Origin of the sequence: Panacibacter microcysteis, from assembly GCF_015831355.1 — a bacterium.
GTDB classification, from domain to species: domain Bacteria; phylum Bacteroidota; class Bacteroidia; order Chitinophagales; family Chitinophagaceae; genus Panacibacter; species Panacibacter microcysteis.
This window is the reverse complement of the sequence record NZ_JADWYR010000002.1, coordinates 1499463-1557133: the sequence shown is the minus strand read 5'-3', so window position 1 is coordinate 1557133 and position 57671 is coordinate 1499463. Positions and strand designations below refer to the sequence as shown.

General features: G+C 41.2%; 51 protein-coding genes (2 of these 51 cut by a window edge). 19 read left to right on the top strand and 32 right to left on the bottom strand.

Annotated elements, in window-relative coordinates:
- From I5907_RS18405 to I5907_RS18365, 9 genes are all read right to left on the bottom strand, one after another.
- Positions 1-41, bottom strand: partial view of a short-chain dehydrogenase gene (locus I5907_RS18405; protein ID WP_196992256.1) — the start only. Its footprint begins 214 nt before the window's first position; the window shows 41 of its 255 coding nt (coding positions 1-41); it begins with the start codon at positions 39-41; its stop codon lies off the left edge, out of view.
- A 29-nt stretch (positions 42-70) separates the two neighbouring features.
- The gene (locus I5907_RS18400) at positions 71-349 is read right to left on the bottom strand and encodes an RNA-binding regulator (protein ID WP_196992255.1); all 279 of its coding nucleotides are present in this window, start codon (positions 347-349) and stop codon (positions 71-73) included.
- 296 nt (positions 350-645) lie between these two features.
- Positions 646-858, bottom strand: coding sequence for a hypothetical protein (locus I5907_RS18395; RefSeq protein WP_196992254.1), 213 nt, complete (start codon positions 856-858; stop codon positions 646-648).
- A gap of 294 nt (positions 859-1152) precedes the next feature.
- Entirely contained in the window at positions 1153-2547 is a 1395-nt protein-coding gene (locus I5907_RS18390) for a sulfatase-like hydrolase/transferase (protein WP_196992253.1), read from the bottom strand.
- Between the two features lie 149 nt (positions 2548-2696).
- Positions 2697-3146, bottom strand: a complete 450-nt coding sequence (locus I5907_RS18385) for an SRPBCC family protein (protein ID WP_196992252.1) — start codon at positions 3144-3146, stop codon at positions 2697-2699.
- A 176-nt stretch (positions 3147-3322) separates the two neighbouring features.
- Positions 3323-3544, bottom strand: coding sequence for a hypothetical protein (locus I5907_RS18380; RefSeq protein WP_196992251.1), 222 nt, complete (start codon positions 3542-3544; stop codon positions 3323-3325).
- An 86-nt stretch (positions 3545-3630) separates the two neighbouring features.
- The gene (locus I5907_RS18375) at positions 3631-4197 is read right to left on the bottom strand and encodes a hypothetical protein (protein WP_196992250.1); all 567 of its coding nucleotides are present in this window, start codon (positions 4195-4197) and stop codon (positions 3631-3633) included.
- A 107-nt stretch (positions 4198-4304) separates the two neighbouring features.
- Positions 4305-4958: a YdcF family protein gene (locus I5907_RS18370; RefSeq protein ID WP_196992249.1), complete on the bottom strand. Its 654-nt coding sequence runs from the start codon at positions 4956-4958 to the stop codon at positions 4305-4307.
- A 226-nt stretch (positions 4959-5184) separates the two neighbouring features.
- Positions 5185-5460, bottom strand: a complete 276-nt coding sequence (locus tag I5907_RS18365) for a hypothetical protein (protein ID WP_196992248.1) — start codon at positions 5458-5460, stop codon at positions 5185-5187.
- Positions 5461-5729: 269 nt separating this feature from the next.
- Here I5907_RS18365 and I5907_RS18360 point away from each other — a divergent pair, with 269 nt between their 5' ends.
- Positions 5730-6119: a DoxX family membrane protein gene (locus I5907_RS18360; protein ID WP_196992247.1), complete on the top strand. Its 390-nt coding sequence runs from the start codon at positions 5730-5732 to the stop codon at positions 6117-6119.
- Between the two features lie 109 nt (positions 6120-6228).
- On the opposite strand, the gene I5907_RS18355 is transcribed toward I5907_RS18360, so the two are convergent.
- Entirely contained in the window at positions 6229-6669 is a 441-nt protein-coding gene (locus I5907_RS18355; RefSeq protein ID WP_196992246.1) for a YHS domain-containing (seleno)protein, read from the bottom strand.
- Positions 6670-6935: 266 nt separating this feature from the next.
- Here I5907_RS18355 and I5907_RS18350 point away from each other — a divergent pair, with 266 nt between their 5' ends.
- Positions 6936-7451, top strand: a complete 516-nt coding sequence (locus I5907_RS18350) for a fasciclin domain-containing protein (RefSeq protein ID WP_196992245.1) — start codon at positions 6936-6938, stop codon at positions 7449-7451.
- A 125-nt stretch (positions 7452-7576) separates the two neighbouring features.
- Here I5907_RS18350 and msrA read toward each other — a convergent pair whose 3' ends face one another.
- Entirely contained in the window at positions 7577-8083 is a 507-nt protein-coding gene (gene msrA / locus I5907_RS18345; protein ID WP_196992244.1) for a peptide-methionine (S)-S-oxide reductase MsrA, read from the bottom strand.
- Between the two features lie 350 nt (positions 8084-8433).
- Here msrA and I5907_RS18340 point away from each other — a divergent pair, with 350 nt between their 5' ends.
- A complete protein-coding gene (locus I5907_RS18340; RefSeq protein WP_196992243.1) occupies positions 8434-8838 on the top strand; it encodes a hypothetical protein in 405 nt (134 codons plus the stop codon).
- 41 nt (positions 8839-8879) lie between these two features.
- On the opposite strand, the gene I5907_RS18335 is transcribed toward I5907_RS18340, so the two are convergent.
- Positions 8880-9365 (bottom strand): hypothetical protein, encoded by a 486-nt coding sequence (locus I5907_RS18335; protein ID WP_231402163.1) that lies wholly within the window; start codon positions 9363-9365, stop codon positions 8880-8882.
- Positions 9366-9628: 263 nt separating this feature from the next.
- A complete protein-coding gene (locus I5907_RS18330) occupies positions 9629-10045 on the bottom strand; it encodes a nucleoside deaminase (RefSeq protein ID WP_196992242.1) in 417 nt (138 codons plus the stop codon).
- A 292-nt stretch (positions 10046-10337) separates the two neighbouring features.
- Between I5907_RS18330 and I5907_RS18325 the strand changes: the two genes are divergently transcribed.
- Positions 10338-10907 carry an REP-associated tyrosine transposase gene (locus I5907_RS18325; protein WP_196992241.1) on the top strand — a complete coding sequence of 190 codons (570 nt, stop codon included), beginning with the start codon at positions 10338-10340 and terminating at the stop codon, positions 10905-10907.
- A 1432-nt stretch (positions 10908-12339) separates the two neighbouring features.
- On the opposite strand, the gene I5907_RS18320 is transcribed toward I5907_RS18325, so the two are convergent.
- The 6 genes from I5907_RS18320 to I5907_RS18295 form a co-directional block, all read right to left on the bottom strand.
- Positions 12340-12870: a hypothetical protein gene (locus I5907_RS18320; protein ID WP_196992240.1), complete on the bottom strand. Its 531-nt coding sequence runs from the start codon at positions 12868-12870 to the stop codon at positions 12340-12342.
- 1455 nt (positions 12871-14325) lie between these two features.
- Complete coding sequence (locus I5907_RS18315; protein ID WP_196992239.1) at positions 14326-17313, bottom strand: anti-phage protein; 2988 nt, start codon at positions 17311-17313, stop codon at positions 14326-14328.
- A gap of 121 nt (positions 17314-17434) precedes the next feature.
- Positions 17435-18847: a DNA recombination protein RmuC gene (locus tag I5907_RS18310; RefSeq protein ID WP_196992238.1), complete on the bottom strand. Its 1413-nt coding sequence runs from the start codon at positions 18845-18847 to the stop codon at positions 17435-17437.
- Between the two features lie 340 nt (positions 18848-19187).
- Positions 19188-19406: a hypothetical protein gene (locus I5907_RS18305; RefSeq protein WP_196992237.1), complete on the bottom strand. Its 219-nt coding sequence runs from the start codon at positions 19404-19406 to the stop codon at positions 19188-19190.
- A 110-nt stretch (positions 19407-19516) separates the two neighbouring features.
- Positions 19517-19996 carry an FKBP-type peptidyl-prolyl cis-trans isomerase gene (locus I5907_RS18300; protein WP_196992236.1) on the bottom strand — a complete coding sequence of 160 codons (480 nt, stop codon included), beginning with the start codon at positions 19994-19996 and terminating at the stop codon, positions 19517-19519.
- A gap of 36 nt (positions 19997-20032) precedes the next feature.
- Entirely contained in the window at positions 20033-20392 is a 360-nt protein-coding gene (locus I5907_RS18295; RefSeq protein ID WP_231402162.1) for a hypothetical protein, read from the bottom strand.
- Between the two features lie 65 nt (positions 20393-20457).
- On the opposite strand from I5907_RS18295, the gene I5907_RS18290 reads away from it, so the two are divergent.
- Positions 20458-21333: a hypothetical protein gene (locus I5907_RS18290; RefSeq protein WP_196992235.1), complete on the top strand. Its 876-nt coding sequence runs from the start codon at positions 20458-20460 to the stop codon at positions 21331-21333.
- Between the two features lie 23 nt (positions 21334-21356).
- A complete protein-coding gene (locus I5907_RS18285; RefSeq protein ID WP_196992234.1) occupies positions 21357-22049 on the top strand; it encodes a lysoplasmalogenase family protein in 693 nt (230 codons plus the stop codon).
- A gap of 1 nt (position 22050) precedes the next feature.
- Here the strand turns inward: I5907_RS18285 and purE are convergent, their stop codons facing one another.
- Positions 22051-22578 carry a 5-(carboxyamino)imidazole ribonucleotide mutase gene (gene purE, locus I5907_RS18280; protein WP_196992233.1) on the bottom strand — a complete coding sequence of 176 codons (528 nt, stop codon included), beginning with the start codon at positions 22576-22578 and terminating at the stop codon, positions 22051-22053.
- Between the two features lie 42 nt (positions 22579-22620).
- Entirely contained in the window at positions 22621-23739 is a 1119-nt protein-coding gene (locus tag I5907_RS18275; RefSeq protein WP_196992232.1) for a 5-(carboxyamino)imidazole ribonucleotide synthase, read from the bottom strand.
- A 380-nt stretch (positions 23740-24119) separates the two neighbouring features.
- Between I5907_RS18275 and hppD the strand changes: the two genes are divergently transcribed.
- From hppD to I5907_RS18235, 8 genes are all read left to right on the top strand, one after another.
- Positions 24120-25253, top strand: coding sequence for a 4-hydroxyphenylpyruvate dioxygenase (gene hppD, locus I5907_RS18270; protein ID WP_231402161.1), 1134 nt, complete (start codon positions 24120-24122; stop codon positions 25251-25253).
- 63 nt (positions 25254-25316) lie between these two features.
- Positions 25317-26168 carry a L,D-transpeptidase family protein gene (locus tag I5907_RS18265; RefSeq protein WP_346266794.1) on the top strand — a complete coding sequence of 284 codons (852 nt, stop codon included), beginning with the start codon at positions 25317-25319 and terminating at the stop codon, positions 26166-26168.
- 316 nt (positions 26169-26484) lie between these two features.
- Positions 26485-27519, top strand: coding sequence for a LacI family DNA-binding transcriptional regulator (locus tag I5907_RS18260; protein ID WP_196992231.1), 1035 nt, complete (start codon positions 26485-26487; stop codon positions 27517-27519).
- A gap of 145 nt (positions 27520-27664) precedes the next feature.
- Positions 27665-30922 carry a SusC/RagA family TonB-linked outer membrane protein gene (locus I5907_RS18255; RefSeq protein ID WP_196992230.1) on the top strand — a complete coding sequence of 1086 codons (3258 nt, stop codon included), beginning with the start codon at positions 27665-27667 and terminating at the stop codon, positions 30920-30922.
- Positions 30923-30932: 10 nt separating this feature from the next.
- Positions 30933-32804: a RagB/SusD family nutrient uptake outer membrane protein gene (locus tag I5907_RS18250; protein WP_196992229.1), complete on the top strand. Its 1872-nt coding sequence runs from the start codon at positions 30933-30935 to the stop codon at positions 32802-32804.
- Positions 32805-33128: 324 nt separating this feature from the next.
- Positions 33129-36467: a VCBS repeat-containing protein gene (locus tag I5907_RS18245; RefSeq protein ID WP_196992228.1), complete on the top strand. Its 3339-nt coding sequence runs from the start codon at positions 33129-33131 to the stop codon at positions 36465-36467.
- A 206-nt stretch (positions 36468-36673) separates the two neighbouring features.
- Positions 36674-37933 (top strand): phosphatase PAP2 family protein, encoded by a 1260-nt coding sequence (locus tag I5907_RS18240; RefSeq protein WP_196992227.1) that lies wholly within the window; start codon positions 36674-36676, stop codon positions 37931-37933.
- Between the two features lie 176 nt (positions 37934-38109).
- Entirely contained in the window at positions 38110-39822 is a 1713-nt protein-coding gene (locus tag I5907_RS18235) for a CRTAC1 family protein (RefSeq protein WP_196992226.1), read from the top strand.
- Between the two features lie 68 nt (positions 39823-39890).
- On the opposite strand, the gene groL is transcribed toward I5907_RS18235, so the two are convergent.
- Both groL and I5907_RS18225 read right to left on the bottom strand, forming a co-directional pair.
- Positions 39891-41528: a chaperonin GroEL gene (gene groL, locus I5907_RS18230; protein ID WP_196992225.1), complete on the bottom strand. Its 1638-nt coding sequence runs from the start codon at positions 41526-41528 to the stop codon at positions 39891-39893.
- A 172-nt stretch (positions 41529-41700) separates the two neighbouring features.
- On the bottom strand, positions 41701-41982 hold the full coding sequence (locus tag I5907_RS18225; RefSeq protein ID WP_147188363.1) for a co-chaperone GroES: 282 nt from the start codon (positions 41980-41982) through the stop codon (positions 41701-41703).
- A gap of 359 nt (positions 41983-42341) precedes the next feature.
- On the opposite strand from I5907_RS18225, the gene I5907_RS18220 reads away from it, so the two are divergent.
- The 3 genes from I5907_RS18220 to I5907_RS18210 are packed head-to-tail and all read left to right on the top strand — an operon-like array spanning position 42342 to position 44430.
- Positions 42342-43187 (top strand): N-acetylglucosamine kinase, encoded by an 846-nt coding sequence (locus I5907_RS18220; RefSeq protein ID WP_196992224.1) that lies wholly within the window; start codon positions 42342-42344, stop codon positions 43185-43187.
- A 12-nt stretch (positions 43188-43199) separates the two neighbouring features.
- The gene (gene murQ, locus I5907_RS18215; RefSeq protein WP_196992223.1) at positions 43200-44018 is read left to right on the top strand and encodes an N-acetylmuramic acid 6-phosphate etherase; all 819 of its coding nucleotides are present in this window, start codon (positions 43200-43202) and stop codon (positions 44016-44018) included.
- Positions 44019-44028: 10 nt separating this feature from the next.
- The gene (locus I5907_RS18210) at positions 44029-44430 is read left to right on the top strand and encodes an acyl-CoA thioesterase (protein WP_196992222.1); all 402 of its coding nucleotides are present in this window, start codon (positions 44029-44031) and stop codon (positions 44428-44430) included.
- On the opposite strand, the gene I5907_RS18205 is transcribed toward I5907_RS18210, so the two are convergent.
- Together I5907_RS18205 and I5907_RS18200 are read right to left on the bottom strand one after the other, a co-directional pair.
- Positions 44427-45038 carry a DinB family protein gene (locus I5907_RS18205; protein WP_196992221.1) on the bottom strand — a complete coding sequence of 204 codons (612 nt, stop codon included), beginning with the start codon at positions 45036-45038 and terminating at the stop codon, positions 44427-44429. The genes I5907_RS18210 and I5907_RS18205 overlap by 4 nt on opposite strands.
- Positions 45039-45121: 83 nt before the next feature.
- On the bottom strand, positions 45122-45712 hold the full coding sequence (locus tag I5907_RS18200; protein ID WP_231402160.1) for a Crp/Fnr family transcriptional regulator: 591 nt from the start codon (positions 45710-45712) through the stop codon (positions 45122-45124).
- 549 nt (positions 45713-46261) lie between these two features.
- Here I5907_RS18200 and porU2 point away from each other — a divergent pair.
- On the top strand, positions 46262-51151 hold the full coding sequence (gene porU2, locus I5907_RS18195; RefSeq protein ID WP_196992220.1) for a putative type IX secretion system sortase PorU2: 4890 nt from the start codon (positions 46262-46264) through the stop codon (positions 51149-51151).
- Between the two features lie 210 nt (positions 51152-51361).
- On the opposite strand, the gene I5907_RS18190 is transcribed toward porU2, so the two are convergent.
- The 3 genes from I5907_RS18190 to I5907_RS18180 form a co-directional block, all read right to left on the bottom strand.
- Complete coding sequence (locus I5907_RS18190) at positions 51362-52246, bottom strand: DMT family transporter (RefSeq protein WP_196992219.1); 885 nt, start codon at positions 52244-52246, stop codon at positions 51362-51364.
- Between the two features lie 65 nt (positions 52247-52311).
- The gene (locus tag I5907_RS18185; protein ID WP_196992218.1) at positions 52312-53070 is read right to left on the bottom strand and encodes a polyprenol monophosphomannose synthase; all 759 of its coding nucleotides are present in this window, start codon (positions 53068-53070) and stop codon (positions 52312-52314) included.
- Positions 53071-53164: 94 nt separating this feature from the next.
- A complete protein-coding gene (locus I5907_RS18180; RefSeq protein WP_196992217.1) occupies positions 53165-53932 on the bottom strand; it encodes an exonuclease domain-containing protein in 768 nt (255 codons plus the stop codon).
- Between the two features lie 219 nt (positions 53933-54151).
- Here I5907_RS18180 and I5907_RS18175 point away from each other — a divergent pair, with 219 nt between their 5' ends.
- Positions 54152-54619, top strand: a complete 468-nt coding sequence (locus tag I5907_RS18175; RefSeq protein WP_196992216.1) for an NUDIX hydrolase — start codon at positions 54152-54154, stop codon at positions 54617-54619.
- 175 nt (positions 54620-54794) lie between these two features.
- Here the strand turns inward: I5907_RS18175 and I5907_RS18170 are convergent, their stop codons facing one another.
- The 4 genes from I5907_RS18170 to I5907_RS18155 all read right to left on the bottom strand — a co-directional run.
- Positions 54795-56213: a Glu/Leu/Phe/Val family dehydrogenase gene (locus I5907_RS18170; protein WP_196992215.1), complete on the bottom strand. Its 1419-nt coding sequence runs from the start codon at positions 56211-56213 to the stop codon at positions 54795-54797.
- 199 nt (positions 56214-56412) lie between these two features.
- Positions 56413-56637 (bottom strand): CcmD family protein, encoded by a 225-nt coding sequence (locus tag I5907_RS18165; RefSeq protein ID WP_196992214.1) that lies wholly within the window; start codon positions 56635-56637, stop codon positions 56413-56415.
- On the bottom strand, positions 56630-57310 hold the full coding sequence (gene ccsA, locus I5907_RS18160) for a cytochrome c biogenesis protein CcsA (protein WP_231402159.1): 681 nt from the start codon (positions 57308-57310) through the stop codon (positions 56630-56632). The genes I5907_RS18165 and ccsA overlap by 8 nt, the downstream gene beginning before the upstream one ends.
- A gap of 164 nt (positions 57311-57474) precedes the next feature.
- Positions 57475-57671, bottom strand: the final stretch of a protein-coding gene (locus tag I5907_RS18155) for a heme exporter protein CcmB (protein WP_196992213.1). It continues 454 nt past the right edge of the window; the window shows 197 of its 651 coding nt (coding positions 455-651); its start codon lies off the right edge, out of view; its stop codon occupies positions 57475-57477.

Genomic DNA, 57671 nt, shown 5'->3' with positions numbered 1-57671 from the left:
TTTTTCGAATCAAAAAACCTTGTTATTTCGTGATTGTTCATTCCTGATATTGTTTAGCAATGTTATGATATTATAATGACCGGCTCCTGAAACCACCTGGTCTCTCTTCTCTTGGTCTTGCAACGCTTACAGAGAGTGTTCTGCCTTGTATGTCTTTGTTGTTCAGCTTGCTGATAGCTTCCTGTGCCGCATTATCGTCAGGCATTTCAATAAAACCAAAACCTCTTGACTTATTGGTAAACTTGTCAATAACGATTTTTGCAGAGTTAACGCTGCCATATGCTGAAAACATTTGTACAAGGTCTTCCTCTGTTGTATGAAAGCTCAGATTAGATACATAAATATTCATGATGATAAATTTTTAGATAGAAAATTTGATAAAAGCAAAAAAGCAAGCGTGTAAGTGAGAGGAGAAAATTACAAATAAATGAAAATGTAAAAAGCTTCTTACAGAAACCAGATGCTACTCAGCTTTAGATCAGGTACGCATAAAGGTAGCGTAATAAAAATGATCGGCACTAAGTTATTTTGCATGCGATTATCGCGGACCGGGCGTGGTTACCAGGGCATAAGGCCTAAGTGTATTCATCGCCATTTTTTTAATTAACCTGTGCGATCATTGTATTATGTGCCATACCGCGCAAATTAACCGGGAATCCGGGTTTTAATTTCAATTTTGTGAACAACACCGGGCGGTTTGGATGTCAGGTTGCCGTTCTCATCTACGTATGCAAGCATTGCATCGAGATCATTGCCGTTGCGGGCATGTTCTTTTCTTTCAAGTTTTTTCTCTTCTTTTTCTTTTTTCAATTGTCTTTTCTTTTTTACACGTTCTTTCTTGTTCCATGAATCTGCCATAGACTTTTATATTTTAAGTGTAGATAATAAATTGAGGGGAAGGACGAATACCAGTCAATAAAATACTACAATTTCTGAGGATAGTGCAAAGGTACGCTTTATTTACGGTAATGCCTATTCAGAAGTTGTGCCATATCCTGCGGTGGTGTTAAAAGTGCCTTGCTCCATCTTTTCTCAGCATTTGCCCGTTAAACTTTGTACAAAACTGTAACAAATTATAACCAATGCCGTGAATTGGAGACGTGTATGAATTGCGGAGTGCTCCGGGTGCTGCACCTGTTTTATAGTCGTGCATTACTTCAGTGAATCCAGGATCGATTGGAACCTGACTTTCACCGCTTCCTGCTCCGGTGTTAGCGTTTTGAGGTTGTTTTTTTCATAAGGGTCAAGGTAAACGTTGTAGAACCTGCCTGTTGAATCATACAGTTTATACGTAGTATCCTGTATCCACCTTTTAAGAACAGATGGCTGATTTTGTTCAGGATCATAGTGGCAGAAGATCCAGCTTCTGGGCGTGCCCGGTCTGGCCGCAAGCCTTGGTGCAAAACTTACTCCATCGATTGTGCCGTAGGTTTTAGGAACCGGTATTCTTGCTATACCCGCGAGTGTTGGCAAAAAATCAGTAAAATCTACCAGGTCGCTGTTTACCGTGTTGGCGGGAATCATCCCTCTCCAGTAAACGATCAGTGGTACATGTGTACCCCATGTTGTTGATTTCATCTTTCCGCCACGAATGCTGTCTCCCAAATAGACAGATGTAATGGCAGATGGTGTGCCATTGTCGCCGAGAAAAATAAATACGGTATTACCGGTCAGGTTCATGCTATCGAAACGCGAGAAAATGTTCCCGATTTTTTTATCCATGTATTGAACCATAGACGGAAAAAATGTTGAATCAGACAATTTATTGTTTGGGTCCCACGCATTGTATTCAGGGTCATCAGGAGTGGGAGAGTAGGGATGGTGACAAAGACTGGTAGAATAATAAATGAAAAATGGTTTTCCCTGCTGGCTGCTTCTTGCTGCGTAGGCGGTAAGTGAATCAACCAGTATATCATCGCAATATTTGTTTACCGTTGATTTGCCAAGCTGAAGGCCATTGGCATATAATTCAGGACTTTTATATCGACCGTAAGTATTGTGAAATGCATCGTGGGTTAATGTGCCATCATCATACTGGGCGAAGATGGTATACGAACTGTTGAAACCAAAGGTTTTTACAGAAGTATCTCCGCCATCAAGCTGCCATTTGCCCAGTGCATAAGTATCGTATCCCTGGTCTGCCAGCATATTTGCAATAGTACGCTGGTTCCTGTCCATGATACCCCAAACTGTATAGTTGCGAAAATTGTATTTACCCGTAAGCAACATAAATCTGGAGGGGGAACACATAGGAGATCCATAGCATTGGGTAAAGCGCATGCCGGCAGCAGCCATCATATCAATGTTTGGTGTGTTGTAAGACTGACCACCGTTTACAGCAGGTACTTCATAACCGATGTCATCTGCCAGTATTAATACAATGTTGGGTTTTACAGGTATAGCAACACTAAGCAGGTTCGATGAACTTGTATCAGTTAACGCATTGAACTCTTTTTTACACGAAATGAAATATGTTGCCACAGCAAGTATAGCAATAAGCACGGGCCTGCTGATATTGGATTTGCTGACGACGGGATATGTTCTCATGGTGACCTTTTTTTAAAACTACCGCCTGCAACCATTACAAAAGATGATGCCCGTTGCTTTAAACAATGATAGTAATCACCGCACCTAACATAAAAAATGCCGCAACGTGTTTGCATGTTGCGGCAGTATAAGTGTAAAATGGTCTTTGGTTAAGCGTCCGGAATTTCCGGCTCCACCAGCTTCGCCAGTTTTTCCAATGAATCCTGCCAGCCGAGGTAGCACATTTCTGCGGGTATCGCCGCGGGAATACCTTCCTGTATTATTTTAATATCGGTGCCGGCAATTGTCTTTTTGAGCCACACTGAGGTGGTCATTGTACCCGGCAGGTTGGGGTCTTCAAATTCATCTGTGTACTTTAAGAACGCTGCAGGAATGATTTCAATATACTTGCCGCCAAAAGCGTGACTATTACCTGTGGTAAAATTCTGGAAAGACATGCGGTAAGTACCACCGGTCACGGCATTCAATTCATGTACCGTGCATGTAAACCCGTACGGTGGCAGCCATGCGGCCATTGCACCGGCTTCTGTAAATGCACGGAAGATCTTTTCCGGGCTTGCTTTCAGTACCCTGTGTAAAGAAACACTGTTCGCTTGCATACAATACGTTTTTTAAACTCCTACTCATATGGCTTTTCGGTGGCGCCCGTTTAAGTGGTAGCTGCTCCACATACAATGTTCGCAATGATCATTTGCCATACAAAGCTGTGAATAAAATCTTTTTGTTGCAAGGTGGAGATACGACAATTTATGGGCAGTTTGCGACAGTAGACTACTCAATATTTCTTCTCATAACCCGGGTTATGCCGGGCAATAAAACTACTGAGACCTGCAGAAGCAAGCGCAAGCGACTTCATTTTTTCAACCACCAGTTTACCGGCACTGCCATAGCTGTATATATAGTGATTGTCACCGAAAGCTACTATTATATAATCACGCCCGGTTTCGTAACCGGTAACTCCACTGTCTTTGCCACTCTTGCTGGTGTAACTTTTCAAGTGTATAAAATTAATGTCAGTAATTAAGCAGTAATAATTGTGCAGCAGGTTTTGTTATAACGCTTTCATAATTGTTTATATGTGCATTATTCACCGGTGTGGGGTACATTTTTTGCAGGCACATACCTGAATAGCAGTGCTGCTGCAGCAAACAGCGCTGCAAAAAAAGCATTTACAGCAATCACCTCTTTCGCAGAACCGCCGGAAGCTTCGTACATTTTGCCGGTTAACTGCAGCAATGCAATCAATACAATGGTACAGCAGGCGGCAAACATTACACGTTCCATGCCACGTGCAGTAAAACGTGTTACAATGGCACCCCCGGTTACAATGCCTGCAACGGCTATATACATAAGATTGGCAGCAGACGGCCCGGCGCCAATTAAACCAACTGCTATATTTACCCACACCAGCAGGAATGTTGCACCAATAACTGCTGCAACAGCAAGCTTATAAGCTATGCCCGTAAATCTGCCAGCCACAAATACCCATGTAAAAATGGTTGTAAAGATCAGTACTGCAGCAATGATAAAGTCTGCGAGGCTCCAGTTAACAGTAGTAGAAAATTGCATGGCAATCAAAGGAATTGCCAGCAGGAGTGTGGTGATAATGCCTGCTGTAAGGAGCGGCCGGTAAAGGTTTTGCTGGTTCATAAAATTTGTATTAAAAGTGCTTTGAAATACAAAGTAAATGTATACTTTTTTCATTCCCAAAAAAAAGGCCGGGCAAAATCCAGGGAATGGATGAGCGGCACCGGCGCTTAACTTTCTTTCATCATATGTTGGTTATAACCCATGGCAACCAACTGTTCATAGGCCTCCCAAACATCGGCAGGTATTTCCTGGAAAACCTGGAAACCCTTTTGCGGGTACAGCTTTATCCGCTGCAGATCACCAACCATAATATTGATCACCCTTTCCATGGGTATATCTTTAGTGGGGTATGCTTCAAAGGAATATTGCGGAGATGTAACAACCAGTTTTTTGTAAGGCCAGTGTTTTTTAAAAGTGGCATAGCTTCGCCTTTCCATGTATGGTTTTTGCACCACAATAAAAGACACGGGGTTAAGATTATGTTGTGCGAGCAACTGTTGTGTAAACAAAATGTTTTCACCTGTATTGGTTGATTTGTTTTCTATTAGTATGGCATTTTCGGGTACGCCCATGTTAACAGCCACTTCAGCAAAAAGTTCCGCTTCAGATTTTGCCCACATCTCTTTTGTAAAATTGCCCAAATGGCCCGAGCATACCAGCAGTGGCGCCCAGCCGTCAAGATACAGTTGCGCTGCTCGTTCCGCAACCCTCAGGTCATGACTGCCTAAAGCAAGTATGCAATCCGATGGCTGCAATGTATGCTGCATATGATGGTAATGCCAAAGCTTTTCTGCCAGTATCAATACTTCGTTCGGGATCATGTATAAATATAATACCTGGCGTTTGAATGGCTGATAAGAAAATTATTGTGTAAGCTGCATTGCTACTATGGGGCTTTTGTTGTGTCACTCACTTGTACGCCTTATTCCCTCTTCGGCATTGCACAACAGCGTTTACAACAGGCTACCATTGTGCAAAAACTAAAAATGCTTCAACACATGCGTAGCATGCGTTAAAGCATTTAATGGTATCTGTCAGGTAATAATACTATTTACCAAGATAAACACCAGATGCACTATATCTTGCAGTCATCTTCTGACCGTTGTAGATAAAAGTAACCTGGTAAACGCCTTCGCCTTTTCTTGCCCATTTCAAGGTGGTAGCGCCGGGGTACATTGCGTTGTAAGAATCAACACATGCCTGCGGAATTGGTGCGTTGTTGTTTAAGGTAATGATGCCTGTTTCACACACGGGTGTGTGAGCATTTGCCTGTAAAGTACTGATCGTTAGAATGAGTGCTGCTGCTAAAATAATCTTTCTCATGTTGTGGTTTTTTTACTGCCAGATTTGTTTAATTAAGGAAAGCTGGTTGCGCTCTTTGAAAATTAGTAGCACACAAAGACCCCGATGTAACCACTTTTTATTGCAGCATAAAAAAAAGTTTGCAAGAGTGTTGGTGGTCTGCCCTGGAACTGCAGCTGCCACATGCATTGCAGTTGAACGGAATGCGACGCAACAGGCGATGCCACGAAGACTACTGCCGGTAACCAATAAATGTAAAAGCGTTTAGCTGCAAGATGCTAACTTTAATTATGAAGACTGCAACAACAATTTCGCGTATTACGCTTGGGTTTTTGTACCTCGTTTTTGGTCTCGATTTCTTCTTTCATTTTATACCGTACCAGCCCAATCATACAGGCAACACTGCTGCGTTTAAAAGCGGGCTAATGGCCGCCGGTTATTTTTACCCGATGATGAAAGTGTTGCAGGTGGCAGGCGGTATATCACTCCTTTTTAACAGGTATGCAGCGTTTGCTGCGGTTGTTTTATTTCCTGTTAGTGTAAATGTGTTTTTGTTTCACACTATGCTTGTTCCTTCAGGCTGGTACATGGGTGTTATACTACTGGCCACAAACCTGTTCCTCGGTTATGCATGGAGGAAGTATTACAGCAGCATGTTTGTGCGTAAACCAGATGTGTAGTTCTGCACTGGCGCAGTATTTTGTGGCGGGTTTGTAAAAAAACGATGCGGCTTCCGTCGCTGTTTTTACATACGCAATGCCGTCAACCGTCATGATTTTCTTTTCAGCATTATTCTTTGTCTTTCAACACAGGCCAGTTTTGTTCGGCAGCCAGTATCAGCCTGCTTTGGTCTTTCAGCCACAATTGTTGCACCTGTTTGTTATAGTTTAAGTAAAGCCTGCCGTTAACGATGGTAAAGGCATCTGGCTCAGTGGGTGCTTTATGGCCATCTGCCATGCCATAAGCGCAATAGCCGCCAAATTGCGGCGCATATTTACCAGGGTTTGCAGTAAAAGAATCAAGGTTGTTTTTATTGCTGAAGCGCCAGCCGGCATTGTTCCAGTGATGGGTAAAATTGTTACTGCCTTTAACCGGTTTGCCTTCTGTAAAATACGCCACGGGATCATAGCCGTTAATAGCAATGTCTTCTTTTACATACACTGCAGATTTTTGTGCGTTTGCCGATAAAGTGAAAGCAATAACTGCTGATAAAATGATGAGCTGTTTCATGTAGCTGGTTTTTATTGTGGACGCACAGCTTTGCACTTACTTACAGCATGCATGCTATTTTGTTTACAACTGTAAGGTAGCTGGCTTAGCCTGCACATTACAAATACCATACATCCTGCTATTGTTTAAGCTTCTGTAGTGGTTATGATCGACAACGATCAACGCAAAAAAATATAACAAAAATTCTTTCCACTTTTTTGAACCAAATCGTCAATCGTAAGGTTTATTAACCTGTATTTTTTAAATAATCATTAATAACTCGAAAGATGAAACACCTATTCAAAGCGGGGCTGTTGGCGTTTGTTATGTTCACAACAGTTTCAGCAATTGCTCAATCGAAAGACATTGTAGATGTAGCTGCGGGCTCTAAGGCGCATACTACATTAGTGGCGGCAGTAAAAGCTGCAGGCCTTGTTGAAACATTAAAAGGTAAAGGGCCGTTCACAGTATTTGCACCAACCAATGATGCGTTTGCAAAACTGCCTGCAGGCACTGTAGAAACATTGCTGAAGCCCGAGAACAAAGCAAAACTTACTTCCATTCTTACATATCATGTAGTGGCAGGTAATTTAGATGCTGCTGCAGTAATGGATGCAATAAAGAAAGGCAATGGCAAAGCAGTGTTAACAACAGTAAACGGACAAACACTTACTGCTGCTATTGACAATGGTAAGGTAAAACTTACAGATGAAAACGGTGGTGCTGCTTATGTTACCGCAACTGATCTCAAAGCAAGTAATGGCGTTATTCATGTGATAGATGCTGTAGTGTTACCGAAGTAAGCCTGATACGTTGATTTTTAAAAAAAAGTTCCGTTTAACAAACGGAACTTTTTCATGTATTAACCGGGTAATGTTGGGTTTATTGTATGGATTCAACCGAAGTACTGTTGTTAACCTAAGAACTATTACGCTCCTGTTTTTTCACCCAACTGCCATTCAGGCCTTATGTAGTGGCAGGTGTAGCCATAAGGGTGTTTCTGCAAATAATCCTGGTGTTCTTCTTCAGCGTCCCAGAAATCACCGGCGGCTACCACTTCCGTTACAATAACACCCGGCCATTTTCCCGATGCATTCATCTCATTGATCAACTCAAGTGCTGTTTCCTTTTGCGCATTGTTCACGTAAAAAATAGCCGACCTGTAAGACATGCCCACATCATTACCCTGCCTGTTTTTAGTAGTGGGGTTGTGTATCTGGAAAAAGAATTCAAGCAGCTTACGATAACTCAGCTGTTCCGTATCAAAAGTAATGGCTATCGCTTCTGCGTGTGTGCCATGGTTGCGATAAGTTGCATTTTTTACATCACCGCCTGTATAACCAACAATGGTAGATTTTACGCCGGGTAAGGCCCTTATCAACTCTTCCATTCCCCAGAAGCACCCACCCGCCAGTATTGCTTTTTCTATTGCCATATCATTAAGTATTTCTTATTACCATTCAACTTTAAAGCCAATCTTGTTTACTGGCAGGTTGACAGGTATTTTTTGTATAATGTAGCCAGCATTATTACTACTATGAAGCTTTTGTTGTGTCACTCACTTGTGCGGCTGGTGCTTTATTCGGCAAGTTTCGGTCAGCGTTTGTCAATCTATACTTCCCGCTCACCGTGTCAGATTGAAACGAGAAGTTTTACCTGGATAACCAGGTACAGCCACCTTTGATGTTGATTCAAACTTTTATTCATTTCATACACCAAAACTCACCATTCGTAGCGTAGCTCATTTGTTTTGATCATTGCCTGCAGCAATTTTGCAGTAAAAACATGCAACAGAAATGCTTATTCCTGGTTTGTTTGTCACTGACTTTCCTGCTCATGCAGTCTTGCAGCAAGACAGGCACAAGTGCGCCGGCAACAGCAGAAAGAAACCTCCAGTTTGTGTTGTACACAGATGAGGACTTTGCCGGTGATGAACACAACATCACCTTCTCGGTATTTGTGAGAGACGATAACAAAACCTTGCTGGATTCTGCCATTACCACAATGAAAGTAAAAGATATTCCCGGGCAGGCGAATAAGATCATCATCAATAAAAAAATCACTGCTGCACCTTCTGCCCCGTTAATGGCGGGCTTTGTATACGAGATAGAGCATGTAGGCGTATCCTGGTATCTTGATACTGTAGCTGCAGGTGAGAATAATAAGACGATTACGTTTGCTTTTAAATGAGCCGGGACCAATGTTATAACGGCTGCAGCCACTATCGTTCATTAACGGTAATGGGCAAGTGCTGCTACCTGTTTCGCAAAATCATATTGAATGTCATCATGCAAGGATGATAAGGCTACATTGATCTTTTTTATTTGTTGCAGGTACAAATTTTCCAGTGCTTTGTTTTTATAAAAAGGAATGCCCGTCAGCTTCAGTTTTTCGCAGAAATAAATCAGCAACACCACCTCGGTTTGTTTATCTCCCGTGTACCGGATGTGCTTGTTTGTAACACGTAGTATTTTCCTGATGGTTTTCTTTGCGAAGTACAAATTAGAAGCATTTATATCATCGAACAGTTCATTCATCTCCTCTTTTACCTGGCTGGCATATGTTTCATTGTCATGTGCAGCAAACAATAAATAATGCAGCAGTTCTTTGTTTTCTTTTTTGTACCTCGCAAGCCTGAGGCATAATTGCGTAAGCTCTGTTGCCGGCAGGCTGTCCAGCTCCTTTTTGATTTCACTGATACTTACTGTTGTCATCATCTGTTGCTGTTGTGGTAAACTTTTACTAAGATAGACCGCCCTTACCTTTTTGCCAATCCTGGCTGCCGGCCAATAATTGTACTGCCAGGTGTTTTTTTACCCGCTGTTGTACTGCTATTGCGCATTGTTGCGTTGCACTCTTGTATGCCGGGTTTATTGTGGCAACAAAAATTGATTAGTGAACCAGCTGCCGGTAACTTGTAAATGAACAGGATACTTACAACCAACTGCGTGCCCTGGCCCGGCAATACAGTTGACAAACCTTACCAGGTGGTAATATGATGAATGTGTGGTGCTACACTCCAACCCGGTGGAACGGCTACTGTAGTTAATAATGGCAGCGCAGATGATACGCCGCCCAAATACGTTGATTCCTGCAGGTAAAACACTGCTCTAATTTTATAAAACCGTATGGCATAAGAGCACATAATGCATGGTTCATGTGTTGAGTACAAGACACAATCCGAAAGGTCATTTGTGTTTAGTGTTTTCACAGCTTGTCTTATAGCCTCCATTTCTGCGTGGCAGGTAATATCGTTTTTTGTTTTTGTCGCCTCTTCTGCGGCACCTATTATCACCTCACCCCGTACAAGCAGGGCTCCAACCGCACTGTTTCCTTTTTCTGCCGCTTGTTTGCCCAGGGTTATGCACTGCTCTATAAAATCATTTGTCGTTGGCATTATAAAAGGTTTGGCGATAAAATTAGGCAGATCAGTTATGTAATGAGCTATAAATTCTTTGTGCAGCTTTGGTTGTGTCACGTCCGATCCCACAGAGTTCCCTGCGGGTAACTCTGTGGGGACGAAATTGTAGCAAGGCACAGGAAGCAAACACACAAATCCAACGCCTCATTCCTGCGCCAACAGCTTGTTTACATTCTTAGGCTAGCCGGATCACTCACTTGTACGGTTAGTTTTTTATGCAGCAGAAATGTAATCGTCCTATTTTTATAATAATTTGTATTTTTCTTTTATGAGCCGCAAATACAAATTCAACAATAACGACCAGATGTATTTTGTAAGCTTTGCAGTTATAAACTGGATCGACCTTTTTATAAGAACAGAATACAAAGATGTTATAGTTAAAAGTCTTTCTTACTGTATTGAAAAGAAAGACCTGAAATTATATGCATGGTGCATTATGACGAGCCATGTTCATTTGATCATTGGTAGTGCAGGAAATCCTTTGGAGAATATTATGCGTGATTTAAAACGACACACTTCTGAAACACTTCATCTTGCTATTAAGAATAATACAAAAGAAAGCAGACGTGAATGGATGCTATCTATGATGGAAAATGCAGGTATCGCAAACAGTAATAATCTTCGCTTTCAGTTTTGGCAACAACATAATCAACCAATTGTTTTGGATACTCCAAAAATTACGCATCAGAAACTGGATTACCTGCATAACAACCCTGTAGCAGCCGGCTTTATTGAAAAGCCTGAAGACTGGTTATACAGTTCTGCTAAAGATTATTATACAAGTACTAAAGGATTGTTAGATATTATTTTGATTGATCCGCTTGTTGTGACAGTATAATTGTCCAGAATCAAAGCTACTGGCGCAAGTATGCAGAGTTGGGTTATTGTGTGTTGGCGTACTTGTGCCTTGGATAACAATTACGTTTTACTAAGGCACAAGTACGCTGCGCTGCAAAAGCTAAGCTGCATACTTGCGCCAGTGAACAGGTTTACATACTTAGACCATTTGGCGGGAATGCTTGATATTATTTTAATTGATCCGCTTGTTGTGACAGTATAATTGTCCAGAATCAAAGCTACTGGCGCAAGTATGCAGGGTTGGGTTATTGTGTGTTGGCGTACTTGTGCCTTGGATAATAATTACGTTTTACTAAGGCACAAGTACGCTGCGCTGCAAAAGCTAAGCTGCATAATTGCGCCAGTGAACAGGTTTACATACTTAGACCATTTGGCGACTACCATACTTAGACCATTTGGTGCATACTTGCGCCAGTGAACAGGTTTACATACTTAGACCATTTGGCGGGAATGCTTGATATTATTTTAATTGATCCGCTTGTTGTGACAGTATAATTGTCCAGAATCAAAGCTACTGGCGCAAGTATGCAGAGTTGGGTTATTGTGTGTTGGCGTACTTGTGCCTTGGATAATAATTACGTTTTACTAAGGCACAAGTACGCTGCGCTGCAAAAGCTAAGCTGCATACTTGCGCCATTGAACAGGTTTATATACTTAGACCATTTGGGGACAGTGACTACCATACTTAGACCATTTGGGGGCTGCAAAAGCTAAGCTGCATACTTGCGCCAGTGACTACCATACTTAGACCATTTGGGGCACAAGTACGCTGCGCTGCAAAAGCTAAGCTGCATACTTGCGCCAGTAACTACCATACTTAGACCATTTGGGGCCAGTGAACAGGTTTACATACTTAGACCATTTGGAGTACTTGTGCCTTTGATAATAATTACGTTTTACTAAGGCACAAGTACGCTGCGCTGCAAAAGCTAAGCCGCATACTTGCGCCAGTGAACAGGTTTACATACTTAGACCATTTGGGGGTACTTGTGCCTTGGATAACAATTACGTTTTGCTAAGGCACAAGTACGCTGCGCTGCAAAAGCTAAGCTGCATACTTGCGCCAGTGAACAGGTTTACATACTTAGACCATTTGGGGGCAGATCAGTTATGTAATGAGCTATAAATTCTTTGTGCAGCTTTGGTTGTGTCACGTCCGATCCCACAGAGTTCCCTGCGGGTAACTCTGTGGGGACGAAAATTTTAATTTAAAAGGAAAAAGCAATACAATTTTTTATTAATTCCACTACTGATACTGGCGCAAGTATGCAGAGTTGGGTTATTGTGTGTTGGCGTACTTGTGCCTTGGATAATAATTACGTTTTACTAAGGCACAAGTACGCTGCGCTGCAAAAGCTAAGCTGCATACTTGCGCCAGTGAACAGGTTTACATACTTAGACCACTTGGGGACTTATTTAGCTTTAGCTTTTAATTCCTTATTTGCTTTTTTTAGTCTTTCAATAATTTTATTGAGCTTATTATTTTCAACAATGAGTGTTTGTTTTTCATGAAACTCTTCTTTTCGAGATAAGAAACCATCATAAATACTAATCAACTCTTTACTTGTTGAATGGCCATTTAAAGATGTATGTTCGGTTATATCAATTTTTGTTTTGCGTTTATTAAATTCTCTAAAATGTACCTTAAGGTCCTTAGCAATATATCCATCAATGTAAACAGCTTTTCTGTCCATATTCCAAGATATTTTATGCTGCAAAGAAAATCCATAGTTAAAAAAGCATGTTTCTTGAAATTCAATATCTGTAAAGCCTAAGTTTTCTATTTCGGCAATAAATTTTAATGAACGAAATAAAATATCTGAATAGGCTTTGTTAATTGTATCAAACCGTTTTAAATAGGTAAGCGTTTCTGTAAACTGTATAGCTAAATCATCCATTTCCTTAAAAGCAGAAACGATAAAAGCTTGTTGTATGTGCTTCATTTTTTTGAATTTATAAGGCATCGCCGTTTGCATCCTCGCGGCTTTTGCAAAATTAATGCATGAATTATTTGAAATTGCAAACAGTACCTTGCTCCAGTGAAACATGTTTACATACTTAGACCATTTGGGGAAAGCTAAGCTGCATACTTGCGCCAGTGACTACCATACTTAAACCATTTGGGGCATACTTGCGCCAGTGAACAGGTTTACATACTTAGACCATTTGGCGGGAATGCTTGATATTATTTTAATTGATCCGCTTGTTGTGACAGTATAATTGTCCAGAATCAAAGCTACTGGCACAAGTATGCAGAGTTGGGTTATTGTGTGTTGGCGTACTTATGCCTTGGATAATAATTACGTTTTGCTAAGGCACAAATACGCTGCACTGCAAAAGCTAAGCTGCATACTTGCGCCAGTGACTATCATACTTAGACCATTTGGGGGACTTGGATAATAATTACGTTTTACTAAGGCACAAGTACGCTGCGCTGCAAAAGCTAAGCTGCATACTTGCGCCAGTAACTACCATACTTAGACCATTTGGGGAACAGGTTTACATACTTAGACCATTTGGGTGCCAGTGAACAGGTTTACATACTTAGACCATTTGGGGGTACTTGTGCCTTGGATAATAATTACGTTTTACTAAGGCACAAGTACGCTTCGCTGCAAAAGCTAAGCTGCATACTTGCGCCAGTGACTATCATACTTAGACCATTTGGCGGGAATGCTTGATATTATTTTAATTGATCCGCTTGTTGTGACAGTATAATTGTCCAGAATCAAAGCTACTGGCACAAGTATGCAGAGTTGGGTTATTGTGTGTTGGCGTACTTATGCCTTGGATAATAATTACGTTTTGCTAAGGCACAAATACGCTGCACTGCAAAAGCTAAGCTGCATACTTGCGCCAGTGACTATCATACTTAGACCATTTGGGGATTATTGAGTTTATAAATAAAAATTATCCCTCACAACCAAATTTTACAATTCCAAATTGTTGGGATTTGAAATTTGAACTTTCCAATACTGTCATTTATCAATATATCCTCGGGTTATCAACCTTGGCTCGTGTGAATAATAATTCCTATGAATATTTTATAACTAATAAGTTAGGGCGGAAGGATGTAAAGTGTGTCTATTTTCCATATTCAAGTAAAGAACAAGTAAACGAACTTCTTGTGCAATTAGCAAAACATTTTAACATTGAAATTGATCTTAAAAGAATGTATGATGAAGTAAGGCACGATACATCTGAGACACTTTATATAGTTATTACAGTTGTTCCTTTGACGTTAGTAATTGCATCTAATTATTAATTCGAAAATTTATTTTGGAAAAATGGTAGGTGCAACTAAGGCACAAGTGCCCTACGCTACAACGCTTGACTTTATACTTGCGCCAGTAACTACCATACTTAGACCATTTGGGGGGACTCTGCGGAAACAGAAATTATTGTTTTTCCCTAGGATTGACTTTTTGAATCAAATCCATATTTAAAGCGTTAGCAATTTTTTGTTTGGTTTTGTAGTCTAGGTTTCTATTATAAACATACGATTTTACGCGCCCCCTCAAAATTCTTAATGCAACTATATTATTTTTGAAATCATCTGCCAACTCTTTTATTTCATCGATATTTACTGTACTGTAATACGAGTTAATTCCAAACGTGACTAGCTTCGCGGCAGGAGTTTTTATTTCTTTTGCAACATCTAAATAAATCTTTTTTAAATCTTTACTGCCAAGCGATAAAGTCAGTTTATAGAAAACACTTACACAAGCTTGGAGGCTTATCATTTGTAGAAGTTTGTTTATTTTATCTTCAACTTCATTTCTATCAAGGTCTTTTTCGTCTTTAAGAATCGACTCGACAAGTTCATTTTTGTCATTATCTAACATATTGCTTACATAACTAATCGTTCTAAAGCCTGTTCTATAAAGCTCTGCAATCATTTGAACTAATTGTGGAATTTCTAAAGATCTCTTCCTGTTTTTTATAATCTGTCCAACAATTTCTATTGATCGAAATGCCTGCTGAAAAGGTAACATCTTTTCAGATAAATCTCCTTCATCTATGTTTTTCTCTTGAAATTCACGTTGTTGTTCATCTCTTGAAGTAAGCATTTTATCTCTTTCTTGCTTTGGCTTCCTATCAGTATGTAGAACATCTTTCTTTACTTCCCTTGCTATATCTTCTATTCTAGTATAAAATATATCATTTTTTTCTAATGAAATTGGTGTTATATTTTCAAGCAGTGACATTGAATTTATGAGAGAGTCTTCGATGAAAGAAATATCTTTCGAATGATGGGTTATGAAAACAAGTATATATGCATATCGTTCAATATGTACTTTTTCAAAAAACTTTCTAATAATATTCTTTCCTTCTTTTGTATGAATTATATCTGAAATTTTCTTCGCTCCTAGAAAGTACAAAATGTAACTATAACCGAACTCCGTGTTGGCATTTTTTTCAATTATTATTTTGGATTTTTTTAAAGTGCTTATCAAAGTATCGTAAGGTATTGTTATGTATTTTTCTTGATAGGAAGCGAAAAATCTTATCAGTTCTTCCGTGCTTAAGTAACTTATATCATGTTCAATATAGTGATAAGCAAGCTCGGTTAGAAAATTTAGGTAGCCATCAATGTCTTCATTTTTCACGTCAGCTTTAACCAAAGCATAATGGATTAGAGTTTGATAACAGTACCCAAATGATGTTTCGTCTTGATTTAAAGGCTTATATTCTAAAGCAGATAAAATTGATAAAATATAGATCGGATATGAAGGCATCAGTTTGTCACCTAGTATTGATTGAACATTGTCAAAGGATATTTTTACAGAATCAAGAAATGTTTGCTCGTCTAATGTTAAAGAGTTATGTTTCAAAAGTTGATATTTTTCAATAAGCTCATTCCTTTTTTTATAGCCTAGTGGCTTTATAGAGAAAAAATTCGTATTTTTTATTTCGCCTAACATTGCTGAAAGAAAACTATTCGCAGAATCAATAGTTACTATAATTTTGCCAAATCGGGTTTGGAGACTTTCTAAGATATCTCTCGAGGTATTCGAGTTGAAAATACAATCGTGGAGATCATCAATCAAAAGCGCTTTGTTCTTTTTATCAAGTTGATTGAATCTTTCGAAATTTTCATCTAAGTATTGTTCATGAAAATTCTTTTCAAGAATTGTGTCCAGATTTTTGTCTACAATATGACTTCCTTGTAAAAAAAGAGGCACAACATCATTTTCCAGAAGATCTAAGTATAGCATTGAAAGCAGACTCGTTTTTCCAATTTGAGCTTCACCATCAATAATAGAATATTCAAAGGAATCTTTAAGAAGCCTTGATGAACTTGTGTATCTCTCTAAATCTTTTGATTCACTGTTTAAAAATTCAAGATCGGGGTATATAAAAACTTCCGGCAGTTTAATTTCTTTTTTATTATCAATTTTTAAAGGAATTTTTATCTCTTCAAGTTTTTGAGCAAAAAGAGGATTTATTTTGTATTGTTTAAATTGATACTTGTAAATATTTATTTCATCTTTTTTGTTAGAATCATAAAAGTCTTTTTGCCATTTGTATTTTTTTAAAATCCCTTTATTTGCTACTAAGTCTAGAACAACTATTTGAAATCCAGATTTTTTTTCTTTACCGTCATTAAAGAGTTCACCTGAAAGTAAGTTGACTTTTGCGCCTGAATTTTTATTTTCATTTATGTAAAAAGTCTGCTCATGTTCATGCCCAAAAAAATGTATCGGAGCTACTGTTTCTACAAAGTTTTCGAATTCTTTTTTATTGTTTTCTTGAGTATTCGGATTAAACCAATTTAAAGGGTGATGCCATACTCCAATATTCAAATGGGTTGTCGAAAAACTCTTAGGTTCATAGTTTTTAACTGGAAAAAAAATTTTGCCAGGGTTTTCGTTTATTTGAGATACCCATGCAGTATTTAAACAATGAAAAATTATTTTATAATCTCCAATTTGTTCAGTAATTGTATAATATAATTTATCCTGTGGTACTTCATTATATTTTTTGTAGAATTCCCAAAATGGCTCTTGAACAGATAAGCAAATTTTCAACACACTATCATCTGATCCAATTGACTCATAATTTATATTGTTCAGTGAGTTCTTCCTTAATTGCGTATCCAACGAAAAATTACAATCATGATTACCGGGTACAATCATATATTTTATGATTGCATCTTTCTTTTCTCCTTGTATAAATTGTTTTGAAATGCTTAGAAAGCTTTCTGCTGATTTATATTCCGCTGGATCACCACTGTTAGCAATATCTCCACTAATAATGAAATAAATATGTGAAATATCAGAAAAATCGTTAATAACGGCACGGCTGAAAGGAGCAATCTTTTTAGAAATATCTGTTTTAGCGGTAAAATGAATATCTGTCACGTGAACCAAACCAATTCTCATAACTTTTTGTTTTATTATTTTTATTTCTTATTTATGAACGTTTAATGTTATTCCTTAAGCACAAGTGTGCGACGCAACAGTCGATGCCATGAAATACTTTTGCCGGCCACCTAAAAATTTTCTACTCTTCATCACTCACCTCTTCATTTGTTAGTTCGGGTAATATTTTTTGTACTTCGGTATCGGGGAGTGTGTCTACATTTCTTAATCTTTTTTGTATGGCTCTTGTGCGTACGCCTGCAACATGCTCTAACTGGTCGAGGCCGGTTTGTATGTTCTTCTGTGCTTTATCGAGCAAGCCTGCGAAATTGCCAAACTCTGTTTTTACGGCGCTGAGTAACTGCCATACTTCGCCGCTGCGCTTTTCTATGGCGAGTGTGCGGAAACCCATTTGTAAACTGCTTAAGAAGGCGGAGAGGGTGGTGGGTCCGGCAATGTTTATTTTGTATTCGGTGCGTATGCTTTCGAACAGACCCGGTGTGCGCAACACTTCTGCATATAAACTTTCGAAGGGCAGAAAGAGTATGGCAAAGTCTGTGGTGTTTGGCGGATCGATATAACGGTTGCAGATGTCTGCGGCGCATTTTTTTATGCCGCGTACAAAAGCTTTGCGGCTTTCTTCTATGAGTGTGCTATCGCCATGCTCGTATGCCTGCAGCAGCAACTCAAAATCTTCTTTGGGAAACTTGCTATCTATGGGCAGCCATAATGTTTTATCTGCGGTGCCGGGGAGTTTTACGGCAAACTCTACGAGTGCATTGCTGCCTTGTTTTGTTTTTACATTCTTTGCATATTGTTCTGTGGTGAGTGTTTGCTCGAGTATGTTCTCGAGCTGGTACTCGCCAAGTACGCCACGTGTTTTTACATTGCTGAGTACACGTTTAAGATCGCCAACACCGGTGGCAAGCTGCTGCATATCGCCAAGACCTTTGTGCACAGCTTCGAGACGTTCGCTTACGAGTTTGAAACTTTCGCCGAGCCGTGCTTCTAAAGTTTGCTGCAGTTTTTCATCAACGGTTATGCGCATCTGCTCGAGCTTTTGTTCATTGCTTTGCTGCATGGCGGTAACCTTTTGTTCAATGGTTTGTCGCATGCTGTCGAGCTTTGTGCTGGTGTCTGTGTTTTGTTCGCTTTGTTTATTGAGCAGTGCAAAGAAGTTATCTTTTTGTATGCTGTTGAGTTCTGTAATGCTTTGTGCAAGGTCTTTCTTGAAGTTATTCAATGCATCTTTTATTTCGGTGCGGCTGGCCAGTGCATTGTTGTTATTGCTTTCTGAGAACGCAGTGAGTTTATGGTCAATCGTGTTGGTCAGGTGATTGAGCTTGTCCTCAAAAGACAACAGCGACTGCTGCAGTTCTTTTCTTGCATAGGCGCTTTGTTCAAACGCTTCTTTGCGGTTGGCCGCGATCTCTGTTTTTACCGATTGTTCTATGCGTTGCACTTCGCCCTGGAGGTTATTGGTAGTAAACAGCCTGGCGAGTACAATGATCAGTAATACTGCAATGATGATGAGTAGTATCAATTCCGGCGTCATGTTGGGTGAGCAACCTTTGTGGGTTGATGTTGGTAAGATAAATTTTTTTTCGAACAAACAAAAGTCACTTCTTTGTGCCTTTGTTTTTTTACGGGAAACCGTAGGGGATTATTAGCCTGTGCGGCTGGCTTTTTTTCTACGAAGTTGTTTCCTGTTCTTTTGCCTTGACGCAAAAGAACCAAAAAATCAGGAAAGAAAAGATATACAGGACTTTTCTTTCATTGGCCCTGATTGAGCTTTTGTGCTACTGTGGCTTCGGCAGTGGTAATTGCATCAGCACGATGCGGAATATCGGTTTTGTTTTAGGAGAATGCTTCTCAGTTTTAATTAGGTGCTGTGTTTAAGCTGTTTCTATGAAGTTGTTTCCTGTTCTTTTGCCTTGACGCAAAAGAACCAAAAAGTCAGGAAAGAAAAGATATACAGCACTTTTCTTTCTTTCGCCCTGATTAAGCTTTTGTGCTACTGTGGCTTCGGCAGTGGTAGTTGCATCAGCACGATGCGTGATAGCAGTTACGTTGATAGGATGAAAGTATCTCACGTTTATCGTTTCACGTTTCACGATTGACCATTCACGATTGACTATTCACGATTGACTATTCACGATTGACCATTCACGATTGACCATTCACGATTGACCATTCACGATTGACCATTCACCATTCACCAACATCAGGGCATTTGTTTTACATCCACGAGCGTGACTTCAAAGTATAGAATGGTATTGGATGGTATGGCGCCGGGGATACCGTTACAACCATAACAAAGGGAAGATGGGATAACCATTTTTATCTGCCCGCCTTTGGAGATCTTTTGCAGGCCCAGCTTCCAGCCATCAATAAAATCATTGAGCTCGCTGGCATATGGGGCAGAGAGGCTTTCGTCGAGCACATTACCGTTTAAGAAAGAACCTTTGTACAACACAAATACTGTATCATTCAAGTCCGGTGAGGGCGTGGTGCCGGGATTCATGATCTGGTAAAAAATGCCATTCTCATCTGTACTGGCACTGATCATATGGTCTGCACAAAATTTGGCCATTATAGCAGCCTCGGTCTCCGGCGCCACATTGGTGCACATGCCATTGTTGTCTTTTTTACCACAGCCGGATAGCAACAGAAAAGTGATGACAGCCGTTAACAGGTTCCTCATTGCAGTTGTTTGTATTGGTAAAGACAATATATGCAGTTAATTGGCTGCACCGGCATGCTGATCTGCCTGTTGTTTTTTATACAGTAACTCTTTGTAGTGTTGCTCATTCATGTCCCACTTGTATTTTTTGTAGAAGATGGCCGTAAAAACGGCAATGCCTATAACGGCGATCAGCAGCACGTAAGGATTCATTTGTGTATTGGCTACCATATTGGCGCGGCTATACCAGCCCAGATCAAGTGACAGCACCACACCGCCCGCAATGAGCAGGCCAAGCGGCAGGCCGATGAACAATTGCCTGAGCAACTTCTTTTCTTTACCGCGGTTCTTCTGCCAGTAGCGGATGAAATCTTCATCGTTTTTTGAAAGCATACGTGCAAAGGTAACATGCTGCATGAAAAATGATTACAGTAAATTTTGTTGCAATGCATGTAAAATCGGTATTTTGTTGCCAAAAAAAAGTGAACCATTACGATACGCTTATAAGAGACTATATATATGAACACAGGCAGGTGTCTTTTGAAAAAGTAGGGGAACTGGTAATGGAAGGTCATTCTCCTGCAGATCCGGCATCTTTTAAATTTACCTATAACAAGCGTGCCGCTACCACCCCGGAACTGATTGTATATATTGCTGAAAAGACAGGCAAGAATAAAGCGCTGATCGCTTCTGACATTGAATCTTTTGTAGAACTGATGCGCCAGTTTATGAATATTGGCAAACCGTACGAACTGGAAGGTGTGGGCATGTTTAAGCTGGGCAGCAGTGGTACTTACGAGTTTGCACCATTTGATCCCTCGCACAGGAAAGAGGAACCGCGCAAACAAAAAATGAAACAGGAAGCGCCGCTGATGGTAAAGAAGTCTTCCAACAAAGGGGTTCTTACTTTTATTGCCTTACTGATTGTTTTGGGTGTACTTGGTGTAGTGGGATGGGGGACTTATAAACTCTTCCTGGAAAAAAGTACAGCTAATGCTGAACCGTCAGCCGCAGTTGAAGATACAGCGGCGCAGGTTATACAAACACCGGTTGTGCACGATAGTGCCACAGTGGTGAAAGACAGTGTATCCCGGCCGGATTCGGCAGTTATTGCTGCAACCGGCGATTCTGCTTTTTACAAGTTTGTACATGAGACAACCACTTCGGCGGCAAGAGCATACCAGCGTACCAATGCACTGAAAGCTTTCAAACATCCATCGTTTGTTGACAGTACCAAAAAAGATACAGTAACTTATTATACACTGTATCTGCGGTACAAATTAAAGACCGCTGATACAACTGTGATGCGGGACTCCCTGCAAAAATTATTGGGAAGAAAGATCAGCATTAAACAGTGACAGTAATTTTATAAACCCTGGTAATGGAAAAGATACTTCGAATACTGCCGTTCATTTTTTGGGGATTGCTTGTAACAGACTGTGTGCTGATATCGCAGGGCTTGCATGATTACAGGATTTATACCAAAACGTTGCTGGTGCCCGTATTACTTATTGGCGTTTATGCGGCCTCCCAGGAAACGAAGCACAGGAAATCGAAAGTGATAATCACACTGGCATTTTTCTTTTGCTTCCTGGGCGATTTCTTTTTACTGAATGACGCGGAACTAAGCAATTTCATCCTGGGCCTGTCGGGCTTTTTGCTTGCACACCTGTTCTTTATTTATTTCTTTTTGCGGCTGAAAAAATTTTCTGATAAGTACCGGCTGTTTCTCTTTGCAAACACATTTATCATACTCGTTTATATTGGAGCTTTGTTGTTTGTGTGCCATACAGGAATTATGCGGAACAACATGGAGATACCGGTTGGGTTGTACGCCATTGTGCTTGGTCTGATGTTGCTGACCGCTATACATACCGTTAATAACAAAAGCCTGCAGAAACTGGCAAAGGTTTATTTTATACCCGGCGCATTGTTTTTTGTATTGTCGGATTCACTGCTTGCCCTGCAGAAGTTTGCATTGGATATAAGGTATGGAGGCATACTGGTAATGGTGACATATGCCGCAGCTATTTTTATTCTTTACCTGGGTGTGATACGTTTTTTGAGGAAGTAAGTTAATGCACGTCATAAGTGTTGTTCCACCCATCATTTTGCAGTTTGTCTACTTTAGCCATTACTTCCTGCTCCAGTTGTTGTTTGTAAGCGCTTACTTTTTTACTGACAGAGTCATCAAAAGCACCGATGATAGTGGCGGCGAGGATGCCGGCATTTTTGGCGGCGTTAAGGGCCACTGTTGCCACCGGTATACCGTTGGGCATTTGTAAAATGGATAGCACAGAATCCCACCCGTCGATTGAGTTGGATGATTTGATTGGTACACCTATAACGGGCAATGGTGTGATGGACGCAACCATACCAGGTAAGTGTGCTGCACCACCGGCACCGGCAATGATCACTTTAAGACCACGATCTTTTGCTTTGGAGGCATAATCAACCATTCGTAACGGGGTGCGGTGTGCGGAAACAACGGTAAGTTCGAATGCAATATCAAACGCTTTTAGTATGTCTGCCGCAGCCTGCATGATGTTCAGATCACTATCGCTGCCCATGATAATAGCTACTACCGGTTGATTGATTGACATATACCTGTAAATATTTGTTCGTGTTTAAATGTAATGCGTGACCTAACTGATGACTTTAAGTGTGTTTTTTATTTTGTGTGCTTTATAGGTAAGCTCATTGTACTCTTTGCTGATGATCGTTACATGCCCCATTTTACGACCAGGCTTGGTTTGCTTTTTACCATACAGGTGCACAAATACATTATCCATCTTCAGTACTTCATCAAGGCCATCGTATTTTGCTTCGCCGCTATGGCCTTCTGCGCCCAGGAGATTTACGATGGAAGAGGGCAGAATAGGGTCTGTATTGCCCAACGGGTAATCCAGCATAATGCGCCACAGCATATCGTACTGGCTGCAGTAATTTGCTTCAATAGTATGGTGGCCACTGTTGTGCACACGGGGCGCTGTTTCATTTACCAGCACTTCATTGTTGTTGTCAACAAAAATTTCAATGGCAAATAAGCCCGGGCTGTTCAACGCCTTTACCAGTTTAATGGCAATGGCCTCTGCTTTCCACAATACTTCGTTGGTAAGTTTTGCGGGGCTTACCTGGTAATCCAGCAAATTGAGTACAGGATCGAATACCATTTCTGCAGGAGGGAAGAACGCCGTTTCTCCTTTGCTGTTCATGGCTACGATGATGGCGATTTCTTTTTTGATATTGACCATTTTTTCGAGCACAGACGGCGCGTCGAAAGCTTTGTCGAATTCTTTTTCTGTTTTCAATACCTGCACGCCTTTACCGTCATAACCGCCCTCGCCGAGTTTATGTACTGCGGGCAAAAAACTGGTATGATAGTTTAGCTCGGCAATGCTGTGGGTAATTCTGAAATCGGGTGAGGGCACTTCGTTGGATTTGTAAAACTCTTTCTGTGTTATCTTATTCTTGATGGTTTTGATGGCCGAAGGTTTGGGATAAATTTTTACACCTTCCTGTTCCAGTTTTTCCAGTGCTTCCACATTTACAGCTTCTATCTCTACGGTCACTGCATCCAGGTGTTTTCCAAAATTATACACGGTCTCAAAGTCTTTGATATCGCCCTTTACAAAATGATGGCAGAGGTGTGCCGCGGGGCATTGTTCATCATTTTCGAGTACATATGTTTCCACCACATAATTAGCTGCTGCCTGCAAAAGCATTCTTCCTAACTGACCACCACCAAGAATTCCAACTTTCATTTTATATGTTTAAAAAATTTTATGAGCAATGCATTGTGTTGCGCTATGAACCCCTTGTAACATTTGCCCCGGGGCGCTACCTGTAAGCAATAATTGTGCTACATGGCGAAGATAATTTGAGTTGCGGATTTAGCTGTTTATTTTTATAACTTTGCCCTAACGATGCTACCAGACTATCCACATAAAATTTTTGGTGACAAGCGCTTTAACTATTCCCTGCTTATGGAAGCGCTTGCTATGGATTCCCCTTTTTTTTAGCGATTGGGCAAACGCTCATCGTGTTGCAAAGCGAACAGAACGTACAAGAGTGCGACGCAACAGAAGCATCATGCTTGTTCTGTTGCCCGGCTCATCATCTTTTTCTTACCTAAAAAATTTTTATGATGGACACATTGATTGCTCCCGGCAAAAAAGCCGTAAACAATACTGATTTTTTACCATTGCAGGGTACTGATTATGTAGAATTTTATGTGGGCAATGCCAAACAGGCCGCTCATTTTTACAAAACAGCTTTCGGCTTTCAAAGTCTTGCGTATGCAGGGCCGGAGACCGGTTTAAAAGACAGGGCAAGCTATGTGGTAAGGCAGCATAAGCTTACTTTTATGTTTACCACGCCACTTAAAGCAAACAATGCCATTGCTGATCATATATACAAACATGGTGATGGTGTAAAAACACTTGCGCTGCGCGTGGATGATGCGAAAGATGCGTGGCTGCAAACAACACAACGCGGCGCTAAAAGCTACCTGGAGCCACAAACCATTACCGATGAACATGGGGAAGTGGTAACAAGCGGCATTCATACCTACGGAGATACTGTGCACCTGTTCGTGGAGAGAAAAAACTACAACGGAGTATTCATGCCCGGTTTCAGGGAGTGGAAAACTGTTTATAACCCGTCATCAACCGGTTTGTTGTATGTAGACCATTGCGTAGGTAATGTGGGCTGGAACCAGATGACACCATGGGTTAAGTTTTACGAAAATGTAATGGGTTTCAGGAACATCCTGAGTTTTGATGATAACGATATTTCTACCGAATACTCAGCGCTGATGAGCAAGGTAATGAGCAATGGCAACGGGTTTGTAAAATTTCCCATCAACGAACCTGCAGAAGGCAAGAAAAAATCGCAGGTAGAAGAGTACCTGGAATATTATGATGGCGAGGGTTGCCAGCACGTGGCACTTGCAACAAATAATATTGTAGAAACTGTAACGGAACTGCAAAACCGTGGTGTGGAATTTTTAAAAGTGCCTTCAACTTATTACGATGACCTGCTGGAAAGGGTGGGGCACATAGATGAAGACCTGGAGCCGCTGAAAGATCTTGGCATTTTAGTAGACAGGGATGATGAGGGGTATCTGTTACAAATCTTTACCAAACCTGTAGAAGACAGGCCTACATTGTTTTTCGAGATCATACAACGCAAGGGCGCTAAGAGTTTTGGCAAAGGAAATTTTAAAGCGCTTTTTGAAGCTATAGAAAGAGAGCAGGACCTCAGGGGAAACCTGTAAACATAATTTTGCATATTATACAAAGCCTTCCGGTTGAGAAGGCTTTGTTATTTATGTATTACTGTGGCAATATTGAAGATTGCCATGCGTTTTTACCAGTTCATCAGAAAGTTTTTCTCATCTGTCGTTACATTTTTTAATACAATCGATAATTTCGCTGGCATGAAGTACGTGGCACTGTCGCTGTTTTTTACGTTGGTATTGGTGGTTGCAAAAGCGCAGCCTTCTTTTTTTGATGCACAAAAGAACTACCCTAAAGTGGCGGTAGCCATTAAAACAAGACAGGATACTATTATAAAGCAGTTTGAAAAGGCGGGTCTTGTATGGCCACCCAAAGAGATCTACATCAGGTCTTTTAAATACGACAGCCAGATGGAGATATGGGTACGCAATGAACAAAGCGAATCTTTCAAGCTGTTCAAGACTTATCGCGTATGCGCACTGGCGGGTACGCTGGGGCCCAAACGTATGGAAGGCGATTACCAGGTGCCAGAAGGTTTTTATTATATTACTGAATTCAACCCCCGCAGCGAGTTTCACCTGTCGCTTAAACTCAATTATCCCAACCAGTCAGATAAAAAACTCAGCGATTCACTGCGCCCCGGCGGCGGTATTTACATTCATGGCAGTTGTGTTACGGTTGGCTGCATACCCATTAATGATATGCAGATAGAAGAGTTGTACGTAATTGCAGCCGCGGCAAAAAATAACGGGCAGGATTTTATTCCCGTACACATCTTCCCGGTGCGGTACAACAATTCCAAAAGTGTAGATTACCTCAACCGTCTTTTCAAAGACAATCCCGGTATAGAACCTTTTTCTGTAAAACTCAAAGAAGCATACGAATATTTTGATAAGGAAAAGCGTGTGCCTGTTATTGCAGTAGGCAAAAAGGGCGAGTATTTTATTATGTAGTATAGGTATAACTCCGGCATCAGTACTTTGTGGCATCTTCGTTGCGTCGCAGTCCGTTCATCTGCATATCAATAAGCATCTCCGGTTCGCGGTTCATACACCCAATGGGTTGTTTTTTTGTGTTGTGTAATCACCTGTTGTTTCCCTTCTTTGTTGCGTAAATTCATTAATAATTGTAAAAATGACATTTATTTTTCCTGGAGTATCCAATAATGATAAATTTGGATAAGTAAATGCTAAAAACTGTTAAAAAATAGTTTAAAAAAAGCACTTGGCGTTTTCAGAAAATGCTAACTTGTGCACACGATTGCGCACTTTGTCTCAGAGAATAACAATACACGATATTGCCAGGGAATTGAACCTAACAACCGCTACTGTTTCAAGGGCGCTGAACGATCATCCGCGTATAAGTACAGAAACAAAGCAGCTGGTGCAGGAGAAAGCCCGGCAACTGAAGTACCGGAGAAATAAGCTTGCGTCTTCGTTAAGATCCGGTAAGTCGCACACAATAGGCGTAATTATACCCAGTGCACAAATGAACTTTTTTGGGTCGGTGGTGCACGGTATAGAAAACACTGCCAGCAGCAATGGCTACAGTATAATCCTTTATCAGTCTGAAGAAACAACGTCGCTCGAAAAGAAGGCAATTGAAACTTTCTTAAGTGCGAGGGTAGATGGTATACTGGCATCTATAGCAAAAGAAACAGTAGATTATACACATTATGTAGAATTGAGGAAGCGTAATATTCCACTTGTTTTTTTTGACCGCACAAACGAAGAGTTGCAGGTACCTTCTGTAGTAATAGACGATTACCGCGGTGCATTTTTGGCTACAGAGCACCTCATAAAAAACGGGTATGCGAGAATAGCGCATGTGGCCGGTCCGCAGCACATCAAGGGTTTCAGGGACAGGTTGAGTGGTTATAAAGATGCGCTGCTGGCCAACAACAGGACCATTGTTAATGAATATATCTACCAGGGAAATGTATCACTGGAATCCGGCAAAGAGGCTGCAGATTATTTTCTGAATTTAACAGCACCGCCGGATGCGGTTTTTGCGGTGGAAGACTTTACGGCCCTGGGCGTTATCAAGTGTATGAAAGAAAGGAATGTAAAAATTCCCGAAGATTTTGGCATCATCGGCTTTGCTAATGAAAATTTTGATGAACATATTACCCCGGCTTTATCATCAGTAGATCAACAAACGGTACAAATGGGCAAAGAGGCGTTTAACTTACTGATGGAAATTATCAAAGCTAACGATGGCAAAGCCAGGGTGAAAGACGATACCAAGATCGTGCTTGATCCGGTATTGTTTTTCAGAGAATCATCTACCGGAAAATCGAATTGACTGACGAAGGTATTGACGTAACTGCTTATCTAAAACCATAAACATAAATAAATGCGACAGCCCTCTAGTAATGGACCATAGGCTCATGCCTGTTATGCAAAAGCTTACACAAACTAAATCTTTTAACCACTCCAATTTGCTTGTTATGAGAAAAAACTACAGTAAAACTTTTTTACTTGAGCGGGCATTTTACAATTTGCTTGCTGCAGTTTTTTTAACCGGCATTGCTGTATCAATGCCTGATTATTCTTTCGCAAAAGATTTCTATTCAGCACCAGACAAAAAAGTTACCGGTAAGGTAACAGATGAAAAAGGTGCGCCACTCTCAAATGTTTCAGTGTTAGTTAAAGGCACCAGTAAAGGAACCACCACAGACCTCAGTGGTGCATTTTCTATTACTGTAGCAGATGATAGAGCTGTTTTGGTAATCAGTTATGTGGGTTACCAAACCAAAGAAATACCGGTAGGCAGTCAAACTGACCTGAGTATTGCTTTGAGTATTACATCAGAAAATCTGACAGACGTAGTTGTGGTAGGTTACGGTACGCAGAAAAAAGTTACTGTTACCGGAGCCGTTAGTGCCGTAAAGGGCGAGGCACTTGTTAAATCACCGGCTGTTGACATGTCGAATTCACTTGCAGGCCGGTTGCCTGGTCTTGTGGTTGTACAAACCAGTGGTGAGCCAGGTTACGATGGCGCTTCTTTAAATATCAGGGGTGTTAACACCATTGGTAATAATAGCCCGCTGATCGTAATTGATGGTGTGCCGGAAAGAGAAGGTGGCCTTGGAAGACTCAATCCACGCGATGTCGAGTCAATTTCTGTATTAAAAGATGCGTCGGCTGCTATTTATGGATCCCGTGCAGCGAATGGGGTTATATTAATTACCACAAAAAAGGGCGCCCAGGGCAAACCTAAGATCACTTATGATTTCAATCAGGGCTATTCTCAGCCAGGTACAATTCCAGAAATGTCAAATGCTGTTGAGTATGCTAAAATAATGAACGAGATTCCAATTTATAAAAGCATACCTGTAAATGAATGGCAGGCAGCATGGACAGCTATACAGCAGACAGGAAGTTATGATTCACCTACTGAAGGTGTAGCTACCATAAATGCAAACTATAGTCCTGAAGCAGTTGAGAAATACGCAAACGGAAGTGATCCATGGGGGTATCCTAATACAGATTGGTTTGCCGATGCGTTCAGAAAATGGGCTCCTCAGTCAAGGCATAACCTGCAAATAAGCGGAGGTTCTGAAAATTTCAGGTATTTTACCTCGCTCGGTTATGTAAACCAGGATGCTATTTACAACAATTCTGCAACACGTTACCAGCAATATAATTTAAGAACAAACCTCACTGCAAAAGTGAGCAACTATATCAGCACCACGGTAGGTATTCTGGCACGCAGAGAGCAGCGCAGATTTCCTACAGAAAGTGCAGGTTCTATTTTCCGTATGTTGATGCGTGGTCGTCCGACAGAGCCTGAAGTATGGCCAAATGGTTTGCCGGGCCCTGATATCGAGAACGGTCAGAATCCTTATGTTATTACAACCAATGCAACGGGTTACCAGGATAATCCTAAAGATTTCTTACAAACCAATGCTACTGTAGAAATCACAAACCCATGGATAAGTGGTTTAAAACTTACCTTATCAGGAGCAGTTGATAAATTGAGTGAATCAAATAAATTGTGGCAGACCCCCTGGATGTTATATACATGGGATCGGATTACTTATGAAGCAGACGGTGTAACGCCAAAACTGGTAGGTGCTGTAAGATCCAATTTTACAGATCCCCGGTTAACCCAGGGATATTACTCTGTTCTTAATACCAATCTTACTGCATTACTTAATTATGACACCAAAATTGGCGGTGTACATACAATCGGTATTCTCGCAGGCGTAACGAAAGAAACTTTTAAAGCAGACAACTTTGTTGCTTATAGAAGAAACTTCATTTCTCCTGCTGTTGATCAGCTCTATGTTGGCGGTACTATACAAACTGCCTCTAATGATCTGTCAAATCCTTCAAGACTATATAACAGGGCCAAACTTGGCTATTACGGCAGGGTTCAGTATAACTATAAGGAGAAATATCTCGCAGAGTTTTTATGGAGATATGACGGATCTTATATGTTTCCCGAAGACAAACGTTTCGGCTTCTTTCCAGGTATACTCGTAGGCTGGAACTTAACCAATGAAAGTTTCTTTAAAGTTAAAGGCATCAACTACCTTAAGTTAAGAGGTTCTTATGGTCAGATGGGTAATGACCAGGTATATAGAAATGGTGTTCTCAACGAGTACGCTTACCTGTCTACCTATGGTTTTGGCAGCTACCCAATAGGTGGGGTTGTGGCAACTACATTGTATGAAACAGTGCTGGCAAACAATAATTTCACATGGGAAGTAGCAAACAATTATAATGTTGGGTTAGACGCGACTATTTTGAACAATCATATCGATTTAACGTTAGAGTACTTTTTCAACAAGAGAAGCGCTCTTTTGATTGATGAAAGAGGAATCATTCCAAACTCATCAGGTATTGCAAATCGCCTGCCCCCGGTAAATAACGGGCGAATTGACAATAAAGGGTTTGAGTTTTCACTTGCTTATAAAGGTAATCTTAGCAAAGACTTTTGGTTCAGGGCAGGTGTAAATGGTGGTTATGCAAGGAATACCGTTAAATATATAGCAGAAAGCAAGGCAAACCCGGATTATCAATGGCAGGAAGGCAAACCTTACCAGGCTTTTCTTGTTTACAAATCTGCGGGTGTTTTTCTCGACCAGGCTGATATAGACAAAAACACATTAGATTATAGTTCAGTTACTGGCGAACTTATACCCGGTGATATGAAATTTGAAGATGTGAATGGCGATGGAAAGATTACACCAGATGACGCTGTGAGACTTAATAAGAGTGAATTTCCCAACTTCAATTTTGGGGCCACTATTGAAGCAAGGTATAAAGCGTTTGACCTTAACATACTATTCCAGGGAGCTGCAGGAGCATTAATACGGGTGCAAACCGAATCTGGTGATATTGGCAATTACCTGAAATATTATTACGATAACAGGTGGTCAATTGATAATCCCAGCAGCACGAATCCAAGACTGGCCAGCCGCGGAGATACTTATTTCACCGGCGGAGCGTATGGAAATAACACGTATTACCTTTTCAGTAAAAATTACATTCGTATGAAAAATATTGAAATTGGTTATACTTTACCAGCGCGCTTGTTGGATAAGGTTAAAGTAAGCAACTTCAGAATTTTTGTGAATGCGCTTAACTTATTTACCGTTTCTAAAATGAAAATTTTTGATCCAGAAGCTACTGCCGGTAGTGGTGTATATTATCCTCAATCAAGGGTAATCAACGGCGGTCTTAGTTTAACATTCTAAAAATCGATGTATGAAAAAAGCATTAATTGTAATCAGTGCAGTTGCGTTTGGTGTAACTATTTCTTCATGCAATACTGATTTCCTAAATACGAAACCACAGGACAGGGTGTCCAGCGATGCAACATGGGGTGATGGCCCTCTTTCCAATGCCTTCGTCTTAAACATCTACGCCTCACTGGGCTATGGAGGTTTTGAAGAACAGGCGCTCGCTGCGTATACAGATGAAGCAATGTTCACACATGCAGGCAGAAATATCAACAATTTTACAGAAGGTACGGAAGAGCCCGGAGGCCTGGCCTGGATGAGCGCCACCTATTATTGGGATAATATGTATGCTGCTATCAGGGATGCAAACATTGCATTAGAAAACCTGCCAAATGCAACTTTTACAGATGAAGTGTTAAAAGAACAGTTGCAGGGCGAGGCTCATTTTTTAAGAGCCTACTACTACCAGCAATTATTAAGGTTTTATGGCGGCGTACCTATCATAGATCGCACCTATGGTTTGAATGAAGATTACTCTATCGCAAGAAGCTCTTACGAAGAATGTGTAAACTTCATAGTGAGTGATCTGGACCAGGCAGCGCAAATGCTGGATGGTAAAACCCTGGTAGATGGCCGCGCTTCTAAACTCGCAGCCATGGCACTTAAGTCAAGAGTGTTATTGTATGCGGCGAGCGATTTGCATGACCAGACAAAGTCGCAAACGCTTTTGTCAGGCTACAGTAATAAAGAATTACTGGCTTATACAGGTGGAGATCAGCAATCCAGGTGGCAGGCCGCAAAAGCTGCTGCAAAAGCTGTTCTTGACGCGTCACAAGGTTATAAACTGGATCTTTCAGCCCCGGTTTCTGCTGAAGATGGCAGACAGAATTATATCTCAATTGCAATGGGTGGTAAAAGCGCAGTGGGTGATGCTGCTGCAGCAGTAGAACTTATCTTCCAGAGAACTTCTACAACGCTGTACACACAGGAAGACAACTGGCCGCTTGGTGGTATTCACTATGGCATCAACAACGGACCTAACGGTTACCATAACTGGGCAGGTAACACGCCTATTCAACAACTGGTAGATGATTACGAAATGATGGATGGCTCTAAGTTTGACTGGAATAACGCTGATCACAAAGCACATCCGTATACAAACCGCGATCCAAGGCTTTATGGTACGGTAATGTTTGACGGCGCAGACTGGAAGCCAAGACCTGCAGATGTTGCAGACAGAGATCCTGTTAACCAGATTCAGACAGGTTACTATGCAGATGGTTCCGGCGGTTTTATTAACGGTATTGATACGCGTGAATCTCCCATCGAAAACTGGAATGGCAGCCGTACACACTACTACACAAGAAAATTCATCGATCCTAATCCTGCATTGCCTGATAACCAGTCAAACGGACAGGTTGTGCCATGGCCATTTATCCGGTATACAGAAATGGTATTGAATTATGTTGAAGCGTGTATTGAAACAGGAGACGAGGGTGAAGCCCGTACATGGCTGAACAAGATCCGTTTCAGGTCTGGTATGCCGGCAATTAACGATGCCGGTACAGCTCTGAGAGATCGCTATAGAAATGAACGCAGGATTGAATTAGCATACGAAGAGCATCGGTATCATGATGCCAGGAGATGGATGATACCCGCTACAACTGTAGGCCGTGGTATCAAAGCAATTGATGTAAGGGCTACACTAAAACCTGGCAAGTCTCCGCTGGTTCCTTACAGGCATGATGAAACAGTTTACGATTATACTTATACTGTTCAGGCCAATACAGAAAATGAAACAAGGGTGTGGAAAGATAAAATGTACTACAGGCCAATAAGCAGGGATGAAATGAGTAAGAACAATTTACTGGTTCAGAATCCTGGTTATACAGATTAATTAAATTTATACTGTTATAAAAAAATCTATCCCGACAGGGATAGATTTTTTTTAATGCGCAAATGTGGTAAGAATGATGATGTACCCGGCAGTAAGTTTTTTATTGAGCTTTTGTTGCGTCGCACACTTCAGCGCTTTGTTTACTATTTTACAACGAAGCGCTTTTTCCTGACAGCATCATATTCCAACCCAGCGAAAAAGCTTCGTGTTGCACAGCTTTATTGTGGTGTACAAGTGTGCGACGCAACCAAAGCCAAATGCATGTAAAAAAGTTGGGCCCATAATAAAACTTCGTATTAAATTACCGGTCGCTAATTGCAATCAATGAATTTTTCAAGCAGATCACTTTTCATGTTTTCTTTTCTTTTGTTTTGTGCGTGTCATGAGCAGGCAGAAGAGGAAAGTGCACCCCAAAAAACTTCAACCGGCAAAGAGTTATTTGTTTTGGTAGATCAGTCAGAGTCAAATATTACCTTTCAAAATACCCTTACAGAAGGACTTAATACCAACATCCTGATGTATGAATACTTTTATAACGGTGGTGGTATTGCGACAGCAGACTTTAATAATGATGGTCTGATTGATTTGTACTTTACCAGTAATATGAGCGATAACAAGCTTTACATCAATCGGGGCAATTTCAAATTTGAAGATGTTACAACTGTTTCTGGCGCCGGGGGCAGAGCCGGACCCTGGAAAACAGGGGCAAATGCGGTAGATGTAAATGCAGATGGCCTGCCTGACATATATCTATGTTATTCAGGCGCAATGCCTGAAGCTAAAAGAGCCAACCAGCTGTTCATCAATAAAGGCGCAGGAAAGAATGGTGTTCCCCTTTTTGAAGAAAAGGCAGCAGCCTTCGGTCTTGCCAGTACAGGTTTTAGCAACCAGTCGTATTTCTTTGATTATGATAAAGATGGAGACCTGGACATGTTATTATTGAATCATAACCCTAAAAACTTACCTATTCTAAATGTTGAAGCCACTGCCAAACTCTTCAAACAGGATAGTCCCGATAAAGGCTTGCGTCTGTTAAAGCAATCCAATGGAGTGTTTGAAGATGTGACCGTAAAGGCAGGAATCAACGGCTCTGAGTTGAGTTACGGATTAGGGATTGGTCTTTCTGATTTTAATGAAGATGGTTATCCTGATTTTTATGTGTCTAATGATTATGCTGTGCCCGACTTTTTATATATAAATAATGGTAACGGTACATTTACGAATACAATAGAAAGCGCTATAGGGCATACAAGCCAGTTCTCTATGGGCAACGATGTTGCAGATGTAAACAATGATGGCCTGCCCGATATTTTCACGCTTGATATGTTGCCCGAAGATAATCACAGGCAGAAGTTGTTGCTGGCGCCTGACAACTACCCAAAGTTCAATATGAATGTGCGCAGCGGCTTTTATTACCAGTATATGCGTAATATGTTGCAGATAAACAATGGTAACAATACCTTTAGTGAAACAGGACAACTGGAAGGTGTATCTAATACCGACTGGAGCTGGGCTCCGCTTTTTGCTGATTATGATAACGATGGATGGAAAGATTTGTACATTACAAACGGCTATTACCGCGATTATACCAATCTGGATTTCATCAATTACATGAACAGTTATGTAGAAGCGAGAGGTAGACTGCAGCGCGAAGACGTTATGGAAATTATTAAGAAGATGCCATCATCCAATGTTGTAAACTATATGTTTAGAAATAAGCAGGGTAGTGGCTTTACCAACGCAGCAACAGAGTGGGGTATGAACCAGCATTCGAACAGTAATGGAGCTGCCTATGCAGATCTTGATAATGATGGTGATCTGGATATAGTGGTAAACAATATCAATCTTCCTGCTTTTCTGTATAAAAATGAATCGGAAAAACTTTCAAAGAATAATTTTATCAATATCAGCCTTACAGGAAGTGCCGGCAATTTGCAGGGTATTGGTGCTATAGTTACTGTTTATAGTAAGGGGCACATTCAAAAAGTAGAACAATACCCTGCTCGAGGCTACCTTTCAAATGTTTCTCCTGTGCTGCACTTTGGTCTTGGGAGCACTTCTTTAATTGATTCACTTATCATCACCTGGCCCGGCGGTAAAATGCAACGCCTTACTGATGTGAAAGTAAACCAGCTGATAAAACTAAATGAGAAGGAGGCACTGCTTAATCGGCTTAAGCCGGCTAAAGTACAAACCTGGTTTAGTGAAACAATGCCCGGCATTCAGTTTTCAGATAAAACAGATACCAGCATCAATGATTTTAACAGGCAGGCGTTACTTATCAGCCAGCTTTCTTATAATAGTCCCTGCATGGTAAAATCAGACCTTAATAAAGATGGATTGGAAGATTTGATTCTTGGAGGAAATGGCATTCAACCAGCGCAATTATACATGCAGTCTGCCAATGGTAGTTTTCGGCAAAAAATAATAGCCGATTTTGAGAAAGACAAGCAATATGTAGATGCAGCAATTGCTATTCTGGATGCTGATAAAGATGGAAACGCTGATATATATATTGCAAGCGGCGGTTATCACAGCATTGGAGATTCGTTTTATTTGCTGCATGATCGCTTATACATTGCTGATGGCAAAGGAAATTATAAGCGTAGTAATTTATTGCCCGCTATTGCTGGCAGCAAATCGAGTGTGGCTGTAGACGACATCAACGGAGATGGCGCACCAGATATTTTTGTAGGTGGAAGAGTGGTGCCGGGCCGTTATCCTGAAACGCCGGTAAGCTATATCTTAATCAATGACGGTAAAGGCCGGTTTACCGATCAAACCAAAAAAGTTTGCCCCGCATTAGCTACCGCAGGCATGGTTACTACTGCCCTATGGGCAGATATGGACAGAGACCAGGAAAACGAGTTGATCGTGGCAGGCGAATGGATGCCCATCACGGTATATAAAAAGCAGGATGGTAAGCTCATTGATCAGTCAAAAAAATTCTTCAGTAAGCAATACAAAGGCTGGTGGAATACTATTGAAGTAGTTGATTTAAATCAGGATGGAAGGCCTGACATCGTCGCCGGAAATATCGGTTTAAACATGCAGTTTCACGCCTCCGATACAGAGCCGCTCGATCTTTACTACAAAGACTTTGACAACAATGGCTCTGTAGACCCTGTATTTTGTTTTTATATCCAGGGCAAACGCTATCCCTATATAACAAGAGATGAACTGGTTAGCCAGTTACCCGTATTGCGCAAACGTTTTGCAGACTTTAAAAGCTATGCCGATGTTACTTTGGATCAGCTTTTTGAAGAAAAAGATTTGAAGGGCGCTGGTCACCTTACGGCCAATTTTACAGCTACCACATGCTTCATGAGTACTGCCGGGGGAGCGTTGCAGGAAACAGCTTTGCCCATACAGGCGCAGTATGCGCCTGTTTACACAATAGATACGCTGGATTTTAACAAGGATGGAAACAAAGACCTGTTATTGTGCGGAAATAACAGTTACTTAAAAATAAGGTTGGGAAAAGCAGATGCAAATTACGGCGTATTACTTGCCGGTGATGGGAAAGGGAATTTTACGTATATTAACCAGCGTGAATCCGGCTTCCATATACGTGGAGATGTAAGAAGCTGCATTCAGGTAAACAATAAACTATATTTTGGCATTTGTGGCCAAAAACTAACTGCTTACTACTTGTCTAAATAGAGAAAATGAAAAAGTTTTCGAAAGCTTTTTCTGGTATTTATTTAAATACCGGCTGCTGTATTTCATGGCATCTTCGTTGCGTCGCAATCACTTCATCGGTTGTGCATATGGCATCTTTTTGGCTGCCCCGACGGTCTAAAAGTTTAATGGCGCCGGCAGCCTTTGTATGTTGCCTCTTGCCTTTTTTAGCATGTAATAAAGAGCCGGTGCCAAAAGATTATGAACTGGCTGCTGCCTGGGCCGATATGACTGTTTACATACTTAAAACCACACCGGCAAACTCACCAACATTTGCTTCACGTTCGCTTGGTTATATCGGTCTTACCATGTACGAGTCTGTTGTCAACAGCAGCACTGCTTACCGTTCTGTGGCAACGCAGCTCAACGGGCTGGGAGCGCTGCCCATACCAGGTAAGGACTTACAGTATAACTGGCAGATATGTTTAAATGCGGCACAGGCAGCCATCATCAGAAACATTTATATTCAGACGTCTGACGATAACAAACGCAAAATAGACTCGCTGGAAAAAAGTTTTTTAAAGCGCTATAGCGGCGGTATCGATCAATCGGTTGTTAATCGTTCTGTGGCTTACGGCAAAACCATTGCTGCAGCCATTTTTGAGTGGTCTAAGAATGATGGCGGGCATCGTGGCTATCTCAATAATTTCGATAAGAAGTTGATACCACCGCAAAAGCCCGGTTGCTGGCAACCACCATTATACGCTCAAACATTTTCTCACTTTCCTTTACACCCACACTGGGGCAAAAACAGAACATTTCTTGCGCAGGATTCGGCTGTAGCGGCGCCAGTGTTTGTTTCTTATGATACTGCGCCATCCTCTGGTTACTATCAGCAATTTATACAGGTATATGAAAAGAACAAATTATTAAGCCAGGATGAAAAAGAGGCTGCCATTTGGTGGAGCGATGATCCTGAAGTTACGCCCACACCACCTGGCCATTCCTATTATCTTGCAACAATAGCGATAAGGAAAACACAACCTTCACTGATCAAATGTGGAGAGACTTATGCAAAATTAGGTATCGCATTGGCCGATGCTTTCAGAAACTGCTGGAAATGGAAGTATCAGTTTTATTCAGAACGAGCTAACACTTTTGTAACGCAGCATATAGATGCCCGCTGGGAATCGTTTTGGCCAGATCCTCCATTTCCGGCTTTTCCATCAGGGCATGCCATCCAGGCAGCTGCAATGGCTACAGTTCTTACCGATTTATATGGCGATAGTTTCTCATTTACAGATAGTCTGCACGTTGGACGACCCAGGGATGAAATTAGGAACGTAGATTTTAAAGAAAGACATTTCAACTCTTTTTGGCAAGCTGCAAATGAAACAGCCAATTCAAGATTTTATGGTGGAATACATATTCCCCAGGATAATGAAAGAGGTATAGAAAAAGGAAAAGAAATTGCAAAGAATGTAATTGGTCTGGAATGGAAAAATTAATCGCAACACCGTTTATATAATCTCCGGCAAAACTGTTGCAGGTAGAAGGATTTAAAGAGTAAAAATAATTTATCAGTTGCGCTGGTGGCATAGAGTGTTTTCGTTATTTGCTTGTTGTTGCACCAGTCATTAGTGTGAATGGTTTGAATAATTTAACCAACTTAACAACCGTAAAAATGTCCCGCTTTATTACTACTGCTGTGGTGTATGTGCTGCTTTTACCTTATTCCGGGTATGCACAAAAAAGGTTTACAGATGTTACCGACTCTGCGGGCATTCAACATGCGTTTAAAGTTTATGAAGGTATGTTTGGCGGCGGTGCTTGTATAATCGATTTTAATAATGATGGCTACGAAGATATTTACATCACAGGAGGCATGAACAATGATGTATTATATAAAAATAATGGCAACGGTACTTTTACAAATGTGTTTGACAACTCCGGCTTAACTGTTACAAAAGATTTTGTTACTCAGGGTGTTTCGGGCGCAGATGTAAATAAAGACGGGTTTGTAGATCTATTTGTAACAACAATTACCAGCAGAACAACCAAGCTGCCGATACCAAGGGAAGTGAATTTACTTTTCCTTAATAACGGCAACGGAACTTTTAAAAATGTTACAAAAGAATACGGCCTGGATAAAATGTACTCTTTTAGCACCGGTGCAAGTTTTGGCGACTTTAACGGAGACGGTTATCCTGACATTTATGTGGGTAATTATTTTAATCAGTTTGAAGGAAAATTAAATTTTATAAACGACGCAACCGTAGTAGGTGCCAACCAGATTGCAAAAGGCTATTTATTATTAAATAATAGCGGCAGAAAATTTACAGATGTGTATGAAAATTATGGTCTTGATTACCGGGGTTTTGGATTTGGCGGCGTTTTCACTGACTATGACAATGATGGAGACCAGGACCTGATAGTTAATCACGACTTTGGGTATAAGCGCACCCCGGATATGTTATTGCAGAATGAGTATCCTGAACAAAAATTTACAGATGTCGGCAAAGAAAAGAACATGGATCTGCGTATTAATTCCATGGGTACAGCTGTCGGTGATTACAATAATGATGGTTTAATGGACTATTACTTTACCAACATAAAGTTTAATATGTTTATGGTTAATCAGGGAAGTGGACGGCCATTCATAGATAAAGCCAATGAATTAGGCATGGGCATGTATGCCATTAGCTGGGGAGCAAACTTTGCAGATTTTGATCATGACGGAGACATTGATTTATACGTTGCAAATGGCGACCTGAACCCTGACTGTCACCCGATGGCTGATTTTTATTACGAGAATAATGGCGGAAGATTCACTGAAAAGGCTACATTATACGGCCTTGCCGATTACGGTATTGGCAGAGGTTCTGTTGTATTCGATTATGATAATGATGGAGACCTTGATTTGCTTGTAGTAGAAGAAGAGCCTGTATATCCCAACTATCCGGTACCATCTGTTACAAAGCTGTATAGAAATGATTCTGCAAAAGGCAATTGGATAAAAATTGCGCTTAGAGGTGTGCAGGCTGAAACTCATGGAATCGGTTCAAAAGTAGAGATCCACATAGGAAATAAAATAATGATCAGGGAAATCGATGGAGGAGGTTCTAGTCATATCTCGCAGAATTCGGTGATAGCGCACTTTGGGTTAGGTGAGGTACAAAAAATTGACAAAATAATTGTTCGTTGGTCCGGGGGGGCAAAACAGGAACTACTCAATGTAAACGCAAACCAGCTAATAACGATTACAGAAAATGTATTGCTCAACAAACAAACGGATAGTAATGCTTTGGTCTATCTCATCACAGGCGGTATCGTTATAATCATAATTATGATGGCAATAATATTACTGCAAAGAAGGAAGAAAAAATCAAATGTATAATACCACGCACTTCAAACAAAAACCCCGCAGGTACTGCGGGGTTTTGTATAACCGTAAAACGATTGTAATTAATAATCCATACCCATACCACCACCCGGCATTGCAGGAGCAGCAGCGCTCTTAGGCTCTGGTTTGTCAGCAACAACACATTCAGTTGTTAATAACATACCTGCAATAGAAGCAGCATTTTCCAATGCTACACGGCTCACTTTAGTAGGGTCAATAACACCAGCTTTAAAAAGGTTTTCATATGTTTCAGTTCTTGCATTGAAACCGAAATCTTTTGTACCTTCTTTAATTTTCTGAACAACGATAGAACCGTCTATACCGGCATTAGCAGTCAAAGTGCGGATAGGCTCTTCCAAAGCACGGCGAACGATTGCCATACCTGTCTGCTCATCAGCAATCTGGCCTTTTACTTTAGCTTCAAGGCTTTCAATAGCACGAATGTAAGCTACACCACCACCAGGCACAATACCTTCTTCAACTGCTGCACGTGTAGCATGTAAAGCATCATCTACACGGTCTTTCTTTTCTTTCATTTCTACTTCTGTAGCAGCACCAACATACAATACAGCAACACCACCGCTTAGTTTGGCAAGACGTTCCTGTAATTTTTCTTTATCGTAGTCAGATGTAGTTGTTTCGATCTGCGCTTTAATCTGGTTAACGCGGGAAACGATCTCATTTTTCTTTCCTTTACCGCCAACAACAATGGTATTGTCTTTGTCGATAGTTATAGAAGCTGCCTGGCCAAGAGATGTAAGGTCAGCACCTTCCAGTTTATGACCCATTTCTTCGCTGATTACTGTACCTGCAGTAAGAATAGCAATATCCTGCAACATTTCTTTCCTGCGGTCACCAAAACCAGGTGCTTTAACAGCAGCTACTTTCAATGTACCACGTAATTTATTTACTACCAGTGTAGCCAATGCTTCGCCTTCCAGGTCTTCAGAAATAATCACCAGCGGACGGCCACTTTGTGCAACTTTCTCCAGTATGTGAAGAATGTCTTTCATTGCAGAGATTTTCTTATCGTAGATAAGAATGTATGGATTCTGTAATTCAGCTTCCATTTTCTCGCTGTTTGTAACAAAGTATGGAGAGATATAACCGCGGTCAAACTGCATACCTTCTACCACGTCTACTGTAGTATCAGTACCTTTCGCTTCTTCTACAGTAATTACACCTTCTTTACCAACTTTTGCAAAAGCTTCAGCAATCAGTTTACCGATTGTTTCGTCATTGTTAGCAGAGATTGTTGCAACCTGCTGAATTTTTTTGCTGTCGTTACCCACGGTCTGAGACTGTCCTTTCAGGTTTTCAACAACCAGTGCAACAGCTTTATCAATACCGCGTTTAAGATCCATTGGGTTTGCACCTGCAGCAACCATTTTCAGGCCTTCGCTGATGATTGACTGAGCCAGTACAGTTGCAGTAGTAGTACCATCACCTGCAATATCAGCAGTCTTAGATGCTACTTCTTTTACCATTTGTGCGCCCATGTTTTCAATCGGGTCTTCCAGTTCAATTTCTTTGGCAACTGTAACACCATCTTTTGTTACAGCAGGAGCACCAAATTTTTTCTCAATAACAACATTGCGACCTTTAGGTCCTAATGTAACTTTAACTGCGTTGGCAAGAACATCTACACCACGCTTCATTTTATTTCTTGCCTCGATATCGAAGAAGAGTTGTTTAGCCATAATATTAAAATTTGAAAATCGGTTAATAATTAATTTGAATCTTAAAGAGCAGTTTGTACACCTGCACATTTACTTACCCGAAATTTTTTGTGTACCAGGCGGCAGCAATACTATTAAGCAGTCGTTGCGTCGCACTCTTGTACTATAGAATAAGTATTGAGCAGCTCCGCGGTTAGATTATCGCAAGTATATCGCTCTCTCTCATGATCAAAAGGTCGTTGCCTTCAATCTGGATCTCAGTACCGGCATATTTGCCATAAAGTACTGTGTCGCCAACTTTTACAGAAACAGGCTCATCTTTCTTGCCTGGGCCTGCAGCTACAACGGTACCACGCTGAGGTTTTTCTTTAGCAGTGTCCGGAATAATAATACCACCAGCAGTCTTCTCTTCAGCACGGGCTGGTTGGATGATTACCCTGTCATGCAGAGGGGTAACATTGATCTTTTTAGCCATAATTGTATGAATTTAAAATTTAGTGAACAGTTGATTGTTAATGCAGTTGGGTTAGCGATTACTGTGCCACGCAGCCATTACGAGCCAAAATTGCATTTTTTGCAACCGCTTATTGCACAACTGCGAATAGTTGGCAGCATTAACAGGACGGCAAAGAAAGTGTTTTGCGCAGCAGTGACAAAATTTCATTTAACCCTTTTGCCGGCGGCCACGCATAAACAGAACGCTGCAGCCGCCAAAAGAGCAGAACCATGAACCGAGCGTGGCAACAGGCGATGCCATGAAACACTACTGCCGGTACCAAAAAATATTGCTGTAAAATGGCATAACTCATATCTTCAAACCTTAATTAATAACCTATGGCAATCAAACTTATTGCAGACAGCGGTTCCACCAAATGTGAATGGTGTTTAATTGCCAACAACAGGAAAAAGAAAATTATTACGCAGGGTATCAGTCCTTATTTTTTAACTGCAGCAGAAATAGTGGCACTGTTGCAAAACGAACTTGTAAAAAAGATCAAAGATGTACAGGTTGACGAAGTGCATTACTACGGTACCGGGCTTGGCAACCCCGATAATGTAAAAGTTTTAAAGAAAGTTTTAAAGAAAGTTTTTCCCTCGGCCAAAATAGAGGCCAATATAGATTTGCTGGCAGCAGCAAGAGCCGTTTGCGGAAATGAAAAAGGTGTTGCATGCATTTTGGGTACAGGCTCAAACAGTTGCTACTATAATGGCAAAAAAATTATAAAAAACAGCCCGGGTTTAGGGTACGTATTAGGCGATGAAGGCAGTGGTGCATACCTTGGCCGGAAAGTGATACAGCATTTCCTCTACAATACATTTGATGAAGAGCTGCTGCTTCGCTTTAATGAACAGTTTAAAACAAACGCAAACGATATACTGGAGCACGTTTATAAAAGGCCACAGCCAAATCGTTATCTTGCTTCTTTCGCGGTTTTTCTTGCAGAAAACCGCGGCCACTATATGATTGAAAATATTATAGAAGATGGCCTGAATGATTTTTTCTTTACACATCTGTACAAATACAGGGAAAGCTGGTTATACCCCATCAGTTTTGTAGGTAGCGTTGCATACGGACTGCAGGATGTGTTGCAGGATTTGTGCAATACGTACGAACTTGAATTGGGCAAAGTGCTCAAACAACCAATGGATGGATTGATCGCCTATCACACAACAGCATAAGTATACACACGTATGAAAGATTTTACAAGAGTTACCGAGCAGCCTTCTCCATACAGGCACCAGGAAAAAATGTCTGTGCTGGAAATTATTACCAATATTAACAATGAAGACAAGAAAGTGGCTTTTGCAGTAGAGAAGGCTTTGCCTGCAATAGAGCGACTCATTAGCGCAGTGGTAGATAAAATGCTTGCAGGTGGCAGGCTGTTTTATGTTGGTGCAGGCACCAGCGGCAGGCTTGGTATACTGGATGCAAGTGAATGCCCGCCCACCTACGGTGTACCTACAGATCTTGTAACCGGGGTAATAGCAGGTGGCAATGTTGCCATTGTAAAATCTGTGGAAGACGCAGAAGATGACGTAATGCAGGGATGGGAAGATCTTGTACAGCACCGTGTAAGTAAAAATGACTTTGTTATTGGAATTGCAGCAAGTGGTACCACGCCCTATGTGATTGGCGCTATGGAGCAATGCGGGCAGCACGGCATTGCTACCGGCTGTATTGTATGTAACGAAGGCAGCCCGCTTGCGGCAGCCGCAGATTATGCCGTGGAAATAGTTGCAGGGCCTGAATTTGTAACCGGCAGTACGCGCATGAAAAGTGGTACCGCGCAAAAACTGGTACTTAATATGATCTCTACCACAGCCATGATACAACTGGGCAGGGTAGAGGATAACCGTATGGTAAACATGCAACTCAACAATACCAAGCTAAAGGACCGCGGTACCAAAATGCTCATGGAAAAGATCAACAGCTCTTATGAAGAAGCACACCGCCTGCTGGAAGAATATGGCTCGGTTAAAAAGGCGGCCGAAGCATTTTTAAAGAAGTAATTTTTTGCTGATGGAATTAAAGAACAGCCGTTTCATTATTACGATTACTGTTTTACCTGAACATCTTGATGATGTGTTGCATGTAAACAATGTGATATATGTGCAATGGATGCAGGATATTGCCTCTATGCACTGGAATACATTTGCGTCTGACGAATTAAAGAATACCGTGCTGTGGATGATCAAACGGCATGAAGTAGATTATTACAACCAGGCCTTCCTGCATGATGAGCTGCAAATGACAACGTGGACGGGCGACTATACCAATGTTACCTGGAAAAGACATTACGAGATCATACGCCCGGCAGACAATAAAAAGATCATTACTGCCGCCAGTACCTGGATACCGCTCGACAGACTTACACAGCGTCCGCGAAGGATTGATGAAACACTCATCAATATGTTTGCCTAAACCGCAATCCTGATATTATTGGTTGTTCTGTCGGTATTGCCCGCAGCATCAATTGCTCTCTCTGCCTGTTGCACGTGCCTGTTGTTGTGTGCAATAAGAAACATAAAAACGTCACCCAGTTTTAGCTTGATAAATGGTGCGATCGATATTGGTATTCTTATCGTATTAAGGTTTACGTTGGCAGCTTTGTCCAGCAGTACCAATAGTTTTTCCTGCTGATCTATGAACCTTGCAATTACTTCGTCACTTAAGCCTTCATTGGTGATGGTATAATTTTTTGGGGCCTTCATTTTTTTACTGCCTTTACCGGGACTTGTCTGCATCATGTTTGTAAAATAATTGCCCAGCCAGCCCGGCGTAAAAATGGCAGAGGCTGAATTGCCTGTCTTGTTTGCCTGCATAATGGCTTGCTCAATTGCCGGCAGGTAATAATCACCATACATATTCAAATGGCCAATACACTGCATAGCGCTCCATGCATTTGGCGAAGGTTGTTTTTTAAAAACGGCAGGTGTTATCATTTGCCATTCTCTTACTGCTTTGTCAAGTAATGTTTCCGTTTGTTGTTGCAGCTTTAACAGCAAGGTTGGTGTGTTGTATGTTTGCATTGTTTGTGTGTTTGTAATGCAAAGCTGCATGTATATCAAAAACAAATTCTTGGTAAAGACCAAGATTTTCTGCCAGGTATATTTTATAATCTTACCGAGCCCAGTAATTTACTGAATGTAGTGGCGTCTAAACCTAGGTAAGAAGCAAGATATTTATGTGGTATAAGTTGTAAAACATGCGGGCTTCTCCTGAGTAATACCCTGAATTTTTCTTCTGCCGAAAAACATTGTATTTCTATTTGCCGTTCCAGCACGCCTGCAAAAGTAAAGCTCAACGCTTTAAACATGCACGTTTGAAAATTATGGTACCGCATCAGCAACTTATTTACCTGCCTGTATTCTGTTCTTAGAAATTTGCTGCCGGTAAGCGTTTCAAGAAAAAAGCGTGAAGGCTGTTGTGTAAGAAAAGAATCAACAATACCGGAAAATGAAAATGGATAGGAAAAAACAATCGTAGCTTCTTTGCCGGCATCATGCAGGTAAAAGCCCCGTTGCACGCCATTCAGTACAAAGTACAGGTGGCGTTCGGTTTCGCCCGCTTTGGTAAGCATGGTTTTCCGCTTTGCATCAAACCTTTGCCAGATGGCAGCAAAATCAGCCCATTCATTTTCCTGCAAAGGGTGAATTGCAAAAATAACCTTTCGTAAATGTTCCAGTGCAGCCTGCAGTTCCATCGTACTCTAAAGTAATTACAAACACGTTTACAGGATTACTTTTTTTGAATGATACCGGCAGTATATCCCTGATTGGGCTTTTGTTGCGTCGCAATCCGTTCATCGTTCTTATCGCTATTGGGCAAGGTTACAGTCCCGCAAAAAAACAACATGGCCCGCATCGGTGCTGAATATAGATATACAGTACAAGAGTGCGACGCAAGAGGAGGTGCACACAGTGCTGCTGCCGGGTACATAAAAATGATGTTTTGCATAGTTTGCTGCTCCCGGTGCAGTATTGTGTAAGATTAAAAACAACTGAAGCATTTTGTGGCAGCATGATGGCTAATACAATAACTGCATATGCCCGCATGTTATATAAACAAAATAGCAGGGCTTATACATTTTTTGCTGCATTTGGAAGATTATCGTTTGGTTTTGTACGACCCGCCGGAGTTTCCGGCGCGTAAAGCGTATTATAATTGAATTAAACTTTCAGGGTTAATAAGAAAAATATGTAATATTTCCTTGCTTTACAATTCAATTTCCGGAAGAAAAACCTGTTCAAAAATGAAAAGGATAATATTTACTGCGTTTCTTTTTCTCTGTATACAATCGTTGCGTGCCCAGCAGCCGTACTTTAATGAGTGGATTGACTACAATAAAACTTACTATAAATTTAAGATTGGGCCTTTCGGCACAGACCCGCTGAGCGGCTTTCCGCTTCGTTTTGGCGTTGTAAGAATTCCGCAGGCTGCCATTGCTGCGGCAGGTTTAGGAGATGTACGCGGTATCGATTTTGAACTATGGCGCGATGGGCAGGAAGTACCCATTTATGTATCGAACACTGAAACCCTTGGCGCAACAGATTATATAGAATTCTGGGGTTCTATACCAGACGGCAAGCCTGATGCATATTTATATAAAGATCCCAACTATCAGCTCGAAGATCATACAAGTCTCGAAACCGATAGTGCTTCTTACTTTCTTACCGTAAATACCGCAGGTGTAAACAGGCATTTTGAGCCCACCACTAACAATACAGCATCAAACACGCTGAAACCGGAAAGAAGCTTTAAGCATAATATCGTAAGGGTGTTCAGGGGATTTGTAAACTATGGTTTTGGGGTGTACGTTGAAGAGAAACTGTATTCCTCATCTTACGATATGGGCGAAGGACTGGGAAGCAGGGCCATTTACGACTATTCTCCCGCCAGTTTTAGTTTTTCTGACCTTTACGTAGATACATTGGGAGCGCCAATGACAGTGAAAGCTAGTATGGCTGGCGCCGCACCTAACGACAGGGAAGTTAAGTTGTCTCTGAACGGGGAACTGCTTACGCAATTCCCCATGGGATATTTCCAAACCAAAAGACTTGAATTAAATGATCTCTCACCGGTAAAAATAAAAAGCAATACCGCTACATTTTTAATCCAGAACATGGCAGGCGGCGGAGATGAGTTTCGTATTGGTGTATTGGAGTTCGCTTATCCGAGAATGTACAATTTCGGTGCTGCCACCAATTTTGAGTTTTATGTAGATCCTTCACCCGATGGGCGGTATATCAAAATTGCGAATTTCAACAAAGGCACTGCAAGCCCGGTGTTGTATGATTTTACAAACAACAAAAGATATATAGGCAATCCTGGTACGGGAGATACAATAGAATTTGCACTGGAAGCATCGGTTGACAAATATCATTTATTGCTTGTAAAAGGAGATGGGTCTACTGCAACTAATATTACAACGCTTGAGCAAAAGAGCTTTATTAATTTCAATGACGCCTCTAACCAGGGCGACTACCTGATTATAAGCAACCCGGCAATTTATGGCACCGGTGCAAATAATTATGTAGAACAATACCGGTCTTACCGGGCGTCTGATACCGGTGGTAAATACAATGCAAAGCTCATTGATATTCATGAACTGGAAGATCAGTTTGCGTATGGTATAAAAATGCACCCATTGTCGATCAAGAATTTCCTGCGTTTTGCCAGGGCAAGGTTTACGACAAAGCCGGCATATGCATTTCTGGTTGGTAAAGGCGTTACGTATGCCAACTACCGCCTGCAGGAAACAAACCCTCTTACGAATAAATTAAATCTTATTCCTGTTTTTGGCAGTCCCGGTTCAGATAACCTGCTGGCATCTGAAGATTACAGCCCTGTGCCTGCTACGCCAATCGGCAGGTTATCTGCAGTTACACCGGAAGAGGTAGGAAGTTATCTTGCCAAAGTAAAAGAATACGAACTGGCGCAGCGGGATACTGCCTCCGCCTCCATAGAATCGGGTTTATGGAAGAAAAAAGTGTTGCAACTGGCAGGTGCAAACGATCCGCTGATTGAAACAATAATTGACAGTTTCCAGGTAAGGTATTCGAAGATCATCAGCGGGCCTTCATTTGGTGGTAATGTTACAACCTTCAGCAAATCTACCAGTACGGGTACTGACTATGGCCAATCCGTATTAAAGTTTACAGAGGAATACAATAATGGTAGTGCGCTGGTAGAATATCTTGGTCACTCGTCATCAACAAGTATTGATTTTAGTCTTGATAATCCCGCTAATTATAACAATACCGGGAAATACCCGATGTTTATTGTAAATGGTTGCCTGGCTGGAAACATTTTTGAGTACGATGCCAACAGGTATTCATTACGGTCAACGTTGTCGGAAAAATTTATTCTCGAGCCCGGTAAAGGAGCGATCGGTTATTTGTCGTCTAGCAACTACGGCGTTTTAAATTATCTTGATGTCTTCACTGAAAAGTTCTACAATGCAATTACAGGCACGCAATACGGCAAAGGTTTTGGACATGTGGTTATAGATGGCCTGAACGAATCCTTAAACTACACCGGCTCAAACGACTTTTACGGGCTGATGCATGCCGAGCAACTCACATTGCATGGCGATCCTTCAATTAAGCTTAATTTCTCGGCAATGCCAGATTACGCGTTGGATAGTAGCGAAATGACTGTGGCCCCGGCGTATATGAATGTGACAATGGATTCATTTACTCTTAGCCTTAAGTTGCATAATCTTGGTAAAGCAACGGGTACACCGGTAAATTTGTCTATTAACAGAACCTACCCCAATGGTGTGACAGAAAGTATATTCAATGACGGTATTATTATTGACGGAACCAACGACATTACGCTCAGAATACCAATTGTAGGAAACAGGGATAAAGGCACAAATACCATCACGGCAATAATTGATGTAAACAGTGAAGTGGCCGAATTAAAAGAAAACAACAACACTGCTGCGGTAACGTTTAAAATTTCTGCCGCTGACCTGCTGCCTGTTTCTCCTTACAATTTCTCTATTGTTACACAAAACCAGGTCGATCTTATTGCAAGCACGGCCTATGCGTTTGATTCGGTTACGCAATATGTAATGGAGCTGGATACAACCTCTTTGTTTAACTCTCCGGTAAAAATTATCAGAACACAGATTGGCACGGGTGGCATTATCGAATTTAAAGGTGTGCCGGTATCACTTGATAATACAGTTTATTTCTGGCGTGTAGCAGAAGACAGTACTGATAAAAACTGGAATACTTTCTCCTTCATTTACAGAAGTGCGGGCAATGCAGGGTTTGAGCAGGCGCATTTTCTACAGCATACTGAATCTGCACTAAACAGAATTACTGCAGACTCTGCGGCACGTAAATTCAATTTTGGTTCTACGATCAACAATTTATTTATACTTCATTCTATTTATCCTACAAGTGGTAATGAGGATAACCACTTTAGCGTTGCACTAAACGGCAGAATCATAACGTGGAGTGCGTGTGTTGGAAGTTCAATCATATTTAACATTTTTGAGCCAAAAACATTCAAACCCATTCTTAACTCATCAAATCCTAATGGTGCAGCAAACCCTTGCGACACCATGAGAAGGTATAATTTTGAGTTCAGTACCAAAACTGCTGCTGCACGTAAAAATGCAATGGATTTCATGGATAACTACATTCAAAATGGCTATTATGTTGTAGCAAGGAAGATATACGACATGGGCAACAATGATTGGGCTCCCACAATTTGGGCTGCAGATACTATTCTTTATGGCAAGAACAATTCTCTCTATCACCGCTTGAAAACTCAGGGCATTAACGTTGACTCGTTTACATACCCAAGAACTTTTGTAGGTATATTCAAGAAAAACGATTCTGCTAATTATAAACCGGTAACAGTCTATTCCAAAGGTTTGTATGACAGGATCAGTTTATCACAGAACTTCAATACGACCGATACAATTGGTACCATCACTTCGCCAAAATTTGGTCCGGGTACTTCCTGGTATAAAGTAAAGTGGTCTGGTTACAGTGAAAACAGTAATAACACCACTTCGCTGGATGTAATAGCTTTTAATAAAGAAGGAAAAGACACAGTATTTTATAACATTCCTGTATCTCAGGCAGAGTTGGATGTAAGCGCCATTGATGCAGTAGCCTATCCGTATGTGCAGCTCCGCATGAATACGACCGATTCAATTACAGAAAGGCCATACCAGTTAACCGACTGGAGTATTGAAGCTGCCCCGATTCCGGAAGGTGCCATTGCAACTAACCTTGGTATTGAGATTCCTGAAAAGGTAACGTTCAATCATGCGGCACATCTGTATTTCGATACGCTGCAGGGCTATATTATTTTTAAGAATATCAGCGCAGCAGACATGCAGCCATTAAAGGTGAAAGTTATTCTTTACGACTCGTCGAACGTGGCAGCCGGGGTATTTGATCTGCCGTATACACGTGCATTGCCGGCAGGCGATACTGTACATATTCCGTTCCTTTTAAACATTACAGACCTGGCACAGGGCAAATACAATTTTTATATAGAAGTTAACCCTGATGAAGACCAGCCCGAACAATACCATTACAACAACTTCCTTTATAAGTATGTAGATGTTGTAAGAGATGTTATACTGGCGTCTCATAAATTCGATCTTTCTGCAAAACCTTCAGGTAAGTCAGTCGAACTGAAATGGACGGTAACCAATGAATTCAATGTAGCACATTACGACGTAGAATTTAGCGCGGATGGCAGAAGCTTCACATCCATCGGCCAGGTTGCCGCAAGCAGTATTAATGATGTCAATAAATATTATGGATTCATTCATGGCAGTCCTGTAAACGGCACAAATTATTATCGCATAAAAATGATCGATAAAGACGTGTCTTTTAAATACTCACCCATACGGGATGCTGCCATTAATGTTTCTGGAGTGCTTGTATACCCCAATCCGTTTAAGCATGCATTGAATGTAGTGATGCAAACAGCAACAGGCGCCGTAAAATTGCGTGTTATGGATTTGTCTGGCAGAGTCATTATGCAACAAACATTCACCGGCTCAGCAACAGTCAACAACCTTGAAAAGCTATCTTCCGGTGTATATATATTGCAGGTTATTGATGGTAAAAATGTAAGTTCATTCAGGCTCATAAAAGAGAAATAGTACTCAAAACAAACAGCATAACAGGCCCGGCTTTTGCCGGGCTTTTTTTATGTACCAGGCTGTAGTACAGGTATTAAGCTTTCGTTGCGTCGCACTCTTCAACTTAAGAATAGCTATTGGGCAGGGTTCGCAATAGCATAAAATTGATCCGCGGTAAATGCGTGCGGTTACTGCAGCAATGCCCGGTAACACTGGAAAATCATCAGCAGATTATTGCTTTTCGCCGGCACCGGTTTGTTTAATCAACCGCCGCATCTGCAGAAGTACCGCAACGAGTATAAGTGCAAAACCAATGTAGAAGTAATCGCTCAGGTATTTGTTTTCATGAAAAACAGCAAAGGCGAGTATAATACCATAAATAGGTTCCAGTGTTAACGTAAGATTGATGGTAAAGGCACTCAATTGTTTAAGCGCTCTTATGTACAACAGGAATGTAAGCACGGTGCAAAAAATTGCCAGTACAATCAACCATATCCAGTCAATACTTGTTGGATATTGAATGGAAGAATGAAGCAGTATATTATAAAACGGCATAAGCAGCGTAAGCCCGATAAAACCGCCGCTTAACTGGTAAAGCGTTATGGCCTGAGGTGTATAGCCGGATACAATTTTTTTGTTGAGTACAGAAACGATCACAGTAGCCAGTGATGAAAGTAAACCTACATAAATACCAACGGAGAACTGCAGGTTAGAAAAGTAAATGATCACAATACCTGCAAGCGCAAAGCTGCCCAATATTATTTCTGTTGGGTTTATGCGTTTTCTAAAAAAAAGCGGCTCAATAACAGCAGACAATAAGCCGGTAGTTGCAAGACATGTTAAGGCAATAGATACATTGCTGTATTTAATACTGCCATAGAAAAGCAACCAGTGCAGAGAGAGTATAGTGCCAATAGAAGCGATTTTTACAAAGTCTCTTAAACTTACTTTTTGAATTTGTCTGCTGAAGAAAAAGAGGATCCACAAAGCAAACGCAGCAATAAGCATGCGCCACCAAACCAGCCAGCCTTCATTAAGCGAAATAAGCCTGCCCAGAATGCCGGTAAAGCCCCAAAGAAAAACTGCAATGTGAAGACGGATAAGTGCGGGTTTCATGTTGCTGCAAAGAAATAGCAATTCAGGCGAATGCAACAAAATGTGTGCGGGGTATTATCTGGCGATCATTTATGTTTCAGGTTGCCTGCATCCACTCTCTTCTTGTAATTTTTAAACATACTGTTCCACTGTATCTTTAAAACGCCGAGTACGCCTTCTTTAAGAATGCCCTTACTCATTTTGCTTACACCAACTTTCCTGTCTACAAATACAATAGGCACTTCTTTTATTTTAAACCCGAGTTTCCATGCAGCAAATTTCATTTCTATCTGGAAAGCGTAGCCAACAAATCTTATTGCGTCAAGATTGATGGTTTCAAGCACCCTGCGCGTGTAACACATAAATCCTGCCGTTGGGTCTTTAACAGGCATCCAGGTAATCATTCTGGTGTAAAGCGAACCACCCCTGGAATAAAGGTGCCTGTCGAAAGGCCAGTTTTCAATTTTACCGCCGGGTACATACCGGCTGCCTATTGCAAGGTCTGCGCCGTCTTTTTTGCATGCATGATAAAGTCTTTCAAGATCTGCAGGGCTATGCGAAAAATCAGCATCCATCTCGAAGATGAAATTATATTGTTTGTTTACAGCCCAGCGAAATCCATGAATATAAGCGGTACCCAAACCTTGTTTGCCTTTTCTTTCTTCCAGGAATAACTGACCAGGATACGCTGAAAACAGCGCTTTTACAATGGATGCTGTACCATCAGGAGAATTATCGTCTATTACGAGTACGTGGTAACCCAGGTTCAAAGAAAATACGGCGTGCAAAATAGCAGCAATGTTTTCTTTTTCATTGTATGTGGGTATAATAACTAATTTTTCCAAAAAGGATGTTTGTTTGTTCCGAACGCCGAAAATACAATTTTATCAGGTTAACAGATAAGCTGACACTAAAGTTGCGGCCAAATACCTGCAGTTATCATTTCTTTAACAGCGTGCGGTTGAGTATTTCAGTAAGCTTTTGTTTGGTATTTATTGCAAAGTCACCCTTCATCATCCAGTCGTAATACTGCGGTTCTATTTTAAGTACGTCTACAACGGCTTTGCCTTTATGCTTACCAAAATTGAATGTTTCAATACCGTTTACTTTAATAAAACGGCGTGCAAAATCTACAATGTCATCTTCACCCGTAAACTTTACAATACTTTCAACGGTAGTGCCAATGTTTGGATAACGCTCTACCTGTGCCTCCAGTATTTCCCATGTTGCCTGTGCATCTACTTCTGCACTATGCGCACCGTCAAGGGTTTTATTACAATAGAATTTGTAAGCGGCACTTAATGTACGCTGTTCCATCTGGTGAAAGATTTTTTGCACATCTACCATTTTCCTGCCATCTGTGGAAAATTCCATGCCGGCACGTGAAAACTCTTCAATAAGCATCGGAACATCAAACCTGTTACTGTTATAGCCACCAAGGTCACAATTATCAATAAATTGTTTTATTTCATTGGCTATTTGCTTAAAGGTTGGTGCATCTTTTACCATCTCATCTGTAATACCATGTACATCACTTGAAGATTTGGGAATAGGCATTTGCGGGTTAATGAGTTTACGCTTTACAAGCCTGTTGCCATCGGGTGTTATTTTCACAATAGCGATTTCCACAATTTTATCCGCGCTTATGTTTATACCGGTTGTCTCTAAATCAATAAATGCAATCGGGCGCTGTAATTCAAGTTTCATCAGGTGACTTTTGTATTTGTTGGTACCGCCAAAGGTAAGGGGTACAAAATTTTAGCTGTAGATAATTTTTTGTGCCCGGCCGGCAGATCATTGCCTGTAAAATACTGGTAATGCCGGTTAAGGCATAAGTTTACACAGTATTTGAATAACTGTTTTTGTGCAGTGCTTTGTTTACACCAAACCACTTCGTTTAAAAATAAACAAGCTTATCAAAACACCATGAAGCATACACAAAGTGCAGGCATCTTGCTATATGTTACCAAACCGGTATTTAAAGTTATGCTTGTACACCCGGGAGGACCATTCTGGAAAAACAAAGATGCTGCATCATGGTCTTTGCCAAAAGGAGAATTCTCGGAGAATGAAGAACCTCTGGCGGCAGCCCTGAGAGAACTGAAAGAAGAAACAGGAATTGCTGTAAACGCAAAAAACGTTATAGCGTTAACACCTGTAAAGCAAAAATCCGGTAAAATTATTCATGCATGGGCGCTTGCGCACGATGCTGAAGTAACAACCATTCAAAGCAATTTTTTTGAAATGGAATGGCCACCAAAATCAGGCAAAATGCAATCTTTTCCTGAAGTGGATAAGGTAGCCTGGTTTACCGTTGAACAGGCAAAAGAAAAAATAATACCCGCCCAGTTTGCGCTTGTTACAGAATTACAGCAGCAGCTTTCCGCCACTTAAGCCTGGCAAAGTTTTAGTTTGCAGCACATTCGCATGGCAGCTTCGTTTGCTGCATCATGTCCTGCAGTACAAGAGTGCGACGCAACAGGCGATGCCATAAGGTATGGAAGCTGGCTACACAAAAAAACTCCTTCCTGTTACAGAAGGAGTTTGGTATAAACAAATAATGGTATTGTTATGGGAAAATACCCAGCTCTGCGTAAGCTGTGCCCACCTTATCGATTGCCACAACGTAAGCGGCGGTACGCATGTCTGGTATAGAAGGATTAGCTTTCCAGCAATTCATGATCTCGTGTGTAGCTTCAATCATGGTTTCTTCGAGACCGCTGTGTACAAGGTCAACTTCACTTGGCCCGTGTTCAATAAACTGGCGTTGTTTGTCTGATACAGATTTGCCGGTCATATTTTCAATTGTGCCAAGTATATGTTTGTTCATATTTTCGGTAAAGCGTTTTTCCATGCGGCCGTAACGCACGTGGCTAAGGTTTTTCAGCCACTCAAAGTACGATACCGTAACACCGCCTGCATTCAGGTACATATCGGGAATTACCAGTGTACCTTTTTTAATTAGAATGTCGTCTGCTTCAGGTGTAAGTGGTCCGTTGGCTGCCTCACCAATTATTTTTGCTTTTATTTTATCTGCGTTGTCTTTATTGATAACGTTTTCCAATGCAGCAGGAATCAGGATGTCGCATTCGAGTTCGAGCGCATCGCTGCTTTTTATGATGTTTGTGGCGCCGGGGAAATTCAGGATAGAGCCGGTCTTTCTCCTGTGCTGGAAAACCTCATCTTCATGCAAACCGTTTTCGTTGAATATAGCTCCTTCGTACTCTGCAATTGCAATTACCTTAGAGCCATGTTCGCGGAAAAATTTAGCTGAGTGATAACCTACGTTACCAAGGCCCTGTACCACTACGCGTTTATCTTCCACGCCTGTTGGTAAGCCAAGGCGGGCCATCACGTCGGGCATGTTACAAACTTCGCGCACACCAAAGAATACACCGAGACCGGTTGCTTCTTTACGGCCACGTACACCACCTTGTGTTACCGGTTTGCCGGTCACGCAGGCCAGCCCGTCTATTTCGCCGGGTTTCATGCTTTCGTAGGTATCCACAATCCACGCCATTTCTCTTTCGCCGGTTCCGTAATCTGGTGCCGGAACATCTGTGCCGGGCCCTATAAAGTTTTTGCGGATCAGTTCTGCGGTATAACGACGGGTAATTTTTTGTAATTCAAATTCGCTGTATTTGCGCGGGTTAATTTTTATACCGCCTTTACCGCCACCAAAAGGCACGTTAACAATGGCGCATTTATAAGTCATAAGCGATGCAAGCGCCATCACTTCATCCTGGTTAACTTCGTCGCTAAAACGAATACCGCCCTTACAAGGCGTTTTGTGCTGGCTGTGTTGCACGCGGTATGCTTCAATTACTTCAATAGATCCGTCATCTCTTTTAATAGGGAAACGCATCTGGTACACTGCATTACATGCTTTTATCTGTTCCAGCAAACCCTTTTCCCACTTGGTAAATTTTGCCGCTTTGTCGAAACTTTTTACTACGCTTTCGAAGAAGCTATACTGTTGATCTGACATATAGAATTGTTTAGATTATTTGAATCAATATGGCTAATTAACATTCGTTTTTAATCGTTACAAAAAATTTTTAGGTGATCTTCCGGTTCATTATTCAGCACCTGTTGTGTCACTCACTTGTACGTTCTTATCACTATTCAGCAAGCGGGTGTAACATCGTCAGTTTTACCTGGCACGCAGCGGGTGCAGCCAGCAGCATTTATGCTTTGTCTTCCAGTTTACTGATCTTCCTGTCGAGATTAATGAGGTAAATATAAATACCCAAAACAATTACAACCACACATGCAACCACTACATATATTTTCCCGTTGCTGCGCATAAAATCGGTAGGCTCTTCCGTGGTTTTATCCATGCTTTGCGCCCATACTGCCAGTTGCATTATGGAAAAAACAATCAAAAAAACGATTCTTTTTAGCTTATCCATGCGACAGTTTCTTTTCGGTTAATATTGTTAAACGTACACGTAATGTAGTGATCCAGACAGATAATAACACCCAGCCCAGTACAGCTACCCACATGGTTGCAGACATTGCAGCGGTTGTATCGTTGGGGTTTAGACCGGGATTGCCTTCACTGCCCTGGCCGCCCGGGTGCAGCGATTCTGTAAGGCGTGGCAATAACCATATCATCGGGAAAAGCATGGCGTATGCAAAGATGTTGTACACAGCGCTTATACGCGAACGTTTGTCTATATCATTCATGGAACCACGCAATACAAAGTAAGCAAGGTAAATAAGCATGGCAATGGCAGCACCATTTTGTTTGGGATCTCCGCTCCATGGCTCTCCCCATTGGTAATTAGCCCATATTGCGCCGGTAATTAAACCGAGAATGCCAAATACCACGCCCGTTCTTGCATACTCCAGTGCATAAAAATCATGTTTGGGATTTTGAGAGCGAAGGTATTTGATAGCATATACTACCGAAACGGTAAACAATGTTTGCATGCAGAACCACATAGGCACGTGAAAGAACAGGTTGCGAACGGTTTGCTGCATTCTGCCATCCAGTACGGGAATCTCCACAAGAAACCCCATGATGCAGGTGTACATCAGTAAAACAAAGGATAGTATCTTCCACCAGCTCTGACGAATCATACAAAGTTTTTACAAAAATTACAGGAGAGTAACGGCAAGCCTGCTTTAATTCTGCGGGGCAAATTTAGGGGAAAAAAATAATGCCCCTTTCGTTAAAGATGTTTTTATTAAAACGTTTGTAAATGCCAGTCTCCTTATTAAAATCAAAACTGCCGCGGCAATGTTTAATCTTTCCAGAGAAAAGGAAAAAGTATAACCGCTAATATAATTATCAGTACATCGAGTGCTATAAGTAACATAACCATTTGCCACAAACCGGCCTGTAATACCGGGGCAAACGCGGCCCGGGCAACTTTACCCAACAATAAAAGCTGTGGAATAATGATGGGAAAACCCATGATAGCCATTAATGCGGCCTGCT

Excerpts from the sequence above, each read along its gene's own strand:
- I5907_RS18400 (WP_196992255.1), bottom strand. The coding sequence starts at position 349 with ATGAATATTTATGTATCTAATCTGAGCTTTCATACAACAGAGGAAGAC.
- I5907_RS18395 (WP_196992254.1), bottom strand. The coding sequence starts at position 858 with ATGGCAGATTCATGGAACAAGAAAGAACGTGTAAAAAAGAAAAGACAA.
- I5907_RS18390 (WP_196992253.1), bottom strand. The coding sequence starts at position 2,547 with ATGAGAACATATCCCGTCGTCAGCAAATCCAATATCAGCAGGCCCGTG.
- I5907_RS18385 (WP_196992252.1), bottom strand. The coding sequence starts at position 3,146 with ATGCAAGCGAACAGTGTTTCTTTACACAGGGTACTGAAAGCAAGCCCG.
- I5907_RS18375 (WP_196992250.1), bottom strand. The coding sequence starts at position 4,197 with ATGAACCAGCAAAACCTTTACCGGCCGCTCCTTACAGCAGGCATTATC.
- I5907_RS18370 (WP_196992249.1), bottom strand. The coding sequence starts at position 4,958 with ATGATCCCGAACGAAGTATTGATACTGGCAGAAAAGCTTTGGCATTAC.
- I5907_RS18365 (WP_196992248.1), bottom strand. The coding sequence starts at position 5,460 with ATGAGAAAGATTATTTTAGCAGCAGCACTCATTCTAACGATCAGTACT.
- I5907_RS18360 (WP_196992247.1), top strand. The coding sequence starts at position 5,730 with ATGAAGACTGCAACAACAATTTCGCGTATTACGCTTGGGTTTTTGTAC.
- I5907_RS18355 (WP_196992246.1), bottom strand. The coding sequence starts at position 6,669 with ATGAAACAGCTCATCATTTTATCAGCAGTTATTGCTTTCACTTTATCG.
- I5907_RS18350 (WP_196992245.1), top strand. The coding sequence starts at position 6,936 with ATGAAACACCTATTCAAAGCGGGGCTGTTGGCGTTTGTTATGTTCACA.
- msrA (WP_196992244.1), bottom strand. The coding sequence starts at position 8,083 with ATGGCAATAGAAAAAGCAATACTGGCGGGTGGGTGCTTCTGGGGAATG.
- I5907_RS18340 (WP_196992243.1), top strand. The coding sequence starts at position 8,434 with ATGCAACAGAAATGCTTATTCCTGGTTTGTTTGTCACTGACTTTCCTG.
- I5907_RS18335 (WP_231402163.1), bottom strand. The coding sequence starts at position 9,365 with ATGATGACAACAGTAAGTATCAGTGAAATCAAAAAGGAGCTGGACAGC.
- I5907_RS18330 (WP_196992242.1), bottom strand. The coding sequence starts at position 10,045 with ATGCCAACGACAAATGATTTTATAGAGCAGTGCATAACCCTGGGCAAA.
- I5907_RS18325 (WP_196992241.1), top strand. The coding sequence starts at position 10,338 with ATGAGCCGCAAATACAAATTCAACAATAACGACCAGATGTATTTTGTA.
- I5907_RS18320 (WP_196992240.1), bottom strand. The coding sequence starts at position 12,870 with ATGAAGCACATACAACAAGCTTTTATCGTTTCTGCTTTTAAGGAAATG.
- I5907_RS18315 (WP_196992239.1), bottom strand. The coding sequence starts at position 17,313 with ATGAGAATTGGTTTGGTTCACGTGACAGATATTCATTTTACCGCTAAA.
- I5907_RS18310 (WP_196992238.1), bottom strand. The coding sequence starts at position 18,847 with ATGACGCCGGAATTGATACTACTCATCATCATTGCAGTATTACTGATC.
- I5907_RS18300 (WP_196992236.1), bottom strand. The coding sequence starts at position 19,996 with ATGAGGAACCTGTTAACGGCTGTCATCACTTTTCTGTTGCTATCCGGC.
- I5907_RS18295 (WP_231402162.1), bottom strand. The coding sequence starts at position 20,392 with ATGCAGCATGTTACCTTTGCACGTATGCTTTCAAAAAACGATGAAGAT.
- I5907_RS18285 (WP_196992234.1), top strand. The coding sequence starts at position 21,357 with ATGGAAAAGATACTTCGAATACTGCCGTTCATTTTTTGGGGATTGCTT.
- purE (WP_196992233.1), bottom strand. The coding sequence starts at position 22,578 with ATGTCAATCAATCAACCGGTAGTAGCTATTATCATGGGCAGCGATAGT.
- I5907_RS18275 (WP_196992232.1), bottom strand. The coding sequence starts at position 23,739 with ATGAAAGTTGGAATTCTTGGTGGTGGTCAGTTAGGAAGAATGCTTTTG.
- hppD (WP_231402161.1), top strand. The coding sequence starts at position 24,120 with ATGATGGACACATTGATTGCTCCCGGCAAAAAAGCCGTAAACAATACT.
- I5907_RS18255 (WP_196992230.1), top strand. The coding sequence starts at position 27,665 with ATGAGAAAAAACTACAGTAAAACTTTTTTACTTGAGCGGGCATTTTAC.
- I5907_RS18250 (WP_196992229.1), top strand. The coding sequence starts at position 30,933 with ATGAAAAAAGCATTAATTGTAATCAGTGCAGTTGCGTTTGGTGTAACT.
- I5907_RS18245 (WP_196992228.1), top strand. The coding sequence starts at position 33,129 with ATGAATTTTTCAAGCAGATCACTTTTCATGTTTTCTTTTCTTTTGTTT.
- I5907_RS18235 (WP_196992226.1), top strand. The coding sequence starts at position 38,110 with ATGTCCCGCTTTATTACTACTGCTGTGGTGTATGTGCTGCTTTTACCT.
- groL (WP_196992225.1), bottom strand. The coding sequence starts at position 41,528 with ATGGCTAAACAACTCTTCTTCGATATCGAGGCAAGAAATAAAATGAAG.
- I5907_RS18225 (WP_147188363.1), bottom strand. The coding sequence starts at position 41,982 with ATGGCTAAAAAGATCAATGTTACCCCTCTGCATGACAGGGTAATCATC.
- I5907_RS18220 (WP_196992224.1), top strand. The coding sequence starts at position 42,342 with ATGGCAATCAAACTTATTGCAGACAGCGGTTCCACCAAATGTGAATGG.
- murQ (WP_196992223.1), top strand. The coding sequence starts at position 43,200 with ATGAAAGATTTTACAAGAGTTACCGAGCAGCCTTCTCCATACAGGCAC.
- I5907_RS18210 (WP_196992222.1), top strand. The coding sequence starts at position 44,029 with ATGGAATTAAAGAACAGCCGTTTCATTATTACGATTACTGTTTTACCT.
- I5907_RS18205 (WP_196992221.1), bottom strand. The coding sequence starts at position 45,038 with ATGCAAACATACAACACACCAACCTTGCTGTTAAAGCTGCAACAACAA.
- I5907_RS18200 (WP_231402160.1), bottom strand. The coding sequence starts at position 45,712 with ATGGAACTGCAGGCTGCACTGGAACATTTACGAAAGGTTATTTTTGCA.
- porU2 (WP_196992220.1), top strand. The coding sequence starts at position 46,262 with ATGAAAAGGATAATATTTACTGCGTTTCTTTTTCTCTGTATACAATCG.
- I5907_RS18190 (WP_196992219.1), bottom strand. The coding sequence starts at position 52,246 with ATGAAACCCGCACTTATCCGTCTTCACATTGCAGTTTTTCTTTGGGGC.
- I5907_RS18180 (WP_196992217.1), bottom strand. The coding sequence starts at position 53,932 with ATGAAACTTGAATTACAGCGCCCGATTGCATTTATTGATTTAGAGACA.
- I5907_RS18175 (WP_196992216.1), top strand. The coding sequence starts at position 54,152 with ATGAAGCATACACAAAGTGCAGGCATCTTGCTATATGTTACCAAACCG.
- I5907_RS18170 (WP_196992215.1), bottom strand. The coding sequence starts at position 56,213 with ATGTCAGATCAACAGTATAGCTTCTTCGAAAGCGTAGTAAAAAGTTTC.
- I5907_RS18165 (WP_196992214.1), bottom strand. The coding sequence starts at position 56,637 with ATGGATAAGCTAAAAAGAATCGTTTTTTTGATTGTTTTTTCCATAATG.
- ccsA (WP_231402159.1), bottom strand. The coding sequence starts at position 57,310 with ATGATTCGTCAGAGCTGGTGGAAGATACTATCCTTTGTTTTACTGATG.